Below are 56,594 nucleotides of genomic sequence, written 5' to 3' on the forward strand. Positions count from 1 at the left end.
CCGGTTCCTGCCAAGGGTTGAGCGACGACAAAGCAGGATGTCCGAATGAAAGTCATCATTTGCGGCGCGGGCCAGGTCGGCTGGCAGATCGCGCGCCACCTGTCGGGGGAACGCAACGACGTGACCGTCGTGGACAACAACCCCGATCTCGTCGCCCGCGCGACCGAAACGCTGGATGTGCAGGGGATCACCGGCTTCGCCTCGTATCCCGACGTTCTGGACAGCGCAGGCGCGCGTGACGCCGACATGGTGATCGCGGCCACCCATTCGGACGAGGTGAACATGGTCACCTGTCAGGTGGCGCATTCGGTTTTCGCCGTGCCGCGCAAGATCGCGCGGCTCAGGGCGCAAAGCTATCTCACCGCGATTTACCGCGACCTCTACCGGCAGGACCATCTGCCCATCGACGTGGTCATCAGCCCGGAGCGCGAGGTGGCCGAGGCCGCGCTGCGCCGGTTGCAGGCCCCGACCGCCTTCGACACCGAGCGGTTCCTGAACGACCGGGCGACCCTTCTGGGGATCGCGCTGGAGGAGGACTGCCCGGTGGTGAACACCCCGCTCAGGCAGCTCACCGATCTGTTCTCGACCCTGAACGCCATCGTCGTGGGGGTGCGGCGCGAGGGCACGCTGTTCGCGCCCGAAGCCAATGACCAGTTGTTCCCCGGCGACCAGATCTATGTCTTTTCCGAAACCAAGGACGTGAACCGCACGCTCGAGATTTTCGGCAAGCAGGTGAAACGGCAGGAGCGCGTCGTGATCCTTGGCGGCGGCAACGTGGGCCGCGCCGTGGCCGAGGCGCTGGAAACCCGGACCGACCGAGTGCGCGCCAAGATCATCGAGCTTGACCGGGGTGTGGCCGAACGAGCGGCGGATTCGCTGGAACGGACCGTGGTTCTGCACGGCAACGGGATGGACAAAGAACTGTTGAAAGAGGCCGGGATCAGCCGGGCCGACGCGGTTCTGGCCGTCACCTCGGACGACAAGGTGAACATGCTGGCCGCCGTGCGCGCGCGCAACATGGGCTGCCCGATGTCGATCTGTCTGGTGAACGACCCATCGCTGGTGCCGTTGATGGAGCCTCTGGGCGTCGACGCCTATATCAACCCGCGCCAGACCACGGTGTCCTCGATCCTGCGCCATATCCGGCATGGCCGGGTGCGCGGCGTCTATTCGGTCGGCGATGCCGAGGCCGAGGTGATCGAAGCGCAGGTTCTGTCGACCAGTCCCATGGCCGGGAACCGGATTGCCGACATCGATTTTCCCGAGGGCGTGCTGGTCGGCGGCGTGCTCAAGGGCGATCGCTACGTGAAGCCCGCCGGCTCCACCCGGATCGACGAAGACGACGTGGTGGTGATTTTCGCCATGGCCGGGGACGTGCCCGAGGTCGAGCGCCTGCTTCAGGTCTCGATCGACTACTTCTAGCCGCGCGCGATGTTCGAGACGCTCGCCAAGCTTCCGCTTCTGGTCACGGTCATCGGCCTGTGCGCGCTGGCCATGCTGCTCCCGGCGGCCCATGCGCTTGTGATGGAAGACGATCACGTGGCGGGGACGTTCTTTCTGTGGTCGATGCTGTCGCTGGTTTTCGCGCTGATGCTCGCCATCGCCATGGCGGGGCAAAGCCGCTCGGACCGGCCGCGTCGTCACCTGATCGGGCTTCTGTTCATCTTCACCGTCCTGCCGCTGCTGCTGGCGATCCCGTTCCAGCAGGCGGTGCGCAACACCTCGTTTCTGAACGCCTATGTCGAAATGGTGTCGTCCCTGACCTCGACCGGGGCCACGCTGTTTCACGAGCCGGGGCGGCTGTCGCCCTCGATCCACCTGTGGCGGGCGACCGTGGGCTGGCTGGGCGGCCTGTTCGTCTGGGTCAGCGCCATCGCTGTGCTGGCGCCGATGGCGCTTGGCGGGTTCGAGGTGCGGGCGCGGCGTATCGCCACGCAGGGCGCGCAGATCACGCAGATCGAAAAGGTCGCCGACCTCTCGGCCCGTGTGCGGACCTATGCGATCCGGCTGTTCCCGATCTACACCGGGCTGACGGCGACCCTGTGGCTCGGCCTGATCCTCGCCGGTGAGACGCCGCTCATCGCGCTGTGTCACGCCATGTCGACGCTGTCGACCTCGGGGATTTCCCCGGTGGGCGGGGTCGCGAACGGCGCGTCGGGCTATGGAGGCGAAGTGATGATCGCGATCTTCATGGTCTTCGCGGTGTCCCGTCTGGCGTTTTCGCGGGACGGGCAGGGGTCGGAAATGGCGCGGTTCATCCATGACCCGGAGGTGCGACTCGCCACGATCATCGTCGTGGTCGTGCCGCTGTTTCTGTTCGCCCGGCATTTCATGGGCGCCTACGAGGTGGCGAGCGAGATGACGCTGTGGTCCGGCCTCGCGTCGCTCTGGGGGTCCGTTTTCACCGTGCTGTCGTTCCTGACCACGAACGGCTTCGTCTCGAACGCATGGAACACGAGCCAGGCCTGGTCGGGCCTGTCGACGCCCGGCCTGATCCTCATGGGGCTGGCCCTTGTCGGTGGCGGCGTGGCCACCACGGCGGGCGGGGCCAAGCTGCTGCGCGTCTGGGCGCTTTACCAGCATGGGCGGCGCGAGCTCGACAAACTCGTGCATCCGAACTCGGTCGCGGGATCGGGGAGCGAGGCGCGCCATATCCGCCGCGGCGGGGCCTATATGGCATGGGTGTTCTTCATGCTCATGACGCTTTCGGTCGCGGTCGTGATGATGGCGTTTTCCTTCACCGGCGAGAATTTCGAGCAATCCGTCGTGCTGACGGTCGCGTCGCTGACCACCACCGGGCAACTGGCGGAACTCGCCGCCTCGGAACCGATCCGATACGGGCTTCTGTCGACCTCCGGCAAGCTGGTGTTGTCGGCGGCGATGGTGCTGGGCCGTCTCGAACTTCTCGCCATCGTTGCACTTCTGTCGCCGGATGTCTGGCAACGGCGCGGACGGTGAGCCGGGGACCGGGGTGCAAAAGATTTCGGCAGAGCGATTATTTTTGGGGGGTTTAAATTCCTAACGCCTTCATTACTATTGAAAGAGTTAGGGATACCTGCCGTCTTGCGGCAGCACGATAAAACAAGGGCAATAAGCGATGGCTGCTGACAAGCAAAACCTTCAGGACGCATTCCTGAATCACGTCCGCAAGGCCAAGGTGCCGGTGACGATCTTCCTTATCAACGGGGTCAAGTTGCAGGGCGTCATCTCGTGGTTCGACAACTTCTGCGTGCTCCTGAAGCGGGACGGGCAGAGCCAGCTTGTCTACAAGCACGCCATTTCCACCATCATGCCGTCGCAGCCGATCAACCTCTACGACGGCGACGATAACTGATTTTGGAACCGACGGGCGAGCCGGGCGCGACGCGCGCCTGGGTCATTCATCCTGAATTGACCTCGGATCAGGAGCGGCGGGACGCAGGGCCCGCGCTCGAGGAGGCCGTGTCCCTTGCGCTGGCCCTGCCGGGGCTCGAGGTCGTGGGCAGCCAGATCGTGCGCCTGCCCAAGCCGCACCCCGGTCACCTGTTCGGCACCGGCAAGACCGATGAATTGGCCGCGCTGCTCAAGGCCAACGAAATCGAGCTCGTCCTGATCGACGGGCCGGTGTCGCCGGTGCAGCAGCGCAACCTCGAACGCGAGTGGAAGGTCAAGATCCTCGACCGGACCGGGCTGATTCTCGAGATTTTCTCGGACCGCGCCGCGACCCGCGAGGGCGTGCTTCAGGTGGAAATGGCCGCGCTGTCCTATCAGCGCACGCGACTGGTCAGGGCATGGACCCACCTTGAACGTCAGCGCGGCGGGCTCGGCTTCGTCGGCGGTCCCGGCGAAACGCAGATCGAGGCTGACCGGCGCGCGATCGACGAACAGCTTACCCGGCTGCGCAAGCAACTGGCGAAGGTCGTGAAAACGCGCGAGTTGCGCCGCGCCGCCCGTGCCAAGGTGCCGTTCCCGGTGGTCGCGCTGGTGGGATACACCAACGCGGGCAAATCGACGCTGTTCAACCGCATGACCGGGGCCGAGGTCATGGCCAAGGACATGCTCTTCGCGACCCTCGACCCGACCATGCGCGGCGTCGATCTGCCCGGCGGGCGCACGGTGATCCTGTCGGACACGGTGGGCTTCATTTCGGACCTGCCCACGCAACTCGTCGCCGCCTTCCGCGCGACGCTGGAAGAGGTGCTGGGCGCGGACCTGATCCTGCACGTGCGCGACATCGCCCATGACGAAACGCAGGAACAGGCCGAGGACGTGCTCGCGATTCTCGAAGATCTGGGCGTGGACGAGGACGTGCCGCTGATCGAGGTCTGGAACAAGATCGACAAGCTCGACGACCAGACCCGCGCCGCCTATCTCACACAGGCCGACCGCACGGACGAGGTGGTGGCGATGTCGGCCTGGACAGGCGAAGGGGTCGATGCGCTTTATCCCGCCATCGACGCGGCGCTGAGTGTCGAGACCCGTGAGGAAGATCTGCTGATCCCGTTTTCCGAGGGGCGCAAGCGGGCCTCGCTTCATGAAACGGGCGTGGTGCTTGACGAGGTGCAGACCGAGGACGGATGGGAAATCACCGTGCGCTGGACTGACAAGCAGGCCAATCAGTTCCACAAGTCCCACGCATAGACCGGCCGCCGCCAGAGGGCGTTCGGCGACGGCCAGCCTATTACCGTGAGTGACGGCAGGTTGCCCTCGCGTTGCGAAGCGTTCGGGATCAACCGAGGCGCTATATGACGATTGCGTGACGATTTGCCTACCCCTTCGAAATCGCGGATAGGCCAATAATTGCTGACTGAATCATTCTTCGTCTGACCAGTTGGTCTAAAACGGAACAAGATCAAACCGCTAAGACGCGGCGCTGCGAAAACGCCGTTTTCCGTGACGTAGCGTCATAAATGACCAAGTGTTCAGTTCTGGGGTCCGGCCGGGGTCAGAACCGTCGTCCCGACCGAGGCGGCGCGGGCCAGATCCGGGTCCAGAGACATCGGCACATATTCGCCGCGCCGCCACAGATCGCCCAGATCGTCGTAATGGCGCGACAGGAAATGGCCCGATTGCCCGGTCGAGGTGATGAACAGCGACGAATCCGGGTCGGCGAAGTCATAGACGCCCCGGTAGCCCGCACCATGCACGTTCAGGAACGGGTCAGGGTCGCGCCCCGAGGTCTTGCCGCGCAACAGCGTGTTGTCGCCCCCCGAGGTGGACTGACGGATGTTCACGAACCATTTCAACACGGGTAGATCGCCCAGCACCTGATGGTCATGCGTGGCCTCGTGCGCGTCGCCCCAGCGCAGGCTTTCATAAGAACTGCCGTAATGCTCGTCGATCCACAGGAGCGCGTCGTCCAGCGCCTCGCGCGCGATCTCGGTGCAGGTCTCGGTGGGCGCGGATTGCACCACGTCGCACCAGACGCTCGCGCCGTCCACGTCGCGATAGACCCGTTCGATGAAGATCGGCTCGACATGGTGGAACACGGTGGCGAGCGGCCCCATCTCGTCGCGGATCAGGCGGTTCTGAAGCGCACGCATCCACGCCATGTAGATCAGCGGTTCCGGCAGATGCTCGTTCATCTCGCCGTTCCAGTTGGCAAGCAGGTCCAGCGCCTGTTGCCGCTTGCGGTCGGGCGTGCCCTCGGGCGCGGCTTCGCCCGTGAACCAAAGGTCGGCCCCAACGAGCGGCAGAAGGTTGCGCGCGGTGGGCGACACGATGTCGAGCTGGGCCTCGATGAAGCTTTCGCGGGTGTGCACCTCGCGGTTCTGCATCAGGAATTCCCACCGCTGGATGCGCTGACTGTCGCCCCAGTCGTAACTCACATGCAGCGGAAAAGGCCGCTCGAGCAGCTTGTTGTTGGTGTTGCCGACGATCCCGCCCGAGGGCGAGACGAACTGCGGATTGGCCGCATAGGCTTCGCGCCCGACCCAACGGTTCTCCTCCCGCCAGCCGGGGGCGGGCAGGCGACCGAAGGTCATGTGATCGGCGTCGCGGCGCGGCATGGCGCCGATGGTCTTGAGCGCGATGGTGTCGCGGTCGATCATCGTGACGTTCTGGCTGGGTGCCACGAAATCGCGACCGGCCTCGATCCCCTGAACGACAGACTTGGCCTGCATCAGCTTCATCGCGGCGGTCATGGAGCGGTCGTTGCCGGCCAGCAGCGTCCACCCCAGCGAGGCGACGTGACCGGGCGGGGTGACCGAAGCGAGGTTGTAGTGCTTGCCGGGGATGATCGGGCCGTTGTCGGACCATTGCAGGTTGATCGTGACAGGCGCGGCATCCTTGACCCGGATGATCGACGACCGCTGCGTCAGGGGCTGGTAGCCAAGCGGGGTCATCACCTCGGCGGGGTTCTCGGGGTTCACCTTTTCGATGAACACGTCCTGATCGTCGAGGTAGGACGAGGTAAGGCCCCATGCGAAATCGGCGGACCGGCCAAGAAGGACCGCGGGCACACCGGGCAGCGTGCCGCCGATGACGGCGCCGGAGGCCAGCTCCAACCGCGCGAGATACCAGATGGTCGGGGCCGAAAAGCCAAGGTGCGGGTCGTTGGCCAGAAGCGTGCCGCCTGCCGCAGAGCGATCGGGCGCGGCGGCCCATGCGTTCGACGCGCCGCCCAGCCCCCGGTCCGCCGCCGGGTAGAGCAGCGCATCCTCCGGGCTGTCGTCATAGGCCGCGAACTGCGTGGCGTCCGGGCGGTCGGGGAACAGCGAGGCATAGTCGGGCAGGGCGGCCACGCCGCTCCCCGGCATGTCGGGCAGGATGTCGGCCACCCGGTCCTCGTCCAGCGACAGGGAAACGCGGGCGCGCAGCACCTCCTCCTCGATATGCCCGGCGAGTTGCACGCCCATGAGCTTGAGGATCGCGATGGAATCGGCGGGCACCCACGGGGAAATCGCGTTGTCGAACAGGAAGAATTCCGGCGCGCCGCGCCCCAGCGCCTCGTCGTTCACCCGGTCGAGCCACGCGTTTACACCGCGCGCATAGGCGGTGAGCGCGGCCTTGGTCGCGTCGTCCTGCGCCTCGACCGAGGCTTGCGCGAGCCGGTAAAGGTCGAGCCGCCGCATCAACTCGTCGGTCTTGAGCGTGCGCTCCCCGAACATCTCGGACAGGCGGCCCTGCACCGTGCGGCGCATCGTGACCATCTGCCAGAGCCTGTCCTGCGCATGGGCATAGCCGAGCGCGAAGTAGACATCATTGTCGGTCTTGCCGAAGATATGCGGCACGTCGTGGTTGTCGCGCACGATCTCGACCGGAGCTTCCAGCCCGATCACGCTCCGCTCGGCCTCGTAATCCGGCAAAGACCGGGATGCGAGGTAGTAGACGAAGGCGAGCGCGAGAACGGCGAGCACCAATACGGCACTCACACCGCGCACCATCCATTTGAAGAGAGACGCCATGGGACCCTTTGTTGACCTGTCCGCTGCCCCCGTTCATTAAAGGCTCCAAACAACAGGTGCAATGAAGGGAGAGCGAGATGGCCAAATGCGCATTTCTGGGGCTTGGCGTGATGGGATACCCGATGGCGGGCCACCTTGCGGCCAAGGGGCATGAGGTAACCGTCTACAATCGCACGGGCGCCAAGGCCGAGGCCTGGGTCGCCGAGCATGGCGGGCGGGCGGCAGCCACCCCGCGCGAAGCGGCGGAGGGTGCCGAATTCGTGATGGCCTGCGTCGGCAACGACGACGATCTGCGGGCGGTCTGCACCGGCGACGACGGCGCGTTCGCGGGCATGAGCGAGGGCGCGATTTTCGTCGATCACACAACGGTGTCGGCGATGGTGACGCGGGACATGGCCGAGGTCGCGGGCGAGGCCGGGATCGGTTACGTCGACGGGCCGGTATCGGGCGGTCAGGCCGGGGCCGAAAACGGCGTGCTCGCCATCATGTGCGGCGGGGCCGAGGAAACCTTCGCCAAGGCGGAGCCGGTGATGGCCGCCTATGGCCGCTCAATCAAACGGCTGGGCGACACGGGCGCGGGGCAGCTCACCAAGATGGTGAACCAGATCTGCATCGCCGGTCTGGTGCAGGGCCTGTCCGAAGGGCTGGCCTTTGCCGAAAAGGCCGGGCTCAATGGGCGCGCGGTGGTCGAGGCGATCTCGGGCGGCGCGGCCGGAAGCTGGCAGATGGTGAACCGCCACGAAACCATGCTGGACGACAAGTTCGACCACGGATTCGCCGTCGACTGGATGCGCAAGGATCTGGCGATCTGTCTGGCCGAGGCCGAACAGACCGGGGCGGCGCTTCCGGTCACGGCGCTGGTCGATCAGTTTTACAAGGACGTGCAGAACATGGGCGGCAACCGCTGGGATACCTCGTCGCTGATCAAACGGCTGCGGTGAGGCGCGAAAAAGCGCGTCTGGTGAAACTGACCGGCCCCCGCTAGCGTGACTTTATATAGAAGCGGCGGACAGACCGCCGGACAGGGAGAGATCATGCGTATCACGAAATCCTTCGCGGCGGCGCTGCCGCTCATGCTCGTCGCCTCGGTCGCGGCGGCCCATACCGACAGCGACGTGGGCGGGTTCATCTCGGGCTTCACCCATCCGATCCTCGGCTGGGACCACGTGATCGCGATGGTCGCGGTCGGCCTGTGGGGCGCGTTCCTCGGCAAGCCTGCGATCTACATCCTGCCCGTGGTCTTTCCGCTGGTCATGGCCGTCGGCGGCGCCCTTGGGGTGATCGGCGTGCCGATCCCAGCGGTCGAGGCGGGGATCGCGCTGTCGGGCGTGGTGCTTGGCCTGCTGATCGCCTTCGCCGTGCGCGCGCCGCTTTGGGTCGCGGGCGTGATCGTCGGGGTGTTCGCGATTTTCCACGGCCATGCGCATGGCACCGAACTGCCTGATGCGGCGAATCCGTTCGCTTACGGCATCGGCTTTGTCATCGGCACCGGGCTTTTGCACCTTGGCGGGATCGCGCTGGGGCTGCTGGTCGGTTCCGCCGCTGGCCGGATCGTCGTGCGTGCGGCGGGTGCGTTGATCGCCGCGGTCGGTGCGGCGTTCCTGTTCGGCGTCGCGTGAAGCGCCTCGTCCTTCCTCTGATCCTCGTCCCCGGCGCGGCGAACGCCCATGCGTTCAGCACCGGGGCCGATGCCTATGGCGCGTTTCTGGAGGGGGCCGGGGTCATTCTTGGTTATCCCGCGCTGATCCTGCCGCTCGCCACGCTCGCCGTCGCCCTTGCCCTATGGAAGACCGAGGGGATGGTGGCCGCCTGGCCCGCGTTCCTGATCGGTCAGGTGATCGGCATGGCGCTTGCGCCGCTGGTCGGGATATGGATCGCGCTCGTCCCGCTCGCCTTCGGGCTGGTGCTGGGCGCGCTGTCGGCCATTGCGCCGCTGGAACGTCTTGGCCCGGCGATGCCGGTCTTTGCCGGTCTCACGGGGGCCGCGGTCATGGCTGCGGCGCTTGAGGGGCACAGCTTCACCGAGATCGGGGTTGCGATCCGGCTGGGCCTTTTCGTCGCGGCGAATATCGCCACGGCGGCGCTGGCCGGTGTCGTGCGTGTGATCCTCGAACGATGGGACGGGCAGGTGGCCCGCATCGGCGCGCGGATCGCGGCGTCATGGCTGGCCGCGATCCTCGTGCTCTATCTCGCCTTCGCCGTGGCTGGCCCCGCGGCTTAGGGAATGATCCGGGTGTATTTCGACCCTTCGACGGTCGCGCCCACGATCAGTCCTGCGGTCCCGAACACCATCGCGACGACAGGCGTGGTGCCTGCCAGCGTGTCGGCCGAAAACCGGTCGCCCTCGTTCAGAACCGCGTATTTGATGTCCGCGCCCGCGACCCAGCCGGGGGAATAACGGAACTCGCCCAGCGCATCCTCGGTCATGAAGAACAGGACGTGGGCATATTGCTGCGCGCCGACCTGAATGCCGAGGCTCGCCTTGGTCTGCGAGTAGTAATCCACCGTCGCGCCGCCGACCCGAAGTGCACCGCGCCCATAGGCGCCGCCGACGAGGATGCCGGCCTCGGTCACCAGCGGCATGACCAGCATACCGACCGATTTCGACCGCAGATCCTGCGCCTCGGGATAGGTGGAGAAGAGATAGTTCAGCGTGCTGTCGACCCGCGCGTCGATCGTGCCCGCCGCGTTCGAGCCCATGCCGTTGTCGCAGCCAGCGAGTGCGAGGCTCGCGCCCGCGCCCCCGGCGGCCAGAAGGACCCCACGTCTGGTGTATGTTTTCATGCCCGTCGCCTCTGTGTTGTGGCTTGCCGGGTCTTCGCCCGGATTGGGGGCAAGTCTACGCGAGTTGGGCGGGCCTGTCACGCAAGGGTGATCCGCAGGCGGAAAACCGCGCGGCCCTCAGGCGAAGCGGACGACCAGCAGGACGGCGGCGTAATGCGTCGCGGCGGCGGCAAGGACGTGTCCGTGCCAGATCGCGCGGGCATAGGGCAGAGCCTTGTGAAAAAAGATCGTGCCGACGGTGTAGACGACGCCGCCGATGACCAGCAGCACCAGCGCGGCCAGCGGCAGCGCGGCGACGATGGGGCCGATGGCGGCAAGACAGAGCCAGCCCTGCGCGATGTAGAGCCAGAAGCCGAGCTTTTCGATCCGGTCGAACCAGACGACCTTGAGCACCACGCCGGTCAGCGCGATGGCCCAGCTCGCCACGGCCAGCGCGATGCCATAGCCGCCGCCCACGCCGATCAGCGCCACGGGCGTATAGGTGCCTGCGATCATCAGGTAGATCGCGGCATGGTCGAACCGCCGCAGCACGGCCCGGATCGGGGCATGAAGCGTCATGTTGTAGGCGGCCGAGAACGCGAAGGTGGCGATCAGCCCGATGGCATAGGGCACGAGCGCGGCCAGATGCGCCCCCTCGACCGACAGCGCCGCCCAGGTGAGCAGGACGCTGGCACCGGCGACGGCCGCAATCACGCCGATGACGTGAAGCACGCCATCCGCGAGGTGTTCCTTGGGGCTATCTGACAGAACGAAACGGGTCATGGTTCTAAAGTAACGCACGGAACGGATAAAGTTCAGTTGACGTGGCGGTCACTTCGGTCACGTTTCGGCAATCGCTCGCCTACCAGCTTCCGGACGCGCCGCCCCCGGAACTCGACCCGCCGCCGAACGAACCGCCGGACGAGGAGGAGGATGAGGTGATCATCGGGATCGTGTAGGGGACGACCGAGTGATAGCCGCAGCGCGGGCAATCCGTGACCTTTTCCCCCTTGCCGGTGCGCGAGCGGGTCGGGGCCAGCAGGCGGTGGCGGGTGGTGTGCAACCCGCGTTCGCCGCACTGGGGGCAGGTGCGGAAGCGGTCGATGATCTTGCGCGAAAACGCGGCCACGACGCCGCCGATCACCGCCAATGTGCCCAGCACCCAACCCAGCGGGCTCCCGTCTCCGCCGGATCGTTCCGGGGGTTCCTCGCCGTTCCAGTGGGCGCGGGCGATGCGCTGGATCACCGCGTCGGTGCCGTCTTCGATCCCCTTAGCATAGTTGTCGTTGCGAAACTCCGGCAGGAACACGCGGTCGATGATGTCCTGCGCCTCGCGGTTGAAGGCGCTGCCGTAGCCCGACCCCAACTCGATCCGCATCTGACGGTCGTCGCGCAGGACGAGGATCAGGATGCCGTCGTTCCGGCCCGCGTCGCCGATGCCCCATTCATTGAACAGGCCGGTCGCGAAGTCTTCCATCGTGTCCGTTGGTGTGAAGCCGCCGCGCGTGTTGAGCGTCAGCACGGTCGCCTCGACCCCGGTCTCCTCGCGTAGCACTTCGAGCTGTCGCTTGATCCGCGTCTCGACATCCTCCGGCAGGATGCGCGCATAGTCGTTTACGTAGATGTTTTCGTAGACCGGCCAGCTTTGCGCCGTGGCCAGTGCGGGCCAAAGGAGGGCGAGAAGGGCGACGAGGCGGATCATGGCAGGCTCCCGGCGATCTCGTTCAGAACGTCAGGCACCATCATGACATCCTCGCGCGTCACGTCAAACTGCCCGACCTGCATCCGGATGACATACCGGCCCGCGTGAGTGGTCTGGGTCAGGTAGATGCGCCCGTCGCGGTTCACGGCGTCAAGCAGCCGCGCGGTCGTGGCATCGTCGCGGTAGGCAAAGGAAAAGAGCGACAGGATCGGCTCGGTCACAATCTCGAACCCGTCGAGGGCGGCGATGGCGTCGCGTGCCTCGTTCGCCCAGGCGACGTGATTGCGGATACGTGAACGCAGGCCCGTAAGCCCTTCGGATCGCAGGAGGAACCAGATTTTCAAGGCCCGGAAACGGCGGCCCAGCGGCAGCGTCCATTCGTTGTAGTTGACGATTTCGTCCGCGCCGGGGGTTTGCAGGTAATCGGGGCGCAACCCCATCGCCTGAATTTGCGGGCCGGGGTCGCGCAGGAACTGGATCGAACAGTCGAATTGTGCGCCGAGCCATTTGTGCGGGTTGAACACGACCGAATCCGCTTTCTCGACACCGGCCCACAAGTCCCTGAATTCAGGGCAGATCATGGCCGATCCGGCCCATGCCGCGTCCACGTGTGTCGGCAGGTCATGGGCGCGCGCCACGTCGATACAGGCCGCGATGTCGTCGCAGGCCCCGATTGCGGTCCCACCTGTGGCGAGCACGACACCCGCAGGCCTGTGGCCCGCATCCAGATCGGCGCGGATCGCCGCGTCGAGGGCGGCGGGGTCCATGGAGTATCGCGGATCGTCCGGCTTCCCGGCCACTTTGACGAGGTTGTTCTGGCCGATGCCCGACAGGCGCACCGCCTTGTCCACCGAACTGTGCGTCTGGGCGGATGCGTAGATACGCAGTGTCGGGGCACCTGAAAGCCCTTCGCCAATACCCTGAAACCCCAATGCTTTCTCACGCATCGTCGTCACGGCGGAAAAGGTCGCGGTGGTCGCTGAATCGTGGATCGTGCCGGTGAAATCCGCAGGCAGGCCCAGCGCATCGCGCATCCAGTCGACGACCAGCGCCTCCATCTCGTTCGCCGCCGGGGCGGTCTGCCAGAGCATCGCCTGCGAGGCCATCGCGTTCGCCAGTTGCTCGGCCAGCATCGACACGGGCGCGGCATTGGCCGGGAAATAGGCGAAGAACCGGGGGTGCTGCCAATGGGTCATGGCATCGGGGACGAGGCGGGCGAAATCGTCGAAAATGGTCTCGATCGCTTCGGGCTGTTCCGGAACCGGGGCGTCGATCAGCTTGCGGAAGTCACCGGGGGCGAGGTCGGGGCGCACCGGACGGTCCCGCAGGCCCGCGTGATAATCGCGCGCCCAGTCCGCCGCGCGTTTCGACCAATGCGCCAGCTCGTCGTGATCCATGCCGTCCTCCCTTACTTAACGTGTTAAGTAGTAGCGGTCCGGTCACGCATCCTCAAGGGCCGAGATGATGGGCGAGAAATCGGCGGCCTTGAGGCTCGCACCGCCCACGAGGGCGCCGTCCACGTTCGAGACCGCGAAGATTTCGGCCGCGTTGCCGGGTTTGACGGACCCGCCATAGAGAATGCGGGTCGAGCGGCCCACGCCCGCGCCGAAGCGTTCCTCGAGCCGTGCGCGGATGAAATCGTGCACTTCGCCGATCTGGTCGAGGGTCGGGATCTTGCCGGTGCCGATGGCCCAGATGGGTTCATAGGCCACGACAAGCGTCTCTCCGGTCACGGCATCGGGGATCGAACCGGCGAGCTGGCCCGAGATGATGTCCAGCGTGTTGGCGGCTTCGCGTTCCTCCAGCGATTCTCCGACGCAGATCACGACCTTGAGGCCCGCGGCCAGCGCGGCCTTGGCCTTTTCGCGAACGTCCTGATCGGTTTCCTCATGGTCCTCGCGCCGTTCCGAATGGCCGAGGATCACATATGTCGCGCCCGCATCCGCCAGCATCCCGGCGGCGATGTCGCCGGTATGGGCGCCGCTGTCCTTGGCATGGCAGTCCTGACCGCCGGTTGCGATCACGTCGCCGGCGGCGTCGGTGAGACGAGAGAGCAGGGTGGCCGGGGGGCAGATCAGAATGTCGACGCCCGCGCCCTTATGCGCTTTGCAGATGCCTTCGACCTCGGCCAGATCGGCCGCCGTGCCGTTCATCTTCCAATTGCCAGCCGCCAGTTTGCGCCGCATTTCCGTCTCCCTCGTCAGTGTGCGGGAAACCGTAACGTGCAGGGGCGGGAGGGCAAGGGGTCAGAGCGCGGCAAGCGCGCGGCGGCCCCAGTCGGCGGCAAGGTCGGGGTCGTCGAGGGCCGCGTCGGGCAGGGTCCAGTAATGCATCCCGCGCCCGCCCTCCATCTCGAACTTGGTGGACCCTTCGGCGGCGAGGCTTTCCGCGAAAGGCCCCTTGGCCTTGAGGAAAATCCGACCGTCCGAGGACAGGATCGCGAAAATCTGCCCCTCGCAATAGAAAGAGGCCCCGCCCATCATCTTGCGATGGGAGAGGCCCCCGATTGCGTCGAAAACTTCGTAGACATGGGCGATCTCGTCGTCCGAGACGCTCACTTCTGCGAACCGATGGTCTCGTCGAACTTGATCGATTCGCCGCACCCGCAGGCATCGACCACGTTCGGGTTGCGGAACTTGAACCCGCTTTCCAGAAGCGAGGTCTCATAGTCGATTTCGGTGCCGAACAGGAACATCTGCGCCATCGGCGCGATCATCACGCGTGCGCCGTCCTGTTCCACGACCTCGTCGTTCGGGTCCACGTCGTCGACGTAGTCCATCGTGTATTCCATACCCGCGCAGCCGCCTTTCTTGACGCCGATGCGCAGGCCCTTGTGACCGCCCTTATCCATCAGCCGAGCGATCTGCACGGCGGCGGTGTCTGTGATGGTCACGGCTTGTTTTCCGGGTATTGCGAACATGGTTTCCTCACATGAATCCGAGTTCGAGTCGGGCTTCGTCCGACATCATGTCCATGCCCCAGGGCGGATCCCACGTCAGGTCCACGTCGACGGATTTCACGCCGTCCACGGGCCCGATCGCGTCCATCAGCCAGCCGGGCATCTCGCCTGCCACCGGGCAGCCGGGCGCGGTCAGCGTCATCATGATGTAGACGTCGTTCTCGGGATTGATGTCGATGGTGTAGACAAGCCCGAGGTCGTAGATGTTGACCGGGATTTCCGGGTCGTAGACGGTCCGGCACGCCTCGACCACCTGATCGTAGAGCGGGTGTTCCGTGCTCGACGGCTTGATGAGGGGCGCGCCTTCCATCTGTTCGGGGCTTTCGGTGTTCATCGTTCGTCCTTCGAATTCCTGACTGAACATATAGGATTTTCGGCAGGTGAGGTCTAGGGGGCGCACAGCCCTGCATGGGCGATGAGAGGGCGGATTTCACGCTATTGCGATCCAGTGGGGATGGCGTGTCGCATTGACGGATGCGGATTCGCGCCGGATTCTGAACGCTGTGGGCGGTGCGGATCGGGTCTGAACCCGAATGCGGCCTCACGCGTTGGGCACGACCTGACAGACTGGAGGACACGATGACAGCATTGACCGAAAAATCCTGCACCGACCTGCCGAAAGGCACGCCTGCGCTGAAAGCCGATGAACTGGAGGCGCTGAAGGCCCAGATCGACCCAGCATGGCAGGTGGACGAGACGGTGCTGACCCGCAGATACGAGACCAAGAATTTCGCCAAGGCGCTGATGTTGGTGAACGGGGTCGGTTATCTGGCCGAGGCCCAAGGGCATCATCCCGACATCAAGCTGGGCTGGGGTTATGCGGAAGTGAGCTTCACGACGCATTCCGTCGGCGGGCTTTCGGAAAACGACTTCATCTGCGCGGCCAAGCTCGACGCCATGGGCCTCGCCGGGTGAGGCTTTGGCGCCTTGCCGCGCTGGCGCTGGTCGCGCTGGTGTCCTGCGGCGAGGTGCCGGACGTTTCGCGCGCCGCCGGAGACGATGTTCTGGCACCCTATGAGGCAGCGGCGTGGCCTAGGTACCTGACCGACCTCGCACTGCCGCGTGACCGGGATTACGTGATCCTGTCCTACCTGCCGCCCGCCGTGCCGCTCGACCTACGCACACCGGAAACGATGCGCGCGACGCTCAGGGCGGGGTTGAGCGACCTGGCGGCGCTGGCCGAGGCCAAGACCAAGATCGGGCATACGATCGTCGCATGGCAATGCGGCGCGCATCAGGGCGTGACATCGATGACCGGAGAGACCCGGTTGCAGGCGACACGGATGATGCTGTCGGGCTGGGGGATCGTGCCGCTTCTGTCCACCTTTCAGGACGGACATCTCTACACCGAAGCCGGGTTCAGCCCGCGTCACGACCTCGCCTTTCGGCAGGGCAAAGGCGTTGTCACGGCGGTCGAGGTGGACCGGGCGAGCTGCACGCGGCTTCGGCGGGCGCTGGAGGACTTCGTGACGCATCCCGCGCAGCCCGCGCGGAATTTCGGGCTGCTGGCCGATCCGCGCCGCTTCGAGGGGGGCGGATGCCTGACCTTCGCGTGGTATCTCAGCGGGGCCGCCGGGGTGATCGGCGACATGCAACATCTGTTCCGCCGGGACATCGAGGTGCGCGCGGTGCAGATCGGCGCATGGCGCCCGGTGCCGCCGGGGGTCGTGCCCTGGCGCCCGGACGGTCACGTCTGGCGCGACACCCCCCTGAGCCTTCGGGCGTTTCTGGGCACGCGCTGGGATCGGGGGCCGGTCGTGGCGCGGCTGTCGGTGCCGGACGGGGAGGCGTTTCTGGGCGCCATGATCGCCCTGCGCGACGGGGTTCAGGAGACTCAGGACTGGCGAGCGGGCCGAGTGGTGCCCGGCCACGGTGCCGTCGTCGAACGCGCGGAGGTGGCCGCGCGGCGCTATGCGAACCGCTTTCCCGTCCGCCGTTTGGCCGACCCGGACGGCGTCGCGGCGCTGGTGCTCGAAACGCACTGACGATTTCGCAAAAGGAGCGGGCTGAAGCCCGCGCAGGTTTTGCGCGTTTCCGCCTGTGGCGGACACGCGCGGCGGGAGGGGGACCAGTCCCCCTCGCCACGTTCGCGGGCGAACGCGGCTCACCCCCTGAGGTATTTGAGGACCAGAGAAGCGGTCAGGCCGCCCCGCTTTTGCGGCGGCGTTTCGGGACCGGGCGGGCGCGGCGTTCGACCTCGTCGAAAAGGAGCCCCGCGATGTTCTTGCCGGTGGCGGTTTCGATGCCTTCGAAACCGGGAGAGGAATTGACCTCGAGCACCTTCGGGCCGGTGGACGACCGGAGCAGGTCGACGCCCGCCACGGAAAGCCCGAAAGCGCGGGCCGCGCGCAGGGCCGTGCGCCGTTCTTCGGCCGAGATGCGGACCTTTTCCGCCTTGCCGCCCCGATGCAGGTTCGAGCGGAAATCGCCGTCGGCCCCGGTGCGCTTCATCGAGGCGACGACTTTCGCGCCGATGACGAAGCAGCGGATATCCTCGCCCGCCGCCTCCTTGACGAAATGCTGGACGAGGAAGTTGGCCTTGAGGCCCCGGAAGGCGTCGATCACGGATTCGGCGGCCTTGCGGGTTTCGGCAAGCACCACGCCGCGCCCTTGGGTGGATTCGAGCAGTTTGACGATCATCGGTGCGCCGCCGACGAGGCCCACGAGGTTGGCATTGTCCTTGGGCGAGGCGGCGAAGGCGGTGTCGGGCATGCCGATCCCCGCCTTGGCCATCTGCTGATGGGCGAAAAGCTTGTCGCGCGATCCGGCGATCCCGGCGGAGGAGTTGAGGCAGAAGGTGCCGATGGTTTCGAACTGGCGCACAACGGCGGTGCCGTAGGTGGTGATCGAGGCGCCGATGCGTGGGATCACCGCGTCGTAGACCGGCAGGCGTTTGCCGTCGTAATGCACTTCGGGGGCGAGCGCGTTGATCGCCATGTAACAGCGCGTGGTGTCGATCACCTCGACCGTGTGGCCGCGGCTTTCGCCTTCTTCCACCAGCCGGTTCGTCGAGTAGTTGTTCTCGCGCGACAGCACGCAGACACGCAGCGCCCGGCGGGGCTGGGCCTTGGCGACCTCGGACGTGTGGTAGACGTCATAGCCCAGTTCCGGCTGAAGCAGACGGTCATGGGCCGAGATCGTGATGTGGTCGAGCAGCGCCTGACGCCCGAGCAGCATCCGCGAGGCCATGGTTTCGCGGTTGGTCAGGGTCACTTCGATGGGCCAGCTCTGGCCGCCGACCGACAGGGTCGTCTGGATCACCACCCGGTTCTCGCTTTCGCCGTTGGACGACGTGACCTCTCGCCGGTCGACGACGGTGGCCGAGCAGGGGATCACGATGTCGTCGCGCCCCGGCACGGGCCGCACCGTGAAGCGCACCTTGGGGTGGTTCGAAGGCCCGAAGGTTTCGATATCGTCGGCATGGAGCGCGGAGGTGCGCGCGCCGGTGTCGATCTTGGCCTTGACGGCAGGGACGCCGAGGTCGGGGAGAGAGAGCCATTCCTCCCACCCGAAATGCATTGGTGTGCCGGTCAAAACGTGCCTCGCCTCTTGTGATTCTCTCGGTGCGCGGACCCCAGCCCTAACATCTCCGCATGTCACAAAGACAGGGTGCGCCGCTTGCTCTGGTGTCATGGCAGGGCTATGAGCGCCGCCATGACAGAACGCTTTTCCTATTCCCTGAACGCCACCGACGGCAAGGCCCGCACTGGCGTCATCTCGACCCCGCGTGGCGAGATCCGCACGCCCGCCTTCATGCCCGTGGGCACGGCGGCGACCGTGAAGGCGATGCTGCCCGAAAGCGTGGCGGCGACCGGGGCGGATATTCTTCTGGGCAACACCTATCATCTGATGCTCCGGCCCGGGGCCGAACGGGTGGAGCGTCTGGGCGGGCTGCACCGGTTCATGAACTGGGACAAACCCATCCTCACGGACAGCGGCGGGTTTCAGGTGATGAGCCTGGCCGAATTGCGCAAGCTCACCGAGGAGGGCGTGACGTTTCGCAGCCATGTGGACGGATCGAAACATGTCCTCAGCCCCGAGACGAGCATGGAGATACAGCGCCAGCTTGGGTCCGACATCGTGATGTGCTTCGACGAATGCCCCGCGTTGCCCGCGGATGAGACGACCGTGGCGCAAAGCATGCGTCTGTCGATGCGGTGGGCGCAGCGGTCGCGCGATGCGTTCGGGGATCGGCCGGGCCATGCGCTGTTCGGCATCCAGCAGGGTGGCGTGACGGAAGATTTGCGGGGCGAAAGTGCCGAGGCGCTGACCGCCATCGGGTTCGACGGCTACGCCATTGGCGGTCTGGCCGTGGGCGAGGGGCAGGAGGCGATGTTCGGCGTGCTCGACTATGCGCCGGGCATGCTGCCCGAAGACAAGCCGCGTTACCTGATGGGCGTGGGCAAGCCCGACGATATCGTGGGGGCGGTGAAGCGCGGCGTGGACATGATGGATTGCGTGCTGCCGTCCCGCTCCGGGCGCACCGGGCAAGCCTGGACGCGGCGCGGTCAGGTCAACATCAAGAACGCGCGCCATGCGGACGATCCCCGGCCTTTGGACGAGGCCTGCGCTTGCCCGGCCTGCACCGGCTATTCGCGCGCCTACCTGCACCACGTGTTCCGGGCGGGGGAAATGATTTCAGGGATGCTCCTGACATGGCACAACCTGCATTATTATCAGGAGCTTATGTCGCACATGCGGGCGGCGATCGCCGAGGGGCGGTTCACGGCGTTCGAGGCGCAGTTCCACGCCCTGCGGGCCGAGGGCGATATCGACCCGCTCTAGCGTTCCGTCCGGGGCAGCGATGAGATCCATTGCGGCAAGGGGGCGCGCCTGCGGTCCGGGCCTGTGTGCGGTTTCGCTTGCGCATAGACGCTGTTGAAATAGTCGGCGGACGAGATCTTTTCGGGACATTTGATGCGCACGCCGCCCGCGCTGTGGCAGAGCGCCTGCGTGGTCTCTTCGACCCGTGACAGCCGCAGGTCGAGCCAGCGACCGAGGGTGTCGTCAAGCCAGCCCCGGGCGTGGCGGCGGATCGGCAGGGCATCGGCGACGTGACAGATTTCGACGCGCCTCCGCGCCCCCTGGTCGGTGATGCGGAACGATGTCGTCCCTTCGAAGGTGTTGCCACGTTCGGGGTCGACCCGTTCGATGCGCAGCCGGACGAAATGCGGCGCGTCGATTTCGTCGACATGCAGCAGAAGCTCGGACGACCGACCGGGCGGGCGCCAGTTCAACAGGCGGATCACCCGGCGCGACGGGTCGGCATAGTCGATCGACACGACATCGGCATCGGGTATCTCGTCCAGATGGCCCGGCGTCGGCACCAGACCATACCACAGGTCTTTCGCGCTGAGGGACGAGGACGCGTGGGCGACGGTGCGGCGGCGGATCGGGGTGAAGCGGTCGGACCAACGCCCGTTCAGCGCCGTATGCATCACGACGATGACGAAGAGATACAGAAGTACCGCCGAGGCCGCGTTCAGATGCGGGTTGGCGAGGTTGAAGTTCGAGGTGGGCAGAAGGTGCCCGAGACCCACGAACACGAAGTTGGAGACCGCCGCCACTTCGACCGCGAAGCGAAGGCGCGGGGCCGCGATCGCGACGCCGCCCGCCACGACGAGCAGGAGCAGAACGGTGCCCACGTCGCGGGCGATGGGCAGGTCGGTGGATGCCGTGTTCCATCCGAGGGTCAGCGACAGGGCGAGCATCAGGGCCGTGAACGACAGCCGCCGACGGTCGCGAAAGATGTGGCGATACAGGTTGCGCATGGCAAATCTCCTTGGCCGGACCATGGAGATGCGCGTGAAGCTGGGCAGGAATGTGACCGCCCGGCCTGTTTCGTGTGTCGTGGTAAAGGCCGGGTTACTCGGCGGCGGACAGGAGCGGTTCCGGGCGCATCGTCCGCAGCGGCGTTTTCGCCTTCGGGCGCAGCACCCCGCCGACGGCCAGCTGCTCGCGCCGCGCGTCTTCTTTGGCGCGGGAGTTCGAAATGGCGGCTTCCAGCTTCAGGAGGCGTTCGTCCTCTTTCCGGCCAAGGCTGTCGTCGACCCAGTCGAACAGGACACGGCGCAGCGGTCGGTTGTGGTTGAACTCGGTGATGTAAAGAACACGGCGGTCCACCATGTCGATCATCTTGACCGCTTTCAGACCGCGCTGAAGCTTGTCCTTCTTCTCCTCGTCCTGCCGGACCCAGCGATAGACGATATAGGCGCCGGGCAGGTAATCCTCGACCTGAAGGTATTCCTCGATCTTCTTGGACGGCGGGGCCCAGCGGATCACCCGGATGCGGGAGCGATCCCGGTCGACCCAGTCCACCGACAGGATATCGGGGTCGTGCAGCATTTCGCGCCGGCCCGGCGTGGGCACGAAGCCGTGCCAAAGCTGGTCGGATTCCAGCTTGAAGGTGACCAGCCGTGTCGTGTTGCGCGAGCGGCGCATGACCAGAAGCTTGTCGGACCAGCGCCCGTAGAACAGGAAGTGCACGAAAAGGCCGGTGGTGATGAGGCCCGCCATGGAGCGCGTGCCGCCCTCGGTGATGGTCAAAAGCGAAAAGGACGAGCCGGGAAAGATACGGCCCAGCACGGCGGCACCGAAGAGCGTGAGGCCGATGGGCACATAGGCATGACGCAGCGAGGGCAGGGCAAGCCCGCCCGCGATCATGAAGGCACCGAAAAAGACGAGGAGGCCGAGGCCTGCCCCGACCTCCATCACGCCCGGCGGGAACAGGTCCGACTTGTTCCATGTCTCGACCACGCCCGCGCCGAAGAGCAGCGCGAAGCTGACCGCGATCCGGCGGCGGTCCCTGTGCAGGCGTCGTAGTATCCGTGTGAACATGGTCTTGTCCGTCCTTGGTTACCCTTCGTTATCCTTTTGAATGCGGGCGGGAGTTGGGCGAATTGGGTCGGATTTGTGAAATTCGGGGGGATTTTGTGCGTCTGTGGCTGACAATACGGTAGGGTTGCCCTCACTGTTTTGCCCATCCGTTGCGCGATCCGGGACAGTCCCCCGAATTGTGGCCAGTTTGAAGCACTCTAGGTCTTGTCGTCGGTTCGGGGCGCGGGCACTATGTCTGGAACGGGGCAAACAGGTCTGCTTGAAACCGGGGCGCGAGACCCCCAGATCATTCAGGCGAACAGGGGGTGCTGCGCGTTGCCGACGATCGGGACCGGGGCACCTTGCCAGATAAGGAACAGTCATGACCGAGCAATCAACACAAATCCATCCTGTCCTGCCGCTGCGCGACATCGTGGTCTTTCCGCATATGATCGTGCCGCTCTTCGTCGGTCGCGAGAAGAGCGTGAAGGCACTGGAAGAGGTGATGGCGGACGACAAGCAGATCCTGCTGTCGAGCCAGATCGACCCGTCGGTCGACGACCCGGACGAAGACGGCATCTACCGCACAGGCGTTCTGGCAAACGTCCTGCAACTGCTCAAACTGCCCGACGGCACCGTGAAGGTGCTGGTCGAAGGCCAGGCGCGGGTGCAGATCAACGAATTCCTGTCCAACCCCGACTTCTTCGAGGCCGAGGCCGAAATCCTTATCGAAACCATCGGTGACGAAGCCGCCGCCGAGGCGCTCGTGCGGTCGGTCCGTGAGGAATTCGAACGCTATGCCAAGGTGAAGAAGAACATCCCGGAAGAGGCGCTTTCGGCGGTGTCCGAGACCCGCGAACCGGCGAAACTCGCCGACCTCGTGGCCGGTCATCTTGGCGTGGAAGTCGACCAGAAGCAGGATCTTCTGGAAACCCTCCCGATCGACGAGCGGCTTGAGAAGGTCTATGGCCTGATGCAGGGCGAAATGTCCGTTCTTCAGGTCGAAAAGAAGATCAAGACGCGCGTGAAGAGCCAGATGGAGCGCACGCAGCGGGAGTATTACCTGAACGAACAGATGAAGGCGATCCAGAAGGAACTGGGCGAGGACGGCGAAGGCCAGGACGAGCTTCAGGAACTGGAAAACCGCATCAACGCGACCAAGCTGTCGAAAGAGGCCCGCGAAAAGGCCGATGCGGAGCTCAAGAAGCTCAAGAACATGAGCCCGATGAGCGCCGAGGCGACGGTCGTGCGCAACTACCTCGACTGGATGCTGTCGATCCCGTGGGGCGTGAAAAGCCGCGTGAAGAAGAACCTCGACAACGCGCAGAAGGTTCTGGACGACGACCATTACGGGCTTGAGAAGGTCAAGGAACGGATCGTCGAATACCTCGCCGTGCAGCAACGCTCGAAAAAGCTGAAGGGGCCGATCATGTGCCTCGTCGGTCCTCCGGGTGTCGGTAAGACGTCGCTGGGCAAATCGGTCGCCAAGGCCACGGGGCGCGAGTTCATTCGCATCTCGCTGGGCGGCGTGCGTGACGAAAGCGAAATTCGCGGTCACCGCCGGACCTATATCGGCTCGATGCCCGGCAAGATCATTCAGGCGCTGAAAAAGGCCAAGACCACGAACCCGCTCATCCTGCTCGATGAAATCGACAAGATGGGGCAGGATTTCCGCGGCGACCCGGCCTCGGCGATGCTCGAAGTGCTCGACCCGGAGCAGAACGCGACCTTCGTGGACCACTATCTCGAAGTGGAATACGACCTGTCGAACGTGATGTTCCTGACCACGGCGAACTCCTACAACATGCCCGGCCCGCTTCTGGACCGGATGGAGATCATTCCGCTGGCGGGCTACACCGAAGACGAAAAGCGCGAGATCGCCAAGCAGCACCTCGTCGACAAGCAGGTCAAGAACCACGGGCTTCGCAAGGGCGAGTTCGAGGTGACCGACAGCGCCCTGACCGACATCATCCGCTATTACACCCGCGAGGCGGGGGTGCGGAACCTCGAACGCGACATCGCGAAACTGGCACGCAAGGCCGTGACCAAGATCGTGCGCAAAGACGAGGAGCAGGTGAAGATCACGCGGGAGTCGCTGGAAGACTATCTGGGCGTGCGCAAACACCGCTACGGTCTGGCCGAGAAGGAAGACCAGATCGGCGTTGTGACCGGGCTGGCCTGGACCAGCGTGGGCGGCGATCTTCTCCAGATCGAAGCCCTGCGCCTGCCGGGCAAGGGCCGGATGAAGACGACCGGGAAACTGGGCGACGTGATGAAGGAATCGATCGACGCCGCAAGCTCCTATGTCCGGTCCATCGCGCCCGAGATCGGGGTGAAGCCGCCGAAGTTCGACCGCTGGGACATCCACGTCCACGTGCCGGACGGGGCGACGCCCAAGGACGGTCCGTCCGCGGGCCTCGCCATGGTGACCTCGATCGTGTCTGTGCTGACGCAGATCCCGGTGCGCAAGGATATCGCCATGACGGGCGAGGTGTCGCTGCGCGGCAATGCCATGCCCATCGGCGGGTTGAAGGAAAAGCTGCTCGCGGCCCTGCGCGGCGGGATCAAGACGGTCTTCATCCCCGAAGAGAACGTCAAGGATCTGGCCGACATTCCGGACAACGTGAAGGAAGGGCTCGAGATCATTCCGGTCACCCATGTGCGCGACGTGCTGAAACAGGCGCTCGTGTCCGAACCGGAACCGATCGAATGGGACGAGGCGGCCGAGGAAGCTGCGGCCGCCGCAGCCGCCAAGACGAGCGGAGAGCCGGCGCAGATCGCGCACTGATTTCCGACCGTCAGAGACATTTGGGGCCGGGCGCTGCATCTAGCGTCCGGCCCTAGATTTTGCGGGGCGCTCCGGTCATGCCCCTTTATTTGTTAACCATTTCGTTATACGCTTCGGGGTGATGTGTGCCCGGATGCGCCGGGGCATCGCTTTCATCAGAACCGGCCAGAGAAGCCGGGCATCATACAGGCAAATCCATTATGGCCACGAGCACCAAGAAATCTGCGACCAAATCATCCACCGGCACCCGCAAGGCGACCACCGCCAAACCCGAGGCCGACGCGCCCGTGGCGGATGCGCCGACGACCGCCGTGCAGGGGGTGACCCGTGCGGTCCCGACCGCCGAGGGCGAAAGCGACGGCAAGATCGTCAAGAAAGACCTGATCGACCGGGTGATCGCACGATCCGGGGTCAAGCCGCGCTATGTCCGCCCCGTGGTCGACGCGCTGCTCGTCGAGTTGGGCGAGATGCTGGAAGAAGCGGAAACCATGCAACTTCAACCGCTTGGCACCGTGAAAGTGCAGCGTCGCAAGGACGTCACGGATGGCGAAGTCATCATCACCAAGGTGAAGCGGAAAAAGGACACGCCCGAAGGCGACGATCCCCTTGCAGCCGCTGCGGAGTGACGCTAAAAGCCGCGCCACGGCGGGTGATTAGCTCAGTGGTAGAGCGCTTCGTTCACATCGAAGATGTCGGGGGTTCAAATCCCTCATCACCCACCATTCCCTCACATCTCGCAGTTCGGCCGGTCCCGGCGGGACACGTGTGTCGTGGTCGACGCAATGCCCGGTTCGCCGCAGGTCTCGCCTTGAAGTGCACCGACCCTCTTGCCACCCGCCCATCGGCCCGTTAAATCCCCGCCTCACGGGTGGTTAGCTCAGTTGGTAGAGCGTCTCGTTTACACCGAGGATGTCGGGGGTTCGAGCCCCTCACCACCCACCATATTCCCCGTTTTCATGCCCCCGAACCGCTCTCGCACCCCCGGCGCGCAGGATGCCGGATCGCGCCCTGAAACCCGCGCGAAAAAATCGTCACAAAACCCGGTCCAAACCGCTTGACGCCCCCGGCGCAGGGCCGTAGAAGGCCCCTCACGCAGCGGGCGGTTGTAGCTCAGTTGGTTAGAGTACCGGCCTGTCACGCCGGGGGTCGCGGGTTCGAGCCCCGTCAACCGCGCCACTGCTGCGATCCCGAATTTCGGGTGAAAAGGCCTCCGACCGGGGGCCTTTTTCGCGTCCGGGCCTTGGGCGGTGCGCCAGTTTGGCGCGTTGAACCTTTGCGCGGCCATCTTACGTTCAGGGCAAACGAGGACCGAAGATGCGCCTGCTCGATTCCATTCCACTGACCACGATCCTGATTTTCTGCGCGACCATCGGGTTGGCCCCGTTCACGCCGCCGCATGTGTGGGAAAAGCTGCAAATGCTGGTCGCGGGCACGCTTTCCGAGCCGATCGACATTCTCGATCTGGTCATGCACGGGGCGCCGTGGCTCGTGCTGATCGTGAAACTCGCGCGTCTGGTGCAGCGCCGCGTGACGGCCTAGGCGGGCAGAGGAAAGCCCCAGGCGGCCTCGACCTTGGAGTTGAGCGCCGATGCGAGATACGACCTGTCGGCATCGCTGACGGTCTCGGGCGGGCTTGGGCGGTCTTCGACGTTGGCGAGGAACTTGGACCCGAGCCGCTTGGTGACGGGTCGGTACACGTCGATCGGCGGCAGATCGAACGCCTCGCTCACCTTCACGACGAAGCCTTCGGGATCGGCCTGAACATCGCCCAGCCGACACAGGACGAGGTTGCAGCCCCGGTTGCGCAGCCCCAGCAGATACGCGGCCTTCATCGCCCGCAGATCGGCGATATTGGCGAAGGGCAGGCCGGTGATGGGATGGCGGTCTTGCTGGAGGGGCGTTCCCACCGTGCCAAGTTCGCCCGAGCGCGGGAAATACCGCTTGCGGTCGACGATCGTGCCCCATTCGGCGCGCAGGAAGTCCGAGAAGGTCAGGGACTGCATGTCGGGCGGGCAGTGCCAAGGCTTCGCATACATCGACCGGACCCAGCCCAGAGGTTCGCGCAGGACGCCCACGATCAGCGCGCGCTGCCCGATGCCGGTCATCTGGGCGAAGCCGTGTTTCCAGCCATAGGCATCGGTCGGGGTCAGCGTCGTGTTCTTGGCGAGCAGGCGGTTCACGAAATTCGTGCCCGACGAGCGCTCGCCGAACACCTGAAGATGGTCGGGGGTGGCCCCGTTCCTGCGATAGATCCCGATGCCCGTCTCTGCCAGCGTCATGCCTTACCCTTTTGCGCCGACAGTGCCGTGTGACCCGCGGCTTGGAAAGCCCAAAGGGGCTAGGCGGGTCGTCGGCGCCCGTGTAACCTTTGCGAAACGGGTCCAGAGAGGCCGGATCGGGGACAGACGATGCAGACGACAGCCGCCGCGCTGACCATGGTGCGCGACGACGATTTCTTTCTTGAACGCTGGGTGCGGTACTACGGCGGGCTGTTCGGGCGCGAGAACTGTTATGTCGTCAATCACGGCAACCAAGCCTCGGTGCGCGAGATCGCGGCGGGCTGCAATCTGATCGCCATTCCTGACACGTCCGAGAAATTCGACCAGCGCCGCTGGCGGTTGTTCAACGGGTTATCGACCGGGCTCAGATCGTATTTCAAATACGTCGTGGTGGGGGACGTCGACGAATTCGTCGTGGTCGATCCGAACGCCGGGCTGGACCTGCTCGGGTTTCTGAAGAAGGCGCCGGGGCGCAAGATCCTGACACCTCTCGGGCTGGAGGTGACGCATCGCACCATGCAGGAGCGCGACCCGGTGACCGGCCCGATCCTCGGCCCGCGCCGGTTCGTGCGGGTGAATTTCCATTACTCCAAACCCTGCGTGGTGGGGTTTCCCGGCAAGCTGTCGCGCGGTGGGCATTTCGCGGAATACGATCAGCTTTTCACGCCCGAGGCGCTGTATCTCTTTCACATGAAGTTCTGCGACTCGGCCCAGTATTCGGGCGTGATGGACCGACGCAACGCGACGGTGGCGGCGGCGGGGGTGACCAAGGGCGAGACCGGCATCGGCGGGCATTGGTTCGCGGATGAACGTGGGTCGGACGACGAGGTGTTCGCCCAGTTCAACACGCGCCCCATCGTGCGCGGTTTCGACATGTCGCCATACCGGCGCAAGATGCATGACGGGTGGGAGGAGCGTGGGCACGGCATGTGGCAGTTCCCGCGCGGGCTTTACCCCCATATGCATGAGCTGCCCGAGCGGTTCTTCGGGATCGTGTGAGGTTTCGCGCCAGCAAGCTGGCGCGACCCGTTGGGGGGCTAGCCCCCCAAACCCCCCAAGGTTTCCTGAAACAGAGAAGGGGCAGGGTCAGGCGAAGAAATCGGCGAGTGCCGTCGTCACGGCACCCGGGTGGCTGTCGATCATGAAATGTCCGCCCGGCAAGGGCGCCGGGGTGATCGTTTCGATCCGATCGGCCCAAGTGTCTGGCACGTCGTAAGCGCGGCCCATTGCGCCGTCCATGCCCCAGCCGATGAGAGTCGGGGCGCGGACCGTCCGGCCAAGGTCGGCCTCGTCCTGCGCGAGGTCGATGTCGATGGCGGCGCGGTAGTCGTGGCACATCGCGCGGATGCAGGCGGGGTCGCGCCAGCTTTTCCGGTAAGCGGCCAGTTGATCCGGCGCGAAATCGCTGAGGTTCGCCGCGCCCCAGCCCAGCAGGCAGCTTTCGAAATAGGCGTCGGGATCGTGGCCGATCATCGTTTCGGGGAAGGGGGCGGGCTGCGACAGGAAGAACCAGTGGTAATAGGCGCGCGCGACCGGATGCGTGAGACCGTTGAGGATCAGCTCGGTCGGCACGACGTCGATGAGGGCGAGGCGTGCGATGCGGTCGGGCGCGTCCAGCGTCATCCGATAGGCCGTGCGCGCGCCCCGGTCGTGGCCTGCGACCGCGAAACGCTTAAAACCGAGGTCGGACATCAGCGCCAGCATGTCGCCGCCCATGTGGCGGAAGGAATAAAGCGCGGGATCGTCGGGCTTGGACGAGGCGCCGTAGCCGCGCAGGTCGGCTGCGATCACCGTGTGGTTGGCGGCCAGCGCCGGTGCCACGCGCCACCACAGCGCACGCGTCTGCGGAAAGCCGTGCAGGAGGAGGAGCGGCGGGCCGCTCCCCCCGATGTCGTAGGCGATCTCGATCCCGTCGTGGTCGAAGGTCCGGGTCGAAAAGCCCTGCGGTGTCACGACCGCTCCGCCAGCGCCGCGAGGATGCGCGCCCAGCTGCGGATCCCCTTGTGGAAGCTCTGGACGTCGTATTTCTCGTTCGGGGAGTGGATCGCGTCATCCTCTTTCGCGAAGCCGATCAGCATGGCGTCCATGCCGAGCACCTCCTTGAAATGCCCCGCGACGGGGATGGAGCCGCCCGCGCCCACGAAAGCCGCTTCGACTCCCCATTCGTCCGACAGCGCCCCGCGCGCGATCTCGAACGCCGGGTTGTCGGTGGACATGACCGAGGCGGGCGCGCCGTGGCCGTTGGAAAACACGCATTCGACGTCATCGGGCAGGCGGGCGTTCACGAAATCGACGAAGGCCGCGTGGATCTTGTCCGGGTCCTGTTGCCCGACGAGGCGGAAGCTGATCTTGGCATGGGCTTCGGCGGGCAAGACCGTCTTGAACCCGTCGCCGGTGTAGCCGCCCCAGATCCCGTTCACTTCGCAGGTCGGGCGCGACCAGACCTTTTCGAGCGGTGTGCGGTCCTGTTCGCCCGCAGGCACCGAAAGGCCCACGTCTTCGAGCATCCGGGCGTGGTCGAAGTTCAGACCCTGCCACTGGGCGCGCAATTCGTCGGAAAGCTCCGGCACGTCGTCGTAGAAGCCGGGCAGGGTGACGGTGCCGGTGTCGTCGCGCAGGCCCGCGACGATCCGGGTCAGGAGGTGAATGGGGTTCTGGGCAAGGCCGCCGTAGAACCCCGAGTGGAGGTCGCGGTTGGCGGCCTTCAGCGTGATCTCCTCGGCCAGAAGCCCGCGAAGCTGCGTGACGATGGCGGGGACGCGCCCGTCGTAAAGCCCGGTGTCGCAGATCATCGCGATATCGGCGGTCAGTTCCCCGGCGTGCTCTTTCAGGAACGGAACGAGGGACGGGGAGCCGGATTCCTCTTCGCCTTCGAGAAAGATCGTGATCCGGCAGGGCAGGGCGCCGTTCACCGCCTCCCACGCGCGCATGGCCTCGATGAAGGTCATGAGCTGGCCCTTGTCGTCGGACGAGCCGCGCGCGCGGATGACCTTGCCCTTCGGCGTGTCTTCGATGACGGGGTCGAACGGCGGGGTGTTCCAAAGCTCCAGCGGGTCGACCGGCTGCACGTCGTAATGACCGTAGAACAACAGGTGCGGCAGGCCGTCGACCGGATCGGGGCCGCCATGGGCCACCACCATCGGATGACCGGGTGTGTCGCGCACCTGCGCGTCGAAGCCGATGGTGGCCAGATCGTTCACGATGGTTTCGGCAGCGGTGCGGCAATCGCCCTTGTAGGCGGGGTCGGTCGAGATCGACGGGATCTTGAGCAGCGAGATCAGGCGGTCGAGTGCGAGGTCGATCTCGCCGTCGATCTTGTGCAGGACGGTATCGAGGGACATGGGAACTCCTTCTGTCATCGGCGTGGACCGTAGCATTGTCGTGAGCGACGTCCAGCCACACTGGTCAGCCCCGGGGTCAGGGACTATGGTCCCGCCGAACGAGTAGTCTGAAAAGGATTCCACAAATGCGCCAAGCGATTGCAGGCATCGCTGTAGCCCTCATGGCCGCCGGCACGGCACAGGCCGAGCCGATGACGGGCGATGCCGCGAAGAAACAGCTGTTCTCGCCGTCGAAGATGATCATGCACATCGCGGATCTGAGCCAGTTCGGCGCGGGCATGAAACAGGCGGTCAACCTGACGCTCGACCAGATGAAGGCGCCGAGCCAGATGGCCAAGTTCCTCGAGGCGGGCTATGGCTATTATGGCGCGGTGGCGTTTCCGGTGTCCGGCGACGGGCAGGTGCCGCCGACGATCATCGCGCAACTGAACACGCCGGATGCGGCGGGCGCGGCGGCTGTCGCGGCCTGTCAGCAGGCGAACGGCGGGCAATGCGCGGTGGCTGCGCTGCTTCTGCCGCGCGGGTACAAGGCCCGTGATCTGACGCTCAGTCAGGCCGCGACCAAGCGCGTCGTGGACGGGTGGGACGACGGCGGGATGCCGAAATTCCTGGCCTATTCGCCCACGACCCATGCCTGGGGCATTGCCAAGGGACCGACGGCGAGCGCGCGCACCGCGATCGAAAGCTGCAAGGAGTCGGACTGCGTGGTTGCCATCGCAGACCAATAAATGTGAAAAACCCGCTCAGGTTTGATCCACGTCAACGCGCGGGCTGCGACAGAGTGTATCAGGTTTTTTGCATATGTTTACTGGATGTGCATAGGTATTGTGCAGAACGTGAACAGGAGAATCGGGACGCCCGGGAGGGAAGCGCGTGAATTACGAGACCAAACTGGATGCGGCACTGACACGGCTGCATGACGAAGGGCGCTACCGCGTCTTCATCGACATCGAGCGTGAGATGGGGAATTTCCCGCACGCGACATGGCGCAAGGAAGACGGCACGGAACGCCCCGTCACGATCTGGTGCGGGAACGACTATCTCGGCATGGGCCAGCACCCGGTCGTGCTTGAGGCGATGCACGAGGCCATCGACGCCACCGGCGCGGGGTCGGGCGGCACGCGCAACATCTCCGGCACGACCGTCTATCACAAGCGTTTGGAAGCCGAACTGGCCGATCTGCACCGCAAGGAAGCGGCGCTTCTGTTCACCTCGGCCTACATCGCCAACGACGCGACCCTGTCGACGCTGCCCAAGCTGTTCCCCGGTCTCATCATCTATTCCGACGCGCTGAACCACGCTTCGATGATCGAAGGCGTGCGGCGCAACGGCGGGGCCAAGCGCATCTTCCGCCATAACGATGTCGAGCATCTGCGCGAACTCCTCGCCGCCGACGATCCGGCGGCCCCCAAGCTGATCGCGTTCGAGTCGGTCTATTCGATGGACGGTGACTTCGGCCCGATCGAAGCGATCTGCGATCTCGCCGACGAATTCAACGCGCTGACCTATATCGACGAGGTTCATGCGGTCGGCATGTATGGCCCGCGCGGCGCAGGTGTGGCCGAGCGTGACGGACTGATGGGCCGGATCGACATCATCAACGCCACGCTGGCCAAGGCTTACGGCGTGATGGGCGGCTATATCGCGGCATCGGCGAAAATGGTCGATGCCATAAGGTCTTACGCGCCGGGCTTCATCTTCACCACGTCGCTGGCCCCGGCGCTCGCCGCGGGTGCGGCGGCCTCGGTCCGTCACCTCAAGACCGATCAGACCCTGCGCGACCAGCACCAGACGCAGGCCAAGATCCTCAAGACCCGGCTTAAGGGGCTGGGTCTGCCGATCATCGACCACGGCTCGCACATCGTGCCCGTCATCGTCGGCGACCCGGTTCATACAAAGCAACTGTCGGACATGCTGCTCGACGGCTATGGCATCTACGTGCAGCCGATCAACTTCCCGACCGTGCCGCGCGGGACCGAGCGTCTGCGCTTCACGCCGTCGCCCGTTCACGGCCCGAAAGAGATGGACGCGCTGGTCAAGGCGATGGACGAACTCTGGTCGCACTGTGCGCTGAATCGCGCCGAGCTTTCCGCTTAACCACTTAATCTCGTGCAAGAATCGTTGCAGGCTGCTAAATATCGGTTAAGGAACCCATAGCGGTTCGGAATCGTTACGGGACTAACGAAACCGCCGAAGGTACGGCCACGAGTAATAGGGGCAGGCTGCATGATCAGGCGTTGGATCACGCCTCAGGTCACGAAAGAAGAGCAACCGACTGGTTTTGACTCTTTCGAGTTGCGCTTGGGTGACATCATGCGCGGGGAACGCGCCACCCTGAGCAAATCCCTGCTCGACGTTCAGCGTGAACTCAAGATCAAGGCGACCTACATCGCGGCGATCGAGAATTGCGACATCACCACCTTCGAAACCCCCAGCTTCATCGCCGGATACGTGCGATCCTACGCCCGGTATCTGGGTATGGATCCGGACTGGGCGTTCAAGGCGTTCTGCGCCGAAAGCGGGTTCGAACCCGCGCATGGGCTGTCGCCTTCGGCCTCGGTCGTCGCCAAGCCGGAAAAGGTGCGCGAGACTGCACCCGATCCGCTGGCCAATCCGAATGCGAGCTATGTGCCGCGCCCCTCGTCGATCTTCGAGGGGATCGAGCCGGGCGCCGTGGGATCGGTCGCGGTGCTGGTCGGCATCGTCGGTATCCTCGGCTTCGGCGGCTGGTCGCTTCTTCAGGAAATTCAAAAGGTGGATTTCGCGCCCGTCGAACAAAGCGTCGGCGTGCTCGAAGACCTGCCGGAACTCGATGCGCCCATCGGCCCGACCGATGGCGATGCGCCGCGCGACGTGGCCGGGCTGAACTCGCCCCCGTCGGTCGAGGCGATGGACCGCATGTATCGGCCCGAGGCGCTTGACGTTCCCGTGCTGATCGCGCGGGACGGCCCGATCTCGACTCTCGATCCGCGCGAAGTGGGCACGATGCCCGACCGCAGCGGCGACGACCGGATCGCGCGCACCGCGCCGCGCCCCGGACAGGCGATCGACGAGGCCGTGAACGAAGCGGTTGCGGATGCGGGCGCCGCGTCCTCCGGCGCCGTGACGGTATTCGGCCCCGACGCGCCGGAAGTCGCCATTTTCGCGGTGCGCCCAAGCTGGGTGCGCGTGCAATCGGCTGACGGCACCACGCTTTTCGAAAAGATCCTCGACGCGGGCGAACGGTATGTGTTGCCGAAGTCCGAACAACCGCCGGTCCTGCGCACCGGCAACGCGGGCTCGGTCTATTTCGCCGTGAACGGCGAGGCCTATGGCCCTGCGGGCGAGGGGGCGAGCGTCGTGTCGAACGTGGCCCTCGCGCCGACGGCGATCCACGAAAGCTTCGCGGTCGCCGATGTGCAGGCCGATCAGGATCTGGCGAATTTCATCGCCGTCGCGGACGCCAGCCAGTAAGTCCCTCTCACAGTCTAGTGCCTTGCCGCGCTGCCGCACACGCGGTATCGGTCGGGCGTTCCAACGTTTGCGAGGCCGCATGTCGCACAATCCGATCCGCCCCTGGCGTTCGATCGAGCGCCGCAAATCCCGTCAGATCATGGTCGGCAACGTCCCCGTCGGGGGCGACGCGCCGATCTCGGTCCAGACCATGACGAACACGGTCACGACCGACGTGGCCGCGACCATCGCGCAGGTGCAGGCCGCCGCCGAAGCGGGTGCCGACATCGTGCGCGTCTCGGTCCCCGATCAGGCGTCGTCCAAGGCGCTGAAAGAGATCGTGGCGGAAAGCCCGGTCCCGATCGTGGCCGACATCCATTTCCACTACAAACGCGGCATCGAAGCGGCCGAGGCAGGCGCGGCCTGCCTGCGCATCAACCCCGGCAACATCGGGTCCGAGGACCGCGTGCGCGAGGTCATCGCGGCCGCCCGCGATCACGGCTGTTCCATGCGCATCGGCGTGAATGCCGGGTCGCTGGAGCGTCACTTGCTGGAAAAATACGGCGAGCCGTGCCCCGAAGCGATGGTGGAAAGCGGGCTGGAGCATATCCGCATCCTTGAAGACAACGATTTCTTCGACTTCAAGATCAGCGTCAAAGCCTCGGACGTATTCCTGTCGGCCGCCGCCTATCACGCGCTGGCCGAAGTCACCGATGCGCCGCTTCACCTTGGGATCACCGAGGCGGGCGGGCTGACCTCCGGCACGATCAAGTCGTCCATCGGTCTGGGCAACCTGCTGTGGGCCGGGATCGGGGATACGATCCGCGTTTCGCTTTCCGCCGATCCGGTGGAAGAGGTGAAGGTGGGTTATGAAATCCTCAAGTCCCTCGGCCTGCGCCATCGCGGCGTCAACATCATCTCGTGCCCGTCCTGCGCGCGTCAGGGGTTCGACGTCATCAAGACCGTCGAGGCGCTGGAAAAACGGCTGGAGCACGTCAAGACGCCCATGAGCCTGTCGATCATCGGCTGCGTGGTGAACGGGCCGGGCGAGGCGCTGATGACCGACGTCGGCTTCACCGGCGGCGGGGCCGGGCACGGCATGGTCTATATGGCCGGCAAGCAGGACCACAAGATCGGCAACGAGGGTATGATCGATCACATCGTCGAACTGGTCGAAAAGAAAGCCGAAGAGATCGAGGCGGAGAATGCCGCCGCGGAAGAAGCGGCGCAGTGACCCGTAGCCTCGCCCATGTCTCGCTCGTCGTGCGGGACTATGACGTGGCGATCGAATTCTACGTCGGCACGCTCGGTTTCGAACTGGTCGAGGACAGCTATCAACCGGAACAGGACAAGCGTTGGGTCGTGGTGCGACCCGGCCCCGACGGCACGTCGATTCTGCTGGCGCGCGCGTCGAACGACCGGCAGGCGGCGTTCATCGGCGATCAGGCCGGAGGTCGCGTGTTCCTGTTCCTGCGCACCGATGATTTCTGGCGCGATTACAACGCGCTGACGGCCAAAGGTGTGACGTTTGTCCGCCCGCCGAAAGAGGCCGATTATGGCACTGTCGCGGTGTTTCAGGACCTGTACGGCACGCTCTGGGATCTTGTCGAATTCACCGACGGGCGCCCCTGAGCGCAGCCCGCCTCAGCTATCCTCGCGTTCGGCCGCGACCATTTCCTGCATCGCTTCGAGCGGCACGTAGCCCCGGATCATCTGGCCGCCCAGAACGAAGGTGGGCGTGCCGGAGATTTCGAGACGTTGCGCGAGCAGGTGGTTTTCCTCGATCTGCCGGTTCACCTCCGGGTCTTCCATCTTCGCCAGAATTTCCTGGCTGTCGTAGCCCATGTCATCGGCCATCCGTGCAAGCACCTCTTCGGTCGCGTTGGCACGCAGGGTCATCAAGGCGTCATGCATCTCGCCGTAAGCTTCGTCGCCATGGGCAAGCTTGGTGGCGATGGCAAAGCGGGCCGAGGTGACGCTTTCCTGCCCGAGGATCGGGAATTCCTTGTAGATCAGGCGGATGTTGCCGTCGCTTTCGAGCAGCGCGTTGATTTCGGGGAAGGCCTTGCGGCAATAGCCGCAGCGGTAATCGACGAATTCGACAAGCGTCACATCGCCATCCGGGTTCCCTGCGACATGGCTGTATCCATCGTTGTAGATGCTCTCTTCATTCGCCGCGATCATGGCCACGTCGTTGGCCTCGGCCTGTTCCGCCTGCCGCTGTTCGAGAACCGCGATCGCTTCCATCAGAACTTCGGGGTTCTCGAGCAGATACCCGCGCACCTCGTCACGGAACATCGCACGCTCGTCCTCGGTCATTGCGCCGATGTCGAACGACAGGGCCGGGGTCGAGGCGAGGCCCAGAGCGAGGGCGGCGGCGGAAACGATGCGGGTCATGGTCACTCCAAAATCAGGTTGGCCAGACGCTACGGGGGTGGCGGTCGGGGTTCAATCCCCAAGCGCACCGGGTCCGTAAGGTTGACCTTTTACCGCCGACGCGGGATGTCACAGGCACTAACCGTCGAGGACAGGATGCGCAAATCAAAGAGAAGCGAGGTCGACCCCTTCATCGTCATGGACGTGATGGAAGCCGCGCGGAAGGCGGAAGAGGCGGGGCGTCACATCATCCACATGGAGGTGGGCCAGCCCTCGACCCCCGCACCCGAGGCGGCCCGCCGCGCGGTCGAGGCGGCACTGTCCACAGACGCGCTGGGATACACCGTCGCCCTGGGCCTTCCGGCGCTGCGGCGCGGGATCGCCGGGCTCTATGGGCGCTGGTATGACGTGGAGCTCGATCCGAATCGGGTCGTCGTGACCTCGGGTTCGTCGGCGGCGTTCCTTCTGTCCTTCACGACGCTCTTCGACACCGGCGACCGGATCGGCCTGTCCGACCCCGGATACCCGTCCTACCGCCAGATCCTGAAAGCCCTGGGCCTCACGCCCGTCGGCTTCCCGGCGCGGCCCGAGAACCGCTATCAGCCCGTGCCCGAGGATCTGCCCGAGGGGATCGACGGTCTCATGGTCGCCTCGCCCGCGAACCCGTCCGGCACGATGCTGGGGCGCGACGAACTGGGCGCGCTCATCGGCACCACCGCCGAACGGGGCGTGTCGTTCATCTCGGACGAGATCTACCACGGTCTGCACTACGAGGATCGCGCGGTGAGTGCGCTGGAACTGTCCGACGACGTCCACGTCATCAACTCGTTCTCCAAGTATTTCTCGATGACCGGTTGGCGCGTCGGCTGGATGGTGGTGCCGGAGGATCACGTGCGCACGGTCGAACGCATCGCACAGAACATGTTCATCTGCCCGCCCCATGCGAGCCAAGTGGCCGCGCTGGCGGCGCTGGACGCGGTGGACGAACTGGAGGCGAACCGCGCGGTCTATCGCGCGAACCGCGCCCTGATGCTCGAAGGTCTCCCGAAAGCCGGATTCGACCGGATCGCGCCGCCGGACGGGGCGTTCTATGTCTATGCCGATGTGTCCGATCATACGGACGACAGCCGGGCCTTCGCCCGCGAAATCCTCGACAAGGCCGGGGTCGCGGTCACTCCGGGGCTGGATTTCGATCCGGTCCGAGGGGCGCGGACGCTCAGATTTTCCTATGCCCGGTCCACCGACGACATCCGCGAGGGGCTTTCACGCCTTCAGGCGTTCATGGCGGCACGTTAGCGATTTCGGATTGTGCGGGCTTGCGCCCGCGCAGGATGTGCAGCGCCCCGGCTGACGCCGGGACGCCGCGATGCGGGGCCAGCCCCGCACCCCGAGGTTTCCTTGAAACAGAGAAGGGATGGGCGCAGGCGCGCGCCCTTGCTATGATCTGCGCAAAACGAGCGGGTGGTGCATGAGACGGGCGATTTTTCTGATCGTGATGACGTGCTGGGCCGGGATGGCACAGGCGCAGATGTCGGCATTGGCGCGTCTGACCGGCGACGGGGTCGTTCTGTCGCAGGACTCGGGCGGGGTCGCCTTGCGCATCGACCTGACGCGGGCGGTGCCGTGGCGCGTGTTCTCACTCGCCGATCCGGCGCGGCTGGTGATGGATTTCTCGGAACTGGACTGGACTGGCGTGGACGAGGCGGCGCTCGCGACCGTGGACGGTGTGGGCGAGGTGCGCACGGGGCTGTTTCGGCCCGGCTGGTCGCGGATCGTCGTGACGCTGGACGGCCCGTTTCTTGTCGAGAGCGCGGGAATGCGCAAGGTGAGCGAGACCCGGTCCGAGGTGTCGGTGCGCACGGTGCCGACGGATGCGGCGACCTTCGCGCGCACGGTCGGGGCACCGCCGAGCGCGGAGTTCAGGATGGCCGACGCGCCGCCGCCGGTGCGCCGGGGCGAGGGGCCGCTGGTGGTCATGCTCGACCCCGGCCATGGGGGGATCGACCCGGGCGCCGAACGCGAAGGCATTCGCGAGGCCGATCTCATGCTCACCTTCGCACGCGAATTGAAGGAGGTTCTGCTGAGGCAGGACGGGGTCGAGGTCGTTCTGACGCGCGACGAGGACGTGTTCGTCCCGCTCGAGGAGCGGGTGTCGATGGCGCGTGCCGCCGGGGCCGATATTTTCCTGTCGCTCCATGCGGATGCTCTGGCCGAAGGCCGGGCCAACGGGGCGACGGTCTATACGCTGGCCGAAGAGGCGACCGATATCGCGTCGCAGAAGCTCGCCGAACGCCATGACCGGGCCGACCTGCTGGCCGGAGTGGACCTGAGCGAGACGGGCGACGAGGTGGCGCTGGTTCTGATGGATATGGCGCGCGTCGAAACCCGGCCCCGGTCCGACGCGCTTGCGGATGCGATCGTCGAAGGGATCCGCGAGGCGACCGGGTCGACCTACAAGACGCCGCGGCTGGAGGCCGGGTTCTCGGTTCTCAAGGCGCCCGACATCCCGTCGGTCCTGATCGAACTGGGGTTCCTGTCGTCGAAGCGGGACCGCGAAAAGATGGTCGACCCCGAATGGCGTCGTCAGGCCGCCGAGGGCATTCGCAACGCGATCCTCGACTGGGCGCTCGAAGACACGGCGGCGCAGGACCGGCTGAGGCAGTAGGTCAGGCGTTCAGCCCGCGATATTGCGCAAGCCAGACCGAGTGGCCGTTGCAGGTCGGGTCTTCCGGCACGAAGGCGACCTCGTCGAACCCGTTTTCGTTCAGGAGCTTGCGATACTCGTCCGGGTCCAGAGAGGCGTGATAGACGCTTTCGCCTTCGACCCGGCCCATCGCTTCGCCCGCCGCCGGCCCGGTGGTGAAGAGAAGCGCGGTGCGCGGGCGGGCATGGGCCGCGAAGGTGGCGAACATGCCGCGTTGGTCGTCCGCCGACAAGTGGAACATCGAATTCCACGCGAGGATCAGGTCGAAGGTTTCGCCCAGATCGAGCCCGCGCATATCGGCGTGAACGGCGCGGGCGCGGGGCAGGTTGTCGCGAAACAGGACCAGCATCGACCCGGCCCCGTCGACCCCCGTGACCTCGCCATTGCGCTCCTGCAAATAGGCCGCGATCGGCTTGCCCGGGCCACAGCCGAGGTCGAGCACCCGACGCCCCGGCGCATGGTTCAACGCACGGTCCAGCCATCGGCGTTCGAAAAGCGTCCGGTCGCGGGACCGGGCGAATCCGCGCGCGACTCGGTCGTATGTGGGAAGGATGTCGTCGGGTCTCATGCGGGCGAGAAGGGGGCGGAACTTCCCGCATGTCCAGAAGGCATTTGAACGGCGGGCGAAATCCTGCCCATCGCGCATTCGTGCAGGCCATGTCATGCCGTTCTTTTTTGACCCGGCCAACGATCGACCCTATACCCTTTGGCTCAACCTCGGAGGCAGTCTTGATCCGATTCATACTGGGATTTTTCGGCGCCATCTTCTCGTGGCTGACCCTTGGTGCGCTCATGGCCGCCCTTGCCATCGGTGGCATCTTCTGGATGTACGGGCAGGGTCTGCCGTCGACCGAGCAGCTCGAGAATTATCAGCCCGCCACGATCAGCCGGATCTATTCGGGCGAAGGGCAGCTGATGGACGAATTCGCGCGCGAGCGTCGTCTGTATACGCCGCCGGAGCAGATCCCCGACCTAGTGAAATACGCCTTCATCTCGGCCGAGGACAAGAATTTCTATACCCACAAGGGCTATGATCCGCGCGGGATGCTGGCGGCAGCGGTCGAGGCCGCGCGAGGCGGGCGGCTTCGCGGGGCGTCGACGATCACCCAGCAGGTGATGAAGAACTTCCTTCTATCGTCCGACCGTTCGGCGGAGCGCAAGATCAAGGAACTGATCCTCGCGAGCCGTCTGGAAAACACGCTCGACAAGGAAGACATCCTCGCGCTGTATCTGAACGAGATTTTCTTGGGCCAGAACTCGTTCGGGGTCACGGCGGCCTCGCAGACCTATTTCAACAAGACGCTGGACGAGCTTGCGCCGCATGAGGCGGCGACGCTGGCGGCGATGCCAAAGGCACCGTCCGACTATCATCCGGTGCGCAACTACGACCGGCTGCTCAACCGCCGGAACTTCATCCTCAAGGAGATGTACGAGAACGGTTACATCACCGAGGATCAGTATCTGTCCGAACGGCAGGAGCCCATTCGCTCGGTCCAGAACGGCGATTTCGAAAGCTTCCGGTCGGCCATGCCGCGCCGCGACTATTTCACCGACGAGATCCGCCGTCAGTTGAGCCGCGATTTCGGGGAAGAGGAATTCTTCGGGGGCGGTCTGACGATCCGCGCGACCGTTGACCCGGAAATGCAGGAAATCGCCGCATGGTCGCTGCGCAAGGCGCTAGAAGACTATGACCGCGCCCGCTCGCCGTGGCGCGGGACCGGCAAGTCCATCGACCCGGCCACCATCGACAACGGCACTTGGGAAGAGGCGCTGGGGGAACTGCGCGTGGCGCGCGACATCGACCTGAACGGGCAATGGTATGTCGCGGTCGTGGACCAGATCGGCTCGAACGAGATGACGGTCAAGATCGAAGGCCAGCCCGAGCCGCAGCCCTGGGTCATTCCGCGCAGCGATACCTCGTGGTTCCGGGGCAGCTTCGCCGACAATTTCGAGCGTGGCGACGTGATCCACGTGCGCCGCATGACCGATGGCGAGGGGTCCGAGGGCAACTTCGTGCGCTGGTCGCTGCGTCAGGTGCCGGAGGTGCAGGGCGGGTTCATGGCGATGGACGTGAACACCGGCCGCGTGATCGCGATGCAGGGCGGGTTCTCGTACGAGCATTCGACCTTCAACCGCGCGACGCAGGCCACGCGCCAGCCCGGCTCGTCCTTCAAACCCTTCGTCTACGCTTCGGCGCTTTCCACCGGGTTCTCGCCCGCCTCGATCATCATCGACGCGCCGATCGAGATCGACACGGGTGGCGAAATCTGGCGGCCCAAGAACGCGTCGAACCAGTTCTACGGGCCCACGCCGCTGCGCACCGGGATCGAACGGTCGCGCAACCTGATGACCGTGCGTCTGGCGCAGGAGGTCGGGATGCAGACCGTCGCGCGCTATGCCGAACGGTTCGGTGTCTACGACCACCTCGACCCCTATCTCGCCAACGCGCTCGGCTCGGCGGAAACGACGCTGTTCAAGATGGTGTCTGCCTACGCCATGTTCGCCAACGGCGGCGAGCGAGTGGAACCGACGCTCGTCGACCGCGTGCAGGACCGTTGGGGGCGCACGATCTATCGTCACGACCAGCGCGACTGTGCCGACTGCAAGGCGGCCCGTCTGCCGTCGGGCGAAGCGCCGCAGATCACCTCGAACCGCGAACGGGTGATGGACGCGATCACCGCTTATCAGCTCACCTCGATGATGCAGGGCGTGGTTCAGCGCGGCACGGCATCGGGGTCCGTGCGCCTTCCGGTGCCGACCGCGGGCAAGACAGGGACCACCAACGATTCGAAAGACGTCTGGTTCGTGGGCTTCACCTCGAACATCGTGGCGGGTTGCTACATCGGTTTCGACCGACCGCGCCCCTTGGGTGGCGCGTCGGGTGGCGGCACCTGCGGCCCGGTGTTCCAGCGTTTCATGGTCGAAGCGGTCAAGAAATACGGTGGCGGCAAGTTCAAGATCCCGCCGGGCGGTCACTTCGTGAAGATCGACCGCTATTCCGGCGCCCGTCTGCCCGACAGCGCGTCGGGGCCGAGCGTGGTGGCGGAATATTTCCGTGACGGCGAAGAACCGATCTTCGGCATCGTGTTCGACGGGGGCTTCGCGATGGGGTCGAACCTGCCGCTTTTCGGCGATCCAGACAGCGGTTTCGGCGGCCAGCAGCAGGTCCAGACCTCGACGGGCGAAACCGTGGTCATTCCCGACCGCGCGAATTCCTCGTCCCTGTCCGCAGGTGGACTTTATTAACCTGAACAAAGGGTTGTGGGTCACCTGTTCATGCGATCACCGGAATAATCCGATCCTCGGATCATTTTCGCCATTGTCATGACACCCCCCGGACCACTATGTTCAATGGGCGGTGGTCCGCTTGCCGGATGACCCGAAAGTTTCGCTGCTTGCACGCCGCACCGCGCGAGGATCGCGCAGGAGGCTGGGAGCAGACCGAGTTGGCCGCAAGGCCAGGGCAGGCGGGCATGACAAAACCCGAACGCCAGACATTCGTCCGGGGGCACAGACCCGTCCGGACCCGAACGGGCCCCATCAAGGGGTCGGAGAAGAAACGCGATGAGGCGCGACGCGGCACTGATGGGACATGACGCAGGGGCAAGAGCCCGTGCGCAGCCTGCGTGCCACCGCACCGACGCTCGCCCAGACAAGACACCCCAAATCGACGACCGCTCCCCCGGGGGGCGGCATTCGCATATGCGGGTGCAATGAGATCAAATGGCCAAGAAAATGCTCATCGACGCCACGCACGCGGAAGAAACCCGCGTTGTCGTGGTGGACGGAAACAAAGTCGAAGAATTTGACTTCGAGTCCGAAAACAAACGCCAGCTAGCCGGAAACATCTACCTCGCCAAAGTCACCCGTGTGGAGCCCTCGCTTCAGGCGGCCTTTGTCGATTACGGCGGAAATCGTCACGGCTTCCTCGCGTTTTCCGAAATTCACCCGGATTACTACCAGATCCCGGTCGCCGACCGTGAGGCGCTGCTCGAGGAAGAGCGCGCCTATGCCGAGGCGCTCGAGCGTGAGGAAGAGGGGCGCAAGTCCCGCCGCAGCGCGCCCAGAGCCGAGGAAACCCGCTCGGACGACGAGGTCGTGACCAAGGACGCCGAGCCGCAGGGCATGGACGTGATCGACCTCGACGAAGGTGGGGAGGCTGACGAAGCCTCGTCCCCGATGGAACGGGTCGCGGATACGCCGGTCGAGGAACCGTCGGACGAGACGGGCGAGGATGTGGACGACGCCGAAGAGGGTGCCGAAGCCTCCGACGAGGCCGAGGCTTCCGGCGACGACGACACCGACGCGAAACCGTCCCGGTCGCGCCGCTCGCGGTCGCGCTCCCGGTCGCGGTCCAGATCGCGCCCGAGCGACGAGGAAGACGCCAAGCCGGTCGATGCGGCCGAAAAGGACGACACCATCGAATCCGTGGCCGACGACGACGACCACGAAGATATTCGCCCGCCGCGCAAGCCGCGCCCGCGCAAGTACAAGATTCAGGAAGTCGTCAAGGTTCGCCAGATCCTGCTGGTTCAGGTCGTGAAAGAGGAGCGCGGCAACAAGGGTGCGGCGCTCACCACCTACCTGTCGCTGGCGGGTCGTTACTGCGTGCTGATGCCGAACACCGCCCGTGGCGGTGGCATTTCGCGCAAGATCACCAACGCGGTGGACCGCAAGAAGCTCAAGGAAATCGCGACCTCGCTCGACGTGCCGAAGGGTGCGGGGCTGATCGTGCGCACGGCGGGTGCCAAGCGCACCAAGACCGAGATCAAGCGCGACTACGAATACCTTCAGCGCATGTGGGAACAGATCCGCGAACTGACGCTGAAATCAACGGCGCCGGCGAAAATCTATGAAGAGGGCGACCTCATCAAACGGTCGATCCGCGACCTTTACAACAAGGACATCGACGAGGTGCTCGTCGAGGGCGAGGGCGGTTATCGGATCGCCAAGGACTTCATGAAAATGATCATGCCGTCCCACGCCAAGAACGTGAAGAATTACCACGACCAGCTGCCGCTCTTCGCCCGTTATCAGGTCGAAAGCTACCTGTCGTCGATGTTCAACCCGACCGTTCAGCTGAAATCCGGCGGCTACATCGTCATCGGCGTGACCGAGGCGCTGGTCGCCATCGACGTGAACTCGGGCAGGGCCACGAAAGAGGGCTCGATCGAGGAAACGGCGCTCAAGACCAACCTCGAGGCCGCCGAAGAAGTGGCGCGCCAACTGCGTCTGCGCGACCTTGCCGGTCTGATCGTGATCGACTTCATCGACATGGAAGAGCGCAAGAACAACAACGCGGTCGAGAAGAAGCTGAAAGACAAGCTCAAGACCGACCGCGCGCGCATTCAGGTGGGCCGCATCTCGGGCTTCGGGCTGTTGGAGATGAGCCGCCAGCGCCTGCGCCCCGGCATGATCGAGGCGACGACGCAGCCCTGCGCCCATTGCCACGGCACGGGTCTGATCCGGTCCGACGACAACCTCGCGCTCAACATCCTGCGTCAGCTGGAAGAAGAGGGCACGCGGGGCCGCTCGAAAGAGGTGTTGCTCAAGGCCCCGGTGGGCATCGTGAACTTCCTCATGAACGTGAAGCGCGAGCATATCGCGCAGATCGAGGCGCGTTATGGCATGGCGATCCGGCTTGAGGCCGATCCCTTCCTGATCTCGCCCGATTTCGAGATCGAGAAGTTCAAGACCGCGACTCGCAGCGTGGCCGAAGTGACCGCGCCGGTCGTCTCGGTCGATGCGTCGCTGATGGAAGATCTGGACGAGGATATCGAGGACGAAACCGAAGAGGATCAGTCCGAAGAGACCTCGGAAGCGTCCGAGACCAACGAGGACGACGATCAGCCGAAGAAAAAGCGCCGCCGCCGCCGCCGTCGCGGTGGCCGAGGCCGCAACAAGTCGCGGTCCGATGAGGATGGCGACGAGAGCGGTGACGAGGCGCAAGGGCAGGGCGAAGCCGCCGAGGCCCCTGCGGAGAGCGAAGGCGCGGATGCCGCGACCGAAGCGCCCGCCGAGGCCGACGTGACGCCCGAGGCTGCCGAAGCCGAAGCCGCGCCGGACGTGGCCGAGAAGCCCAAGCGCAAGCGTGCGCCGCGCAAGAAGAAAACCGACGAGGCCGAAGCCGCGCCTGCCGAGGCGGAGGCCGAGAAACCGGCCGAGGCCGAAAAGCCCAAGCGCAAGCGCGCCCCGCGCAAGAAGAAGACCGACGAGACGGTCGAGGCGGTCGCGGACACGCCGACCGAGCCTGTGACCGAAGCGGTGGCCGAGCCGGTCACGGAAGCGCCGGAAACGGTGTCTGAAGCCACCGCCCCGGAAGCCGAGGTCGCGCCGGAGGTTGCGGACGAAACGCCCGCGCCTGTCGATGCGGCGATGGCCGAGGCCGACGCGACGCCGGAACCCGAAGCCACGCCCACGGGCAACGATCCCGAGGACATGCCGTCCGAAGCCGAAGCCCCGTCGCAGAAAAGCGACCCGGTCGTGGAAGAAACCCTTGCCCAACCGGCGCCGCAGCCCGAACCGGAACCTGCGATGGCCGAGGGTGAGGCGGACGAGAAATCCAAGCCCAAGCGGCGCGGGTGGTGGAACCGGGGGTAAGACCCCGGGCACCGGACAAACAAAAAGGGCGGGTCAAGCGACCCGCCCTTTCTTGTTCTATGGCAGGGTCTTACTCGGCCCCACGCGACAGGGCAGCGACCCCGGTGCGCGCCATTTCGACCAGGCCGAGCGGGCGCATGAGGTCCGCGAAGGCGTCGATCTTGTCCGGCGCACCCGTCAGTTCGAAGACGAAGCTTTCCAGCGTGGAATCCACCGCATTGGCCCGGAAAATGTCGGCCATGCGCAGGGCCTCGACCCGTTTTTCGCCAGTGCCCGCCACTTTGAAGAGCGCGAGTTCCCGTTCGACCGAAGCACCTTCGACCGTCAGGTCATGCACCCGGTGCACCGGCACGATCCGCCCGAGCTGGGCCTTGATCTGTTCGATCACCGCAGGTGTCCCACCCGTGACGATGGTGATGCGCGACTGGTGCCCGGTGTGGTCGACCTCGGCCACGGTCAGCGAGTCGATGTTGTAACCACGGCCCGAAAACAGCCCGATCACGCGCGCCAGCACACCCGGTTCGTTGTCCACGATCACCGCCAGCGTATGCGTCTCGACGATATCCGAATTCGGATCGCGCAGGTCATAGGCCGACTTCTTGGAGGAGCCTTTTTTGATCTTGAGAGCGTTCATATCCTGTCCCCCTTACACCAGCACCGCGCCCGACGTGCCGATCGCATCGGCGGTCGAGGCTTCACCCAGAAGCATCTTGTTGTGCGGCTCGCCCGACGGGATCATCGGGAAGCAGTTCTCGTGCTTCTCGACCATGACGTCGAGGATGAAGGGACCGTCGTAGTCCAGCATCTCCTGAATAGCGTCGTCCAGTTCGGCGGGGTCTTTGACCAGCCGTCCCTTGCAGCCGAAGGCCTCGGCGAGTTTCACGAAGTCGGGCAGCGCCTCGGACCACGAATGGGAATAGCGTTCGCCATGCAGAAGCTCCTGCCACTGGCGCACCATGCCGAGGCGTTCGTTGTTCAGGATGAATTGCTTGATCGGCAGGCGGAACTGAACCGCCGTCCCCATTTCCTGCATGTTCATCAGCCACGAGGCTTCGCCCGCCACGTTGATGACCACGCTGTCCGGGTGCGCCATCTGCACCCCCACGCTCGCGGGCAGGCCGTAACCCATCGTGCCCAGACCGCCCGAGGTCATCCAGCGGCCCGGTTCGTCGAAGCCCATGAACTGCGCGGCCCACATCTGGTGCTGGCCCACTTCGGTCGTCACGTAACGGTCCATGCCACGCGTGATCGCTTCCAGCCGCTGAAGCGCGTGCTGCGGTTTGATGGTCTGGGTCGAGTTCTTGTAGTCGAGGCAGTTCACCTCTTTCCACGCGTCAATCTGCTTCCACCAGTTCCCCAGTGCCTCGACATTGGTCTTGCGCCCGCGCGACTTCCAGATGCGCAGAAGGTCTTCGAGCACGTGGCCCACGTCGCCGACGATGGGCAGGTCGACATGGATCACCTTGTTGATCGACGAGGGGTCGATGTCGATATGCACCTTCTTCGAGCCGGGCGAGAACGCGTCGATGCGCCCCGTGATCCGGTCGTCGAACCGCGCGCCGACGTTTATCATCAGGTCGCAGTCGTGCATCGCCATGTTGGCTTCGTAAAGCCCGTGCATCCCCAGCATTCCGAGCCAGTTCTTGCCGGATGCCGGGTAGGCGCCCAGACCCATCAGGGTCGAGGTGATCGGAAAGTTCGTGGCATCCACCAGTTCACGCAAGAGCTGGCTCGCCGCCGTGCCGGAGTTGATGACCCCGCCACCGGTGTAGAACACCGGGCGCTCGGCCGCTTCGATCATCTCGGCCAGACGGGTGATCGCGTCGATATCGCCCTTCACCTGCGGCTGGTAATGTTCGGTGCGCGCCTTCTGCGGCTCGACGTAGGTGCCTTGGGCGAATTGCACGTCCTTGGGGATGTCGATGAGCGTCGGGCCGGGGCGGCCCGTGGTCGCGACGTGGAAGGCCTGATGGATGGTGTCCGCCAGCTTGTTCGTGTCCTTCACCAGCCAGTTGTGCTTGGTGCAGGGGCGGGTGATGCCGACCGTATCGGCCTCCTGAAACCCGTCGGTGCCGATCATGAAGGTGGGCACCTGACCCGTCAGCACGACGATCGGGATCGAGTCGAGCAGCGCGTCGGTCAGACCCGTGACCGCGTTGGTCGCGCCGGGGCCGGAGGTGACGAGCACGACACCGGGTTTCCCGGTCGAACGGGCATAGCCCTCGGCGGCATGGACCGCGCCTTGTTCATGGCGCACCAGAACATGACGGATGTCGTTTTGCTGGAACACCTCGTCATAGATCGGAAGAACGGCGCCGCCGGGATATCCGAATACCGTGTCCACACCCTGATCCTTTAGGGCCTGAACCACCATTTTCGCGCCGGTCATCTGACGTGTCATGTCTCTCTCCGTGTGGGCGTCGCGCCCGTATCTCCGGTCATAAAAAAGCCCCCGATTTTCTGTCGGGGGCGCATGGGGAACCTTCAGGGGTCCGTTACCGTCCCATGCGCCTATATCCTACGATGACTACAAGGCTTTCCACGACCGCTCTCCTTTGTGGTGCGGGGACATTATGGGTCGGCTGTCGGGGCGTCAACGCCAAATGGCTGAATAAAGTGTCGCACCAGCGGTTTTTGGCGACATTTTCTTTCCTTTTGGCGGGCCTGAAGGGGGATTGTGAAAATGTGAGCGTGCTCGAGAGGCCGACTCGGGTGTTTTCAGGCGGGAAGAAACGCATCCGTGTTAGGGTTCGGTCGGATTTTACACGGCTGTCATGGAAGCGACTCCGCTTTGTCACAGCTCGAAACGAGGCTCGCGCACGGACGCCGACTCGGCGCACCCGAACAGCCAGCCAATAAGGAGCAAGCCCCGTGAAAGACCAAGACACCTCGAACCTGTCGTGGGACGAATTCGACGAGATGCGCGACCCGCGCCCGGCGACCAATGATTTCGACGCCGTCGTGGAACGTGCCATCACCCGCCGCGGCTTTCTGGGTGGGGCGCTGGCCTTCGGCTCGGCCGCGACCGTTTTCGGTTCGGCCATGCTGACCTCAAGCCGCGCGCAGGCTGCGGCCCACGGGGGCTTCGGGTTCGAGCCGATCGACATCGCCACCGATTTCGACATCCACGTGCCCGAAGGCTACGAATGGAAAACGCTCGTGCGCTGGGGCGATGCGCTCTGGTCCGAAGCCGATGGCGCCTATGACGCCGAGACCGGCGTTTCGCCCGCCATGTCGGACAAGGTGTTCGGTGAGAACACGGACGGGATGGAGACGTTTTTTGTCGATGGCAAGGAACTGATCGCCGTGAACTCGGAATACGTGAACCCCAAGATCAACCTTCCCGCCGCCTCGGACGGCACGCCGCAGAATGCGGACGAGGTGATGCTCTTGAAGAACCTTCAGGGCGTGACGGTCATGGAGGTCGCGATGAACGGCGGCACCTATGAGGTGGTGAAGGACAGCCCCTACAACCGCCGCATCACGCATGAAACCCAGATGACCATGGACGGCCCCGCAGCCGGTCACGCGCTGGTGCAGACGAACGCCGACCCCGAGGGCATGAGCCCCAAAGGCACGATGAACAACTGCGGTTCGGGCAAGACGCTTTGGGGCACCTACCTGACCTGCGAAGAGAACTTCAACGGCTACTTCGGCGCGACCGGCGGTTATGACGAAACCGACGGTCTGTCGCGCTACGGCATCGGAGGCGAGGGCCGCTACGCTTACGAAAAGTTCGACCCGCGCTATGACCTGACCGCCGAGCCCAACGAGCCGAACCGCCACGGCTGGATCACCGAGATCGACCCGACCGATCCCGAAAGCACCCCCGTCAAACACACCGCCCTTGGCCGCTTCAAGCACGAGAACGCCGAGATGGTGCAGGCCGCCGATGGCCGTGTCGTTGTCTACATGGGCGACGATGAGCGGGGCGAGTTCATCTATCGCTACGTCTCGAACGGCACCTATGCCGAAGGCGGCTCGACCGAGGGTCTGCTGTCGGACGGTCAGCTTTACGTCGCCAAGTTCAACGACGACATGACCGGCGAATGGATCGCGCTGACCCCCGAAGCCACCGGCATGTCGCTGGAAGAAACGCTGGTCTTCTCGCGCATCGCGGCCTCGGCTGTGGGCGCGACGTCGATGGACCGCCCGGAATGGATCGCGGCGAACCCGCTCAAGGCCGAGGCCTATTGCGCGCTCACCAACAACTCCAAGCGCGGCGGTGACGCCATGCCGGTGAACGCGGCCAACCCGCGTGAGACCAACGAATACGGTCAGATCGTGCGTTGGGCTCCGGCGGGCGACGACCACGGCGCCGACACCTTTGCGTGGGATCTCTACGTGATGGCGGGCAACCCGGCGGTTTACGACAACGCTTACGGCGGGTCCGAGAACGTCACCGACGGCAACATGTTCAACTCGCCCGACGGCATGGCGTTCGACAGCAAGGGGATGCTGTGGATCCAGACCGATGGCGACGATTCGAACGAGGGCGACTTCGCCGGGCAGGGCAACAACCAGATGCTCGTCGGGAACACCGAAACCGGCGAAATCGCCCGCTTCCTTACCGCGCCCAATGGGGCCGAAGTGACGGGCCTGTGCTGGAACGAAGACAACACGGTCGCCTTCGTCGGCATCCAGCATCCGGGCGGTTCGTGGCCCGATGGCAACGGCAAGCCGCGCTCGTCGATCATTCAGGTCTGGCGCACGGACGGTGCCCCGGTCGGCTGATCCAACGCATTTGATGACGGTCGGGCGTCTCCCTCACGGGAGGCGCCTGTTTTTTGGAGCGGAGCAGATCAGTCGGCGTTATCGGGTTCCGGCTCGGCCTTGCGCGACGGGCCCCAGAGCACCTCAAGTTGCGGCAGGAGGAGCGAGACGAAAATCGCGACGACGGCGGCGATGGCCGTGGCGGCGGGGCTGGTGACGATGGGGTCGCCGGGGGTCGCGGCGGCCCAGGCCCAGAACGCGATGACCGAAGACAAAAACGGCCACATCGGAAAGGTGAGGACCGACGGGGTCGCAGGCTTCCCGGCCTTTTCGCGGGCCGCGGCGGCTGCGTCCTCCGCCCGTTTTTCAACCTTGTAGTCCACGACGACATACAGCCAGATCAGCAGGTGGCAGGCCACGAACAGGTAGGGCCAGAACACCGCGCCATCGGTCTGGCCAAGCCCGTTGAAGATCGCAAGCCCGGTGATGTAGAACGCCATGATCTCGGCCGGGAAATACTGCCCCAGCACGTCGAGGGCCGAGGTGACCTTGGCCTTGGCGGTGCCGGGATCGGCGTCGGCATCCGGCTTCGGCTCTTGCGCGGCGGCTGCGGCGATTCGGGCTTCCAGAGTCTCGACGCTCTCGCCATTGTCACGGGCAAGGCGGGCGAGGCCCATGACCTCGTCCATGTCGAGCTTGAACGATGGATCGGCCACCTTGGCCGACCGTTGCGCTGCGTAATTGCGCTGTAATGACCCACGTATTGACATGGCTGTCCCCCGAAAAAACGTCGAAAACGAACCCGTTCAGTAAAATGCGGGATCAGTCTAGCGTCTGGGGGGCGTTTGACTAGCGCTTCTTGACCGGCTGCGCGCCGGGCAGGGCGATCTGGGCGACCTGTTCGGCGATCGGATCGTTGGACAGCGGATGCTGGCGCGTGTCGAAATTCTCGGCGTCTTCCATCGGGGTCCACTGACCGCCGACATAGACCTCGAGCGCCGCGAACTTGGCCTTGTAATCCATCTTGGGCGATCCGGGCACCCAGTAGCCGAGGTAGACGTAAGGCAGCCCCGCCTCCTGCGCGAGCCGGATGTGATCGAGGATCACGTAGGTGCCGAGGCTGTCGGCGTGGCGGGCGGGATCGTAGAAGCTGTAGACCATCGACAGCCCGTCATCGAGCACGTCGGTCAGGCAGACGGCGGCCAGATCGCGGGTCCGGCGATCCTCGGACCGGACGGAATATTCGATCACCCGCGATTTGATCGGGGTTTCCTCGATCATCGCGGCGAATTCGAACACATCCATGTCGGCCATGCCGCCGTCGGCATGGCGCGCGTCGAGGTATTTGCGGAAAAGCTCGTATTGTTCTTCGGTCGCCCAGGGCGCACGGGTCCGGCGGGCGAGCTGCGCGTTCTTCTTCTCGGTGCGCCGCTGGCTTTTCGACTCGGTGAAATCCTTAACCCTGATCCGGGCGGACAGGCAGGCGTTACAATCCGAACATGACGGACGGTAAAGCACGTTCTGGGACCGGCGGAACCCCTGCTTGGACAGGGTGTCGTTCAGCGCCTCGGCCTGTTCGCCCTGAAGCGCCGTGAACAACTTCCGCTCCAGCCGACCCTCGAGGTAAGGGCAGGGCTGCGGCGCAGTCACATAGAACTGCGGGGCGAGGGGAAGAGTGTGACGCATAGAGACGCGAAGTGTTCGGTGGTTTCGGACCCAGTTTCACGAAACCTATCAACGAAACCTTAACCCGCCAAGCCCCGCAGGGCATTTGGGTAAATCACCGCCGGTCACATCCGCGCGGAGCGGTTGATCGCGGCGGTGCCCAGCACGAGGTCGGTGAGGCCCTGACCCCGATCCCCGGTCATCATAAGGATGATGGATGCGATCTGCGGCAGGACGAAGGACATCGACAGGGTGTAGCCCAGCGTGTGCATCACGGCGGTCCCGAGGTCGAGCCGCTGGCCGTCGTGCCGCCGGATCTCGATCGACATCAGGCGCATCCCCAGCGTGGCCGACCCGTTGGCGAGTGTCACCACACGGTAGACGAACCCGACGACGAGCCACAGGAAGCCCGCGAAGAAAAAGCCGATCCCGACGGTCAACAGAATGAAAAGCAGAACAAGGCCGACCACGATCAGCGTATCGAACACCCAAGCCAGCGCGCGCTTGGCGGGCACATCGGCATAGAACTCCGACTGGTAGTCGGGATCGGGTAGTCCGGTATAGGTGGCGGTGTTCATGATGGTCCCCATATGGAAAAGGCGGTCGGCCCCGACAAGCGGGGCCGCGCGATCTTATTTCGGCTCTTTCGCCACGACGGCATCGTCGTCGCCGTCCTCGTCGTCCGAGCTGTCTTCGATCCGACCGCTGCGGGCCGCATCGGCGCGTTCGTTCATGAACTGGTCGAATTCCGACTTGTCCTTGGCTTGGCGCAGGCGGTCGAGGAAAGCCTCGAACTGCTCCTGCTCGTCCATCAGGCGTTGCAGGGTTTCGGCCTTGTAGGAATCGAAGGCGGTGTTGCCCGAGCTTTTGAAGCTGCGTCCGCGACCGTTGTCCCAGACATAGGCGTAGGTGTCATGGCCGTGACGGCGGCCGTGGCGGTGACGGCCATGCGGGCCGTTGCAGGATTTCGAGAACATGCGTTTGCTCCAGATCATGTACATCAGAAGGGCGAGGCCCACGGGCCAGAAGAAGACGAACCCGAGGACCATGAGCGCGATCCACGCGCCCTTGCCCCGTTCGTCGAGCCAGGCCTCGGTCTTGTTGAACCAGCCCTCGGACTTCGGAGGGGCGGTTTCGCTCATCGTCGTCATAGTGTTTCCTTTCTGCACGGAATGTGCGGTGTCGGTGCGATGTGAATTCCTTTCACATTACCAAGATCGGCACCACGCCCCGTGTTTTCAAGGAAAAATGTGAAAGGTCTTCACATTAATTTCGTTCAGGCAATGAAATCAGTGACTTGCGCGCCCGTCAGCCGCTCGATATCGCGGGGATTCACGGAGAAGATGTGCCGTGGCGTGCCTGCTGCGGCCCAGATCACGTCGAAATCGAAGAGCCGGGGGTCCATGAAGGCCCGGATCGGGTTCAGGTGCCCGATGGGGGCGACCCCGCCGATGGCAAAGCCTGTCTGCGACCGGATCAGGCCCGCATCGGCCTTGCCCAAAACTTCGCCTGCCGCCGCGCCGGCCTTGGCGTCGTCCACCCGGTTGCCGCCTGCGGTCAGGAACAGGATCGCCTGCCCGTCGTCCTCGCCGCGAAAGATGATCGACTTGATGATCTGGTCGATCTCGCAGCCAGCCGCGCGGGCCGCATCCGCCGCCGTGCGCGTGCCCTCGGCCATTTCGAGTATGGTGATGTCCAGCCCGGCCTCGGCCGCCGCCCGTTCGACGCGTTTCAATGACTTGCTCATGGCGGCATCATGCACGGGCGGATCGGCTTGACCACCCCCGACCGCGCAGCCAATCTCCGCGCCATGTCCTTCGCCAGCCATATCACCCGTTGCCCGCGCCCGTTCGAAACCGACCCGGCCAGGGAAATCGCCACATCGTTCGATGACCTTGCCCCAGAGATGGTCGAGGTTCTGTCGGGCACGGCGGGCTGTTCGCCCTATCTCAAGGGCCTCATGACGAAAGAGGACGCGTGGCTGCGTGATGCCCTGTCGATGGACCCTGACGAGGCGATCGACAGGGCGCTGGTCATCGAGGGCGAAAGCGAGGCCGATTTGTCCGCCGCGCTCAGGCAGGCCAAGCGCCGCGTCGCGCTTTACACCGGGCTGGCCGACCTTGCCGGGGTCTGGCCGCTGGAAAAGGTCACGGGCGCGCTGACCCGGCTTGCGGATATCGCCACCGACAAGGCGCTGAAGTTCCACGTCGGGCGTGAGATCGCCCGCGGCAAGCTGCCCGGCGCGACCGAGGACGACATCGCGACCGCAGGCGGGGCCTTCGCGCTTGCGATGGGCAAGATGGGGGCCGGGGAGCTGAACTACTCCTCCGACATCGACCTTATCATGCTGTTCGATGAGACGCGCTATGACGACGACGATTACCACGACGCCCGCGCCAGCCTGATCCGGGCGGTGCGGAAAATGTCATCGATGTTGTCCGAGAACACCGCCGACGGCTATGTCTTTCGCACCGACCTGCGCCTGCGTCCCGATCCCTCCGTCACGCCCGTCATCATCTCGACCGATGCCGCCGAACGCTATTACGAAAGCCTCGGCCGCACGTGGGAGAGGGCGGCGCATATCAAGGCGCGCACCTGTGCGGGCGATATCGAGGCGGGCGACAGGTATCTTGAGGTGCTGCGGCCCTTCGTCTACCGCAAACACCTCGATTTCGCGGCCATTCAGGACGCGCACGACATGCGGTTGCGCATTCGCGAGCACAAGGGGCTGGGCGGTCCGATCACGCTGCCGGGGCACGACATGAAGCTCGGGCGCGGCGGCATTCGCGAGATCGAGTTCTTCACCCAGACCCGGCAGTTGATCGCTGGCGGGCGCGATCCCGAACTGCGCCTGCGCGGCACGGTCGAAGGGCTGGCCGCTTTGGTCGAGAAGGGCTGGGTGCCCGCCGATGTGGCCGAGACGCTGACCCGGCACTACCGCTTCCACCGCGATGTCGAGCACCGCGTCCAGATGGTGCGCGATGCCCAGACGCACAAGCTGCCCAGCACGGACGAGGGCTTCCGGCGGCTGGCCTGCATGATGGACATGGACCGCGCGCACCTCGTGTCCGACCTCACGACCGCGCTGACCGAAGTGCATGACCTGACCGAGGGCTTCTTTGCCCCCGGCGATGCGTCGGCCCCGACTGCGGACCTCGACAAGGAAGAGGCCGAGATCGTCGAGGGGTGGAAGGCCTATCCGGCGCTGCGTTCATCGCGTGCGGTCACCATCTTCGACCGCCTGAAACCGGATCTGCTGGCGGCTCTCAAGGGGGCCGCGCGCCCTCGCGAGGCGATCATTAATTTCGACAAGTTTCTCAGCGGCTTGCCTGCGGGCGTTCAACTGTTTTCCCTGTTCGATTCGAACCCGACGCTGGTCGATCTGATCGTCGACATCGCCGCCACCGCGCCCGCGCTTTCCGTCTATCTGGGCCGCAACGCGCAGGTGCTGGACGCGGTGATCGGGGGCGACTTCTTTTCGGCATGGCCCGGTGAAAGCGGCCTGCGGGCCGATCTTCAGGAAACGCTCGACGCGCTCCCGGACTACGAAGCCAAGCTCGACGGGGCGCGGCGCTGGATGAAGGAATGGCATTTCCGCATCGGCGTTCACCTGCTGCGCGGCCTGACGCCTCCGGCCGAGGCGGGGCTGGACTATGCCGACCTCGCCGATGCCGTGGTCCGGGTGATCTGGCCTCTGGTGGCGGAAGAATTCGCGCGCAAACACGGGACGCCACCGGGCAACGGGGCGGTTCTGCTCGGCATGGGCAGCCTCGGTGCGCGCACCGTCGGCCCGGCCTCGGACCTCGACCTGATCGTCATCTATGATGCGCCGGGCGACGCGGAGTCGGACGGCAAAAGGCCCCTTGGGTCAAGGGCTTACTATTCACGCCTCACGCAAGCGATGGTGACCGCGCTTTCGGCCCAGATGCCCGAAGGGCGGCTTTACGAAGTCGACATGCGCCTGCGCCCCTCGGGCCGCCAGGGTCCGGTCGCCACCTCGCTCGCCGCGTTTTCCGCCTACCAGCGGGACGAGGCCTGGACGTGGGAGCATCTGGCGCTCACCCGTGCGCGCCCCATCGCGGGCGATATGGCCATCGGCGACGCGGTGGAAGAGGTCCGCGCCGAGGTGCTGGGCCGCGACCGCGACCCGGCCCGCACCATCGCCGACGTGGTCGAGATGCGCGCCCGGATCGCCGAAGCCAAGGGCGACACCGGGCCGTTGGACCCCAAGATCGGGCCGGGGCGGTTGCAGGACATCGAACTCGTCGCGCAATGCGCCGCGGTTCTGGCCCCCGAAACGCCCCGGCTGACCGAGGATCAGATCGCCATCGGAGTCGAGATCGGCTGGATCACGCGGGACGAGGCCCAGGCGCTCAACGCGGCCTATGACACGATGCGGCGGCTGCAAAGCGGCGCCAAGCTCATCACCGACGGCACACTCGATCTGGACACGGTCGGGCAGGGTGGCCGCGCCTTCCTGTTCCGACTGATGGAGGTCGAGGATGGCGAGGCGCTGCTCGACCGCGTGACAGGCTGCGCCGAAACGGCGACGAAGGCGATCGAAGCTATCCTTGCACGCAGACCGGGAGAGGCGGCATGACACCCGACGAAATCGACCCGAAGGGACTGATCCGCGAGGCCTATCGTATCGAAGGCGTGTCGCTTGAAGACTGCCGGGGCATCTTTTTCGATTGGGTGCTGGGCCATCGCGAGCGCCGGATCGGCGCGGCGGAGGTGGCGGCGCTTCTCGACCTGTATGGCGGGGTCGCGCCGGATCACCCGATGACACGGGTGCTGCGCGAGGGCAAAGACAGCATCACCACCGCGCCCAGACGCCGGGGCGGGGCCCGCGCGCGGCGCTGACCGGATCAGCGAGTGAGACGAAGTCGACGCCCTCGCGCGACGCGGGTCAGCGGGGAAGCGTCGCCGCCTCGGCTGCGAGCCGTTCGATCCCGGCCCAGTCGCCCGATTTGAACATCTCTTTCGGCGCGACCCACGACCCGCCCGCGCAGATCACGTTGGGCAGCGATAGGTAATCGCGCGCGTTCTTCGGGCTTACGCCGCCCGTGGG

51 protein-coding genes, 3 tRNA genes and 1 pseudogene (1 of these 55 cut by a window edge) are annotated in these 56,594 nt (G+C 65.0%); 30 read left to right on the top strand and 25 right to left on the bottom strand.

Annotation, left to right across the window (positions count from 1 at the left end; all coding sequences use genetic code 11):
- Nucleotides 1-45: 45 nt before the first annotated feature.
- From trkA to hflX, 4 genes are all read left to right on the top strand, one after another.
- Complete coding sequence (gene trkA / locus RB2654_RS03505) at nt 46-1,422, top strand: Trk system potassium transporter TrkA (RefSeq protein ID WP_008328664.1); 1,377 nt, start codon at nt 46-48, stop codon at nt 1,420-1,422.
- 9 nt (nt 1,423-1,431) lie between these two features.
- Nucleotides 1,432-2,958 carry a TrkH family potassium uptake protein gene (locus RB2654_RS03510; protein WP_008328666.1) on the top strand — a complete coding sequence of 509 codons (1,527 nt, stop codon included), beginning with the start codon at nt 1,432-1,434 and terminating at the stop codon, nt 2,956-2,958.
- Nucleotides 2,959-3,097: 139 nt separating this feature from the next.
- Nucleotides 3,098-3,334: an RNA chaperone Hfq gene (hfq, locus tag RB2654_RS03515; RefSeq protein ID WP_008328667.1), complete on the top strand. Its 237-nt coding sequence runs from the start codon at nt 3,098-3,100 to the stop codon at nt 3,332-3,334.
- 2 nt (nt 3,335-3,336) lie between these two features.
- Nucleotides 3,337-4,620 (top strand): GTPase HflX, encoded by a 1,284-nt coding sequence (gene hflX, locus RB2654_RS03520; RefSeq protein ID WP_008328668.1) that lies wholly within the window; start codon nt 3,337-3,339, stop codon nt 4,618-4,620.
- A gap of 281 nt (nt 4,621-4,901) precedes the next feature.
- Here the strand turns inward: hflX and RB2654_RS03525 are convergent, their stop codons facing one another.
- Nucleotides 4,902-7,385, bottom strand: coding sequence for a penicillin acylase family protein (locus RB2654_RS03525; protein ID WP_008328669.1), 2,484 nt, complete (start codon nt 7,383-7,385; stop codon nt 4,902-4,904).
- A 77-nt stretch (nt 7,386-7,462) separates the two neighbouring features.
- Here RB2654_RS03525 and RB2654_RS03530 point away from each other — a divergent pair, with 77 nt between their 5' ends.
- From RB2654_RS03530 to RB2654_RS03540, 3 genes are all read left to right on the top strand, one after another.
- Nucleotides 7,463-8,326 carry an NAD(P)-dependent oxidoreductase gene (locus tag RB2654_RS03530; protein WP_008328670.1) on the top strand — a complete coding sequence of 288 codons (864 nt, stop codon included), beginning with the start codon at nt 7,463-7,465 and terminating at the stop codon, nt 8,324-8,326.
- A 93-nt stretch (nt 8,327-8,419) separates the two neighbouring features.
- Nucleotides 8,420-9,004: a HupE/UreJ family protein gene (locus tag RB2654_RS03535; RefSeq protein ID WP_008328671.1), complete on the top strand. Its 585-nt coding sequence runs from the start codon at nt 8,420-8,422 to the stop codon at nt 9,002-9,004.
- Nucleotides 9,001-9,606: a hypothetical protein gene (locus RB2654_RS03540; RefSeq protein WP_008328672.1), complete on the top strand. Its 606-nt coding sequence runs from the start codon at nt 9,001-9,003 to the stop codon at nt 9,604-9,606. The genes RB2654_RS03535 and RB2654_RS03540 overlap by 4 nt, the downstream gene beginning before the upstream one ends.
- Here the strand turns inward: RB2654_RS03540 and RB2654_RS03545 are convergent.
- The 8 genes from RB2654_RS03545 to RB2654_RS03580 form a co-directional block, all read right to left on the bottom strand.
- Nucleotides 9,603-10,169 (bottom strand): lipid-binding SYLF domain-containing protein, encoded by a 567-nt coding sequence (locus RB2654_RS03545; protein WP_008328674.1) that lies wholly within the window; start codon nt 10,167-10,169, stop codon nt 9,603-9,605. The genes RB2654_RS03540 and RB2654_RS03545 overlap by 4 nt on opposite strands.
- A 117-nt stretch (nt 10,170-10,286) precedes the next feature.
- On the bottom strand, nt 10,287-10,931 hold the full coding sequence (trhA, locus tag RB2654_RS03550) for a PAQR family membrane homeostasis protein TrhA (protein ID WP_008328676.1): 645 nt from the start codon (nt 10,929-10,931) through the stop codon (nt 10,287-10,289).
- Nucleotides 10,932-11,010: 79 nt separating this feature from the next.
- Entirely contained in the window at nt 11,011-11,850 is an 840-nt protein-coding gene (locus RB2654_RS03555) for a TPM domain-containing protein (protein WP_008328677.1), read from the bottom strand.
- Nucleotides 11,847-13,247: a pyridoxal phosphate-dependent decarboxylase family protein gene (locus RB2654_RS03560; protein WP_008328678.1), complete on the bottom strand. Its 1,401-nt coding sequence runs from the start codon at nt 13,245-13,247 to the stop codon at nt 11,847-11,849. Before RB2654_RS03560 ends, RB2654_RS03555 begins: the two co-directional genes overlap by 4 nt.
- 42 nt (nt 13,248-13,289) lie before the next feature.
- Nucleotides 13,290-14,036: a triose-phosphate isomerase gene (gene tpiA, locus RB2654_RS03565; RefSeq protein ID WP_008328679.1), complete on the bottom strand. Its 747-nt coding sequence runs from the start codon at nt 14,034-14,036 to the stop codon at nt 13,290-13,292.
- A gap of 60 nt (nt 14,037-14,096) precedes the next feature.
- Entirely contained in the window at nt 14,097-14,408 is a 312-nt protein-coding gene (locus RB2654_RS03570; RefSeq protein ID WP_008328680.1) for a TfoX/Sxy family protein, read from the bottom strand.
- Nucleotides 14,405-14,770, bottom strand: a complete 366-nt coding sequence (locus RB2654_RS03575) for a HesB/IscA family protein (RefSeq protein WP_008328681.1) — start codon at nt 14,768-14,770, stop codon at nt 14,405-14,407. The genes RB2654_RS03570 and RB2654_RS03575 overlap by 4 nt, the downstream gene beginning before the upstream one ends.
- Nucleotides 14,771-14,777: 7 nt before the next feature.
- Nucleotides 14,778-15,143, bottom strand: coding sequence for an SUF system Fe-S cluster assembly protein (locus RB2654_RS03580; RefSeq protein ID WP_040884351.1), 366 nt, complete (start codon nt 15,141-15,143; stop codon nt 14,778-14,780).
- A 245-nt stretch (nt 15,144-15,388) separates the two neighbouring features.
- Here RB2654_RS03580 and RB2654_RS03585 point away from each other — a divergent pair, with 245 nt between their 5' ends.
- A complete protein-coding gene (locus RB2654_RS03585) occupies nt 15,389-15,724 on the top strand; it encodes a 4a-hydroxytetrahydrobiopterin dehydratase (RefSeq protein ID WP_040884353.1) in 336 nt (111 codons plus the stop codon).
- Entirely contained in the window at nt 15,721-16,794 is a 1,074-nt protein-coding gene (locus RB2654_RS03590; protein ID WP_008328684.1) for a hypothetical protein, read from the top strand. Before RB2654_RS03585 ends, RB2654_RS03590 begins: the two co-directional genes overlap by 4 nt.
- A 154-nt stretch (nt 16,795-16,948) precedes the next feature.
- Here RB2654_RS03590 and rimK read toward each other — a convergent pair whose 3' ends face one another.
- On the bottom strand, nt 16,949-18,328 hold the full coding sequence (gene rimK / locus RB2654_RS03595; RefSeq protein WP_008328685.1) for a 30S ribosomal protein S6--L-glutamate ligase: 1,380 nt from the start codon (nt 18,326-18,328) through the stop codon (nt 16,949-16,951).
- A 135-nt stretch (nt 18,329-18,463) separates the two neighbouring features.
- On the opposite strand from rimK, the gene tgt reads away from it, so the two are divergent.
- Complete coding sequence (tgt, locus tag RB2654_RS03600; RefSeq protein WP_040885424.1) at nt 18,464-19,594, top strand: tRNA guanosine(34) transglycosylase Tgt; 1,131 nt, start codon at nt 18,464-18,466, stop codon at nt 19,592-19,594.
- Here tgt and RB2654_RS03605 read toward each other — a convergent pair.
- Together RB2654_RS03605 and RB2654_RS03610 are read right to left on the bottom strand one after the other, a co-directional pair.
- Nucleotides 19,591-20,580 (bottom strand): hypothetical protein, encoded by a 990-nt coding sequence (locus tag RB2654_RS03605; RefSeq protein ID WP_008328687.1) that lies wholly within the window; start codon nt 20,578-20,580, stop codon nt 19,591-19,593. The genes tgt and RB2654_RS03605 overlap by 4 nt on opposite strands.
- 94 nt (nt 20,581-20,674) lie before the next feature.
- The gene (locus tag RB2654_RS03610) at nt 20,675-21,646 is read right to left on the bottom strand and encodes a hypothetical protein (RefSeq protein WP_008328688.1); all 972 of its coding nucleotides are present in this window, start codon (nt 21,644-21,646) and stop codon (nt 20,675-20,677) included.
- A 361-nt stretch (nt 21,647-22,007) separates the two neighbouring features.
- On the opposite strand from RB2654_RS03610, the gene lon reads away from it, so the two are divergent.
- From lon to RB2654_RS03640, 6 genes are all read left to right on the top strand, one after another.
- Nucleotides 22,008-24,413 carry an endopeptidase La gene (gene lon / locus RB2654_RS03615; protein ID WP_008328689.1) on the top strand — a complete coding sequence of 802 codons (2,406 nt, stop codon included), beginning with the start codon at nt 22,008-22,010 and terminating at the stop codon, nt 24,411-24,413.
- A gap of 200 nt (nt 24,414-24,613) precedes the next feature.
- Nucleotides 24,614-25,039, top strand: coding sequence for an HU family DNA-binding protein (locus RB2654_RS03620; RefSeq protein ID WP_008328704.1), 426 nt, complete (start codon nt 24,614-24,616; stop codon nt 25,037-25,039).
- A 21-nt stretch (nt 25,040-25,060) separates the two neighbouring features.
- A tRNA-Val gene (locus tag RB2654_RS03625) sits at nt 25,061-25,135 on the top strand.
- Nucleotides 25,136-25,279: 144 nt separating this feature from the next.
- Nucleotides 25,280-25,355, top strand: a tRNA-Val gene (locus tag RB2654_RS03630).
- Between the two features lie 157 nt (nt 25,356-25,512).
- A tRNA-Asp gene (locus RB2654_RS03635) sits at nt 25,513-25,589 on the top strand.
- Nucleotides 25,590-25,727: 138 nt separating this feature from the next.
- Nucleotides 25,728-25,952, top strand: coding sequence for a hypothetical protein (locus RB2654_RS03640; RefSeq protein ID WP_008328706.1), 225 nt, complete (start codon nt 25,728-25,730; stop codon nt 25,950-25,952).
- Here the strand turns inward: RB2654_RS03640 and RB2654_RS03645 are convergent.
- The gene (locus RB2654_RS03645; RefSeq protein WP_008328708.1) at nt 25,949-26,692 is read right to left on the bottom strand and encodes a hypothetical protein; all 744 of its coding nucleotides are present in this window, start codon (nt 26,690-26,692) and stop codon (nt 25,949-25,951) included. The two genes, RB2654_RS03640 and RB2654_RS03645, sit on opposite strands and share 4 nt — an antisense overlap.
- A 129-nt stretch (nt 26,693-26,821) precedes the next feature.
- On the opposite strand from RB2654_RS03645, the gene RB2654_RS03650 reads away from it, so the two are divergent.
- Nucleotides 26,822-27,691 carry a glycosyltransferase family protein gene (locus RB2654_RS03650; protein ID WP_008328709.1) on the top strand — a complete coding sequence of 290 codons (870 nt, stop codon included), beginning with the start codon at nt 26,822-26,824 and terminating at the stop codon, nt 27,689-27,691.
- 87 nt (nt 27,692-27,778) lie between these two features.
- On the opposite strand, the gene RB2654_RS03655 is transcribed toward RB2654_RS03650, so the two are convergent.
- Complete coding sequence (locus RB2654_RS03655) at nt 27,779-28,645, bottom strand: alpha/beta fold hydrolase (RefSeq protein WP_008328710.1); 867 nt, start codon at nt 28,643-28,645, stop codon at nt 27,779-27,781.
- A complete protein-coding gene (locus RB2654_RS03660; RefSeq protein ID WP_008328711.1) occupies nt 28,642-30,033 on the bottom strand; it encodes a M20/M25/M40 family metallo-hydrolase in 1,392 nt (463 codons plus the stop codon). The genes RB2654_RS03655 and RB2654_RS03660 overlap by 4 nt, the downstream gene beginning before the upstream one ends.
- Before the next feature lie 125 nt (nt 30,034-30,158).
- Between RB2654_RS03660 and RB2654_RS03665 the strand changes: the two genes are divergently transcribed.
- From RB2654_RS03665 to RB2654_RS03685, 6 genes and pseudogenes are all read left to right on the top strand, one after another.
- Nucleotides 30,159-30,761: a hypothetical protein gene (locus tag RB2654_RS03665; RefSeq protein ID WP_040884355.1), complete on the top strand. Its 603-nt coding sequence runs from the start codon at nt 30,159-30,161 to the stop codon at nt 30,759-30,761.
- Nucleotides 30,762-30,906: 145 nt separating this feature from the next.
- On the top strand, nt 30,907-32,130 hold the full coding sequence (gene hemA, locus RB2654_RS03670) for a 5-aminolevulinate synthase (protein ID WP_008328713.1): 1,224 nt from the start codon (nt 30,907-30,909) through the stop codon (nt 32,128-32,130).
- 216 nt (nt 32,131-32,346) lie between these two features.
- Nucleotides 32,347-32,511, top strand: a pseudogene (locus RB2654_RS24125) (helix-turn-helix domain-containing protein); the annotation flags it as partial.
- Nucleotides 32,512-33,486, top strand: a complete 975-nt coding sequence (locus tag RB2654_RS03675; RefSeq protein WP_425463157.1) for a DUF4115 domain-containing protein — start codon at nt 32,512-32,514, stop codon at nt 33,484-33,486.
- 79 nt (nt 33,487-33,565) lie between these two features.
- Nucleotides 33,566-34,699: a flavodoxin-dependent (E)-4-hydroxy-3-methylbut-2-enyl-diphosphate synthase gene (gene ispG, locus RB2654_RS03680; RefSeq protein WP_008328715.1), complete on the top strand. Its 1,134-nt coding sequence runs from the start codon at nt 33,566-33,568 to the stop codon at nt 34,697-34,699.
- Nucleotides 34,696-35,097, top strand: coding sequence for a VOC family protein (locus tag RB2654_RS03685; protein WP_008328716.1), 402 nt, complete (start codon nt 34,696-34,698; stop codon nt 35,095-35,097). The genes ispG and RB2654_RS03685 overlap by 4 nt, the downstream gene beginning before the upstream one ends.
- A 12-nt stretch (nt 35,098-35,109) precedes the next feature.
- On the opposite strand, the gene RB2654_RS03690 is transcribed toward RB2654_RS03685, so the two are convergent.
- Nucleotides 35,110-35,862 (bottom strand): DsbA family protein, encoded by a 753-nt coding sequence (locus RB2654_RS03690; RefSeq protein WP_040885426.1) that lies wholly within the window; start codon nt 35,860-35,862, stop codon nt 35,110-35,112.
- A 135-nt stretch (nt 35,863-35,997) separates the two neighbouring features.
- Here RB2654_RS03690 and RB2654_RS03695 point away from each other — a divergent pair, with 135 nt between their 5' ends.
- Both RB2654_RS03695 and RB2654_RS03700 read left to right on the top strand, forming a co-directional pair.
- Nucleotides 35,998-37,137 carry a pyridoxal phosphate-dependent aminotransferase gene (locus RB2654_RS03695; protein ID WP_008328719.1) on the top strand — a complete coding sequence of 380 codons (1,140 nt, stop codon included), beginning with the start codon at nt 35,998-36,000 and terminating at the stop codon, nt 37,135-37,137.
- A 172-nt stretch (nt 37,138-37,309) separates the two neighbouring features.
- Entirely contained in the window at nt 37,310-38,506 is a 1,197-nt protein-coding gene (locus RB2654_RS03700; RefSeq protein ID WP_040884360.1) for an N-acetylmuramoyl-L-alanine amidase, read from the top strand.
- A 1-nt stretch (nt 38,507) separates the two neighbouring features.
- On the opposite strand, the gene RB2654_RS03705 is transcribed toward RB2654_RS03700, so the two are convergent.
- Complete coding sequence (locus tag RB2654_RS03705; RefSeq protein WP_040885427.1) at nt 38,508-39,113, bottom strand: class I SAM-dependent methyltransferase; 606 nt, start codon at nt 39,111-39,113, stop codon at nt 38,508-38,510.
- 161 nt (nt 39,114-39,274) lie between these two features.
- Here RB2654_RS03705 and RB2654_RS03710 point away from each other — a divergent pair, with 161 nt between their 5' ends.
- Both RB2654_RS03710 and RB2654_RS03715 read left to right on the top strand, forming a co-directional pair.
- On the top strand, nt 39,275-41,791 hold the full coding sequence (locus RB2654_RS03710) for a penicillin-binding protein 1A (RefSeq protein ID WP_008328730.1): 2,517 nt from the start codon (nt 39,275-39,277) through the stop codon (nt 41,789-41,791).
- 477 nt (nt 41,792-42,268) lie between these two features.
- On the top strand, nt 42,269-45,145 hold the full coding sequence (locus RB2654_RS03715) for an Rne/Rng family ribonuclease (RefSeq protein WP_008328732.1): 2,877 nt from the start codon (nt 42,269-42,271) through the stop codon (nt 45,143-45,145).
- Between the two features lie 70 nt (nt 45,146-45,215).
- Here RB2654_RS03715 and ilvN read toward each other — a convergent pair whose 3' ends face one another.
- On the bottom strand, nt 45,216-45,779 hold the full coding sequence (gene ilvN, locus RB2654_RS03720) for an acetolactate synthase small subunit (RefSeq protein WP_008328734.1): 564 nt from the start codon (nt 45,777-45,779) through the stop codon (nt 45,216-45,218).
- 12 nt (nt 45,780-45,791) lie between these two features.
- Nucleotides 45,792-47,546, bottom strand: coding sequence for an acetolactate synthase 3 large subunit (locus tag RB2654_RS03725; RefSeq protein WP_008328736.1), 1,755 nt, complete (start codon nt 47,544-47,546; stop codon nt 45,792-45,794).
- A 470-nt stretch (nt 47,547-48,016) separates the two neighbouring features.
- Between RB2654_RS03725 and RB2654_RS03730 the strand changes: the two genes are divergently transcribed.
- The gene (locus tag RB2654_RS03730) at nt 48,017-49,879 is read left to right on the top strand and encodes a PhoX family protein (RefSeq protein ID WP_008328742.1); all 1,863 of its coding nucleotides are present in this window, start codon (nt 48,017-48,019) and stop codon (nt 49,877-49,879) included.
- 68 nt (nt 49,880-49,947) lie between these two features.
- On the opposite strand, the gene RB2654_RS03735 is transcribed toward RB2654_RS03730, so the two are convergent.
- The 5 genes from RB2654_RS03735 to RB2654_RS03755 all read right to left on the bottom strand — a co-directional run bounded on the left by RB2654_RS03735 (nt 49,948) and on the right by RB2654_RS03755 (nt 53,270).
- Complete coding sequence (locus RB2654_RS03735; RefSeq protein ID WP_148912547.1) at nt 49,948-50,628, bottom strand: hypothetical protein; 681 nt, start codon at nt 50,626-50,628, stop codon at nt 49,948-49,950.
- Between the two features lie 79 nt (nt 50,629-50,707).
- Nucleotides 50,708-51,544, bottom strand: coding sequence for an arginyltransferase (locus tag RB2654_RS03740; RefSeq protein WP_008328747.1), 837 nt, complete (start codon nt 51,542-51,544; stop codon nt 50,708-50,710).
- A 104-nt stretch (nt 51,545-51,648) separates the two neighbouring features.
- Entirely contained in the window at nt 51,649-52,101 is a 453-nt protein-coding gene (locus RB2654_RS03745; RefSeq protein WP_040885428.1) for an RDD family protein, read from the bottom strand.
- Nucleotides 52,102-52,155: 54 nt separating this feature from the next.
- Nucleotides 52,156-52,674, bottom strand: a complete 519-nt coding sequence (locus RB2654_RS03750; protein WP_008328751.1) for a DUF2852 domain-containing protein — start codon at nt 52,672-52,674, stop codon at nt 52,156-52,158.
- A gap of 125 nt (nt 52,675-52,799) precedes the next feature.
- Complete coding sequence (locus RB2654_RS03755) at nt 52,800-53,270, bottom strand: YbaK/EbsC family protein (RefSeq protein ID WP_040884362.1); 471 nt, start codon at nt 53,268-53,270, stop codon at nt 52,800-52,802.
- A 63-nt stretch (nt 53,271-53,333) separates the two neighbouring features.
- Between RB2654_RS03755 and glnE the strand changes: the two genes are divergently transcribed.
- Together glnE and RB2654_RS03765 are read left to right on the top strand one after the other, a co-directional pair.
- On the top strand, nt 53,334-56,123 hold the full coding sequence (gene glnE / locus RB2654_RS03760) for a bifunctional [glutamate--ammonia ligase]-adenylyl-L-tyrosine phosphorylase/[glutamate--ammonia-ligase] adenylyltransferase (protein ID WP_040885429.1): 2,790 nt from the start codon (nt 53,334-53,336) through the stop codon (nt 56,121-56,123).
- Nucleotides 56,120-56,386: a hypothetical protein gene (locus RB2654_RS03765; RefSeq protein WP_008328757.1), complete on the top strand. Its 267-nt coding sequence runs from the start codon at nt 56,120-56,122 to the stop codon at nt 56,384-56,386. The genes glnE and RB2654_RS03765 overlap by 4 nt, the downstream gene beginning before the upstream one ends.
- Before the next feature lie 46 nt (nt 56,387-56,432).
- On the opposite strand, the gene eda is transcribed toward RB2654_RS03765, so the two are convergent.
- On the bottom strand, nt 56,433-56,594 hold the end of the coding sequence (gene eda / locus RB2654_RS03770) for a bifunctional 4-hydroxy-2-oxoglutarate aldolase/2-dehydro-3-deoxy-phosphogluconate aldolase (RefSeq protein WP_008328759.1). 486 nt of this gene lie beyond the right edge of the window; 162 of the gene's 648 nt are visible here — the last part of the coding sequence; its start codon lies beyond the right edge, outside the window — the gene reads right to left on this strand; the stop codon is at nt 56,433-56,435.

This window comes from Maritimibacter alkaliphilus HTCC2654, from assembly GCF_000152805.1.
Classification (GTDB): domain Bacteria; phylum Pseudomonadota; class Alphaproteobacteria; order Rhodobacterales; family Rhodobacteraceae; genus Maritimibacter; species Maritimibacter alkaliphilus.

Excerpts from the sequence above, each read along its gene's own strand:
- trkA (WP_008328664.1), top strand. The coding sequence starts at position 46 with ATGAAAGTCATCATTTGCGGCGCGGGCCAGGTCGGCTGGCAGATCGCG.
- RB2654_RS03510 (WP_008328666.1), top strand. The coding sequence starts at position 1,432 with ATGTTCGAGACGCTCGCCAAGCTTCCGCTTCTGGTCACGGTCATCGGC.
- hfq (WP_008328667.1), top strand. The coding sequence starts at position 3,098 with ATGGCTGCTGACAAGCAAAACCTTCAGGACGCATTCCTGAATCACGTC.
- RB2654_RS03525 (WP_008328669.1), bottom strand. The coding sequence starts at position 7,385 with ATGGCGTCTCTCTTCAAATGGATGGTGCGCGGTGTGAGTGCCGTATTG.
- RB2654_RS03530 (WP_008328670.1), top strand. The coding sequence starts at position 7,463 with ATGGCCAAATGCGCATTTCTGGGGCTTGGCGTGATGGGATACCCGATG.
- RB2654_RS03535 (WP_008328671.1), top strand. The coding sequence starts at position 8,420 with ATGCGTATCACGAAATCCTTCGCGGCGGCGCTGCCGCTCATGCTCGTC.
- RB2654_RS03545 (WP_008328674.1), bottom strand. The coding sequence starts at position 10,169 with ATGAAAACATACACCAGACGTGGGGTCCTTCTGGCCGCCGGGGGCGCG.
- trhA (WP_008328676.1), bottom strand. The coding sequence starts at position 10,931 with ATGACCCGTTTCGTTCTGTCAGATAGCCCCAAGGAACACCTCGCGGAT.
- RB2654_RS03555 (WP_008328677.1), bottom strand. The coding sequence starts at position 11,850 with ATGATCCGCCTCGTCGCCCTTCTCGCCCTCCTTTGGCCCGCACTGGCC.
- RB2654_RS03560 (WP_008328678.1), bottom strand. The coding sequence starts at position 13,247 with ATGGATCACGACGAGCTGGCGCATTGGTCGAAACGCGCGGCGGACTGG.
- tpiA (WP_008328679.1), bottom strand. The coding sequence starts at position 14,036 with ATGCGGCGCAAACTGGCGGCTGGCAATTGGAAGATGAACGGCACGGCG.
- RB2654_RS03575 (WP_008328681.1), bottom strand. The coding sequence starts at position 14,770 with ATGTTCGCAATACCCGGAAAACAAGCCGTGACCATCACAGACACCGCC.
- RB2654_RS03580 (WP_040884351.1), bottom strand. The coding sequence starts at position 15,143 with ATGAACACCGAAAGCCCCGAACAGATGGAAGGCGCGCCCCTCATCAAG.
- RB2654_RS03585 (WP_040884353.1), top strand. The coding sequence starts at position 15,389 with ATGACAGCATTGACCGAAAAATCCTGCACCGACCTGCCGAAAGGCACG.
- rimK (WP_008328685.1), bottom strand. The coding sequence starts at position 18,328 with ATGCATTTCGGGTGGGAGGAATGGCTCTCTCTCCCCGACCTCGGCGTC.
- tgt (WP_040885424.1), top strand. The coding sequence starts at position 18,464 with ATGACAGAACGCTTTTCCTATTCCCTGAACGCCACCGACGGCAAGGCC.
- RB2654_RS03605 (WP_008328687.1), bottom strand. The coding sequence starts at position 20,580 with ATGCGCAACCTGTATCGCCACATCTTTCGCGACCGTCGGCGGCTGTCG.
- RB2654_RS03610 (WP_008328688.1), bottom strand. The coding sequence starts at position 21,646 with ATGTTCACACGGATACTACGACGCCTGCACAGGGACCGCCGCCGGATC.
- lon (WP_008328689.1), top strand. The coding sequence starts at position 22,008 with ATGACCGAGCAATCAACACAAATCCATCCTGTCCTGCCGCTGCGCGAC.
- RB2654_RS03620 (WP_008328704.1), top strand. The coding sequence starts at position 24,614 with ATGGCCACGAGCACCAAGAAATCTGCGACCAAATCATCCACCGGCACC.
- RB2654_RS03640 (WP_008328706.1), top strand. The coding sequence starts at position 25,728 with ATGCGCCTGCTCGATTCCATTCCACTGACCACGATCCTGATTTTCTGC.
- RB2654_RS03645 (WP_008328708.1), bottom strand. The coding sequence starts at position 26,692 with ATGACGCTGGCAGAGACGGGCATCGGGATCTATCGCAGGAACGGGGCC.
- RB2654_RS03650 (WP_008328709.1), top strand. The coding sequence starts at position 26,822 with ATGCAGACGACAGCCGCCGCGCTGACCATGGTGCGCGACGACGATTTC.
- RB2654_RS03660 (WP_008328711.1), bottom strand. The coding sequence starts at position 30,033 with ATGTCCCTCGATACCGTCCTGCACAAGATCGACGGCGAGATCGACCTC.
- RB2654_RS03665 (WP_040884355.1), top strand. The coding sequence starts at position 30,159 with ATGCGCCAAGCGATTGCAGGCATCGCTGTAGCCCTCATGGCCGCCGGC.
- RB2654_RS03675 (WP_425463157.1), top strand. The coding sequence starts at position 32,512 with ATGGATCCGGACTGGGCGTTCAAGGCGTTCTGCGCCGAAAGCGGGTTC.
- ispG (WP_008328715.1), top strand. The coding sequence starts at position 33,566 with ATGTCGCACAATCCGATCCGCCCCTGGCGTTCGATCGAGCGCCGCAAA.
- RB2654_RS03690 (WP_040885426.1), bottom strand. The coding sequence starts at position 35,862 with ATGACCCGCATCGTTTCCGCCGCCGCCCTCGCTCTGGGCCTCGCCTCG.
- RB2654_RS03695 (WP_008328719.1), top strand. The coding sequence starts at position 35,998 with ATGCGCAAATCAAAGAGAAGCGAGGTCGACCCCTTCATCGTCATGGAC.
- RB2654_RS03700 (WP_040884360.1), top strand. The coding sequence starts at position 37,310 with ATGAGACGGGCGATTTTTCTGATCGTGATGACGTGCTGGGCCGGGATG.
- RB2654_RS03705 (WP_040885427.1), bottom strand. The coding sequence starts at position 39,113 with ATGAGACCCGACGACATCCTTCCCACATACGACCGAGTCGCGCGCGGA.
- RB2654_RS03715 (WP_008328732.1), top strand. The coding sequence starts at position 42,269 with ATGGCCAAGAAAATGCTCATCGACGCCACGCACGCGGAAGAAACCCGC.
- ilvN (WP_008328734.1), bottom strand. The coding sequence starts at position 45,779 with ATGAACGCTCTCAAGATCAAAAAAGGCTCCTCCAAGAAGTCGGCCTAT.
- RB2654_RS03725 (WP_008328736.1), bottom strand. The coding sequence starts at position 47,546 with ATGACACGTCAGATGACCGGCGCGAAAATGGTGGTTCAGGCCCTAAAG.
- RB2654_RS03735 (WP_148912547.1), bottom strand. The coding sequence starts at position 50,628 with ATGTCAATACGTGGGTCATTACAGCGCAATTACGCAGCGCAACGGTCG.
- RB2654_RS03740 (WP_008328747.1), bottom strand. The coding sequence starts at position 51,544 with ATGCGTCACACTCTTCCCCTCGCCCCGCAGTTCTATGTGACTGCGCCG.
- RB2654_RS03745 (WP_040885428.1), bottom strand. The coding sequence starts at position 52,101 with ATGAACACCGCCACCTATACCGGACTACCCGATCCCGACTACCAGTCG.
- RB2654_RS03750 (WP_008328751.1), bottom strand. The coding sequence starts at position 52,674 with ATGACGACGATGAGCGAAACCGCCCCTCCGAAGTCCGAGGGCTGGTTC.
- RB2654_RS03755 (WP_040884362.1), bottom strand. The coding sequence starts at position 53,270 with ATGAGCAAGTCATTGAAACGCGTCGAACGGGCGGCGGCCGAGGCCGGG.
- glnE (WP_040885429.1), top strand. The coding sequence starts at position 53,334 with ATGTCCTTCGCCAGCCATATCACCCGTTGCCCGCGCCCGTTCGAAACC.
- RB2654_RS03765 (WP_008328757.1), top strand. The coding sequence starts at position 56,120 with ATGACACCCGACGAAATCGACCCGAAGGGACTGATCCGCGAGGCCTAT.